Genomic DNA, 46,081 nt, shown 5'->3' with positions numbered 1-46,081 from the left:
CCCGCACCTTCCCGCATATGCTTGCGGCGAGCGGTATCAGTCCAGGGCATGTGCTTCCTCCATCGTCTCGACAACGACGCTGAATCACAACCTACTGATATCGCTCAACCACTTTTCGCTCGGGCTCTAAGCTTGGTCGCCGCTCCGCCTTGCCATCCGGCGACTACGCCAGCCCTGCTGCAGGCTGTCGCCAATTCGACCGAGGAGGCAAAGCTCATAGGTGCGCAGACCAGCGGCAGCGCAAGACCATCGAACATCATGCGGCGAGCAACTTCTTCACTTCGCGGCGCAGTAGCTTGCCCATTTCGTTGTACGGTAAGCTGGGAAAGAACCGAACGAGTTCGGGCACCCGGCTCGAACGCAGGCGCGCGCGGACGATGCTCTTGATCTCGTCCTCCGTAGGATGCGCAAAGCCGCCACGCACCACCACTGCGATCCCGACCGCCTCACCCCATTCGAGGCTGGGTACGGCGACCGCGGCAATATCGGCGATCGCCGGATGGGTGAGCAGCAAATCCTCGATCTCGCCCGGGGAGATATTTTCACCTCCGCGCACGATGACATCGTCTGCCCGCCCGGCCAGGAACAGGTAGCCGTCCTCGTCGAGATAACCTGCATCTCGGGTCGGGAACCAGCCTTCGGCATCGAGCGCGCTCTTTTCCTTGTACTGGCCCGAAACCTGATCGCCGCGCACATAGATTTCACCTGGCTGCCCGGCCGGCAGCACTTCGCCATCCTCGCCGCGGATTTCTAGTTCGATTGTCGGCAGCGGAATACCAACCGAGGCCAGTCGGGCGCGCACCTTGGGATCATCAGAACCATGCGCGGCGCGATGCTCGTTAGGCCCCAGCAGCGCGACCGTTGAACTCGTTTCGGTCAGGCCGTAGGCGTTGGTAAAGGCGGTTTCGGGAAACAGGTCCAGTGCCTGGTGGATCAACTCCAGCGGCATCTTGCCCCCGCCATAGGCAATGGCCTTGAGCGAGCCGATGTCGGCCCGAACACCTTTGTCCAGCGCCTGAATGATCCGGCCTAGCATGGTTGGCACGACAAAAGCATTGGTGACCTTCTCTGCTGCGACCAGCTTGAGCCAATCTTCCGGCGCAAACGCCGGGAGCAACACAACTCGCCGCTGCGCGTAAATCGACGAGGCGAGCGCAGCGATCCCGGCGATGTGGTATGGCGGTACTGAAACCAGCGTTGCCTCACTTTCCTCCGCCGAGCCGAAATCGACCGTGCCGAGAATGTAGGACACAAGGTTAGAATGCGCGAGAATGGCAGCTTTGGGTGCGGCAGTAGTGCCGCTGGTGAAGAGTTGGATCGCGACGCCTTCGCCCGGATCATAATCGGCCTGCTCGTCCGCCACAGCCTCCAGCGCGGCAAGCGTGAACTCGCTGCGCGGGTATACTGTGTGTCCACCCGACAGCTTCTCAACCCTCTGGACATCACCGACGACAAGCGCCGGCGCGACCCGGTCGAGCAAAGCGGCGAGATCCGTATCCGCAAGACGATAATTGAGCGGGCAATACGGCACCCCGGCCAGTGCCGCGCCGAACAGCGCGATCACCGCCGCCTCACTTGATTCATCGAGCAGCGCGACGTGGCTGGCGCCGCTGGCGCGGATGAGCGCACAGGCCCCGCGCGCTGCTGCATCAAGCTCGCCGTAAGACCAGCGCTTGCCGTCGCATACGAGGCCGATCCGGTTTGCATCAGCCAGCGCGGCCATTTCGAGAAATAGGGCTATGTTCATGGAAAATGCCTGGCTCGCTCAATCCGAGGCCGGAAGCGGTTTGGCTTCCTTGAGATGCAGCGCCTCGCCATCCAGTGCAAGCGTGCCCTTGCCCGGCTTGACACAGAGCAACTCGACCGTGCCGCCGGCATCGACATACCGCTTGCCCATGACTGTGCCACCGGCTTGCGCTGGGTCGATCTCTGCAGCGTCGCCCCCCTCATCGGCAAGCGGTGCGCCGCCGCAGGTCAAGGCGCCGCTGGCATAGCGGATAACCACCACTTCACTGTCGCAAACGCTGCTTCTCAAACGCGAACCTGGTTTCATGACCTTACTCCTGCAAGCTGCATCGCCCCGACACCCGCCGGTCGGACATAGCCCTGTACCGCCAGCCAGAACACGTCAGCGATCCGGGTGGCAAAAGCGATCGTTTCTGAGTCGGCGATCGCCCCCGTTTCGAGGTTATCGCCGCTACGGCGGAATGTTCTGTCGAGAAATTGCTCGCCACCGATGATCGGCAAGGGGAAATTGTGGATTTGGCGATACTCCCCAACGCGACGTTAACTGGCCAGACCAGGAACGGAAGTGCCATGAACGGCGGCTGCTTCCGATCGAGCCGTTGCTGGTAGAGTACGACACCGTGAGCGTAGTGCGCTTCTGTATCGGGCGTGGACGTCGTTTCCTCCCCGACAAGATATATAATTTCAACGTCTGCCAACAACTGCGCGCCGACATGCATCGGCAAGGCTTTGGTTTCCGACGGGATCATGAAATGATCATCGGGTTGGAGCCGCGCTACGCCGGAGGCAAGATTTGTCCCTTCCATCGCGCTACCAGCCGGCCAGCTCCGCTGCACGGGCCCGATGTTCTGCCGGGCTGCCGAGCCAGGCACGGTCGTGTACCGAGCGGCGAAACCAGTAGTTCAGCCCATATTCCCACGTATAGCCAATACCGCCATGTACGGCGATGGCGGCGCGGGTCGTGCGGGTATAAACCTCGCACAGATGGGCCTTGGCCATCGCCGCAACGCGCGTCGCATCGGGCAAAGCTGCATCCCATGCATATGCGGCATACCAGACTTGCGCGCGCGCAGGTTCGACATCGAGCATCATGTGCGCAAGCTGGTGCTTGAGGCCCTGAAACCGGCCGATCGGCTGCCCGAACTGCTCACGGGTCTTGGCATACTCAACCGAGAGATCGGTGCAATGCTGCGCGCCTCCGAGCGCATCAGCAGCAATCAGGATAAGCGCCGCATCGCGAACCCGTTGAACCATTGGATCACCAGCTGAAAACAGCGGATACGTGGTTGCCGCGCCAAACCTGACCCGCGAAACTGGGCGGCTGCGATCGGTGGCGGTAACTGGTTCGATCTCGACACCTTCGCCCGCCGCGGTGAGGCACAATCCGCCGGCCCCGTCGCCGGCGAGGAACAGGTGCGCAGCGCGGGCGCACTGGACCAGATCGCTGTCCAGCGCGATCGTCGCCACGATCTCGCCGCTCGCGATCCCGGGCAGCAACGCGCGGGTTGCTTCATGGCGGCAATGAGCCACGGCTATGGCAGCGACAATCTGCCCGATCAGCGGCCCCGGCGCGGCCGCTTCGCCCGCCACTTCGCAGACCAATGCCGCATCAAGCAACCCAAGCCCGGCACCGCCATCGGCCTCGGACAGTGCCAAACCGCCAATACCAAGCGCCATCAGCGCCTGCCAACTATCCGCGTCGAAATCGACATCACCATCGGCAAAGGCATGAAGCCGTTCCATATCCCAGGCTTCGTTAAGCGTCCCGCGCACCGCGTCCTGAATCGCGACCTGTTCGGCAGTAAGATGAAAATGCATGGCCTACTTCTCCGCGCTCATCGCGAGATCGCGCGGCAGGCCCAGCCCCCGCTCGCCAACGATGTTGCGCTGAATATTGCTGGTTCCACCAGCAATTGAATTGCCGAGGCTGCCCATGATCTGGTCCAGCCACTTGTTGGGTCCGCGCGGACCACGGGGGCCACGCCCGCCAGCCCCGACCGGCTCGGTCATGCCCTGTTCGCCGATCAAGTCCTGCGCGAGCAGTGCGATATCGTGGCCGATCTCGGTCAGCAGCAGCTTCATCAGCAATTGGACAGGCCCCGCATCCTCGCCCGCTGCCGCGCAGGAGAACAGGCGAAAACTGGTATAGCGATGCGAGAGCACGCGGCCTTCGATTTCCACTAGCCGGTCGCGCACCAGCGGATCGCCGATCCGGCCCATTTCCTGCGCCAGTTCGACCAGTTTGCGAAACTGGCTGCCAAGCCCATCGGCGCTGCCGATGCTGGCGCGTTCATGCTTGAGCGTCGTCCGGCTGACATACCAGCCCTGTCCGCGCTCACCGACCTGCCATGAAACCGGCGCCTCGGCATTGTCGAAAAAGAACTCGCAGAACGTGTGGCCACCCTGTTCACCGGTCATCTGACGGATGGGGCGACGCGTAATCCCAGGCTGGTTCAGGTCCATTAGCAGGTAGGTAATACCGTCGTGTTTGGGCGCATCGGGTTCGGTGCGCACCAGCATGAACATGTGGGTCGATTGCATGCCCTGGCTGGTCCAGATCTTCTGGCCGTTGACGATCCACTTGCCGCCGTCGGCAGAAAGCTCGGCTTTGGTGCGCACCGAGGCGAGATCGCTACCCGAACCTGGCTCGGAATAGCCCTGCCCCCAAACGTAGTCGCCCTCGATGGTCTTCCGGATGAACAGATCACGCTGCTCCTCGGTGCCCTTCTCCAGCAAGGTCGGCACAGTCATGTTTACGCCGTTGCCGCCCACTTCCATGGGCGCACGAGCGCGGCCGAATTCCTCGCGAATCACTTGCGCGCGGATCACGTCAACTGGCTGCTCGGAGCCGCCATAGCGCTTGGGCACTGATCGGTAGAGATAGCCGTTGTCGATCGCGGCACGGCGGAAGGAACGGATGTAATCCTTAAGCTCGGTCCCGCGCAATTCGCCGGGCTGCCAGGCCTGCCTGATGAAGCCGCGAACTTCCTTGCGGAACGCCTCCGCAGCTTCGCCGTAGTTCAGGTCCATTGACAAAACTCTCCCGGTTCGGTGCTTGCTTGACCGCCATTCCTATGCCTTACTTATATCACTAGGTCAAACATGTCGACAGATGAGGAAGTGCCTTTGAGTGAAGCGGACACCCGTCCCTGGCCCCCGTTCTATTTTGAGCAGGAAGGAACGTTGCACCATCCGTCAGGCCTAACACGCAGCCCTTGGGACGGCCGTGCCATAGCCGGTGGGCCGGTCAGTGCCCTGCTCGCCTGCGGGGCCGAGGATGCGGCGCTGAACGCCTATTTCGAGATCGCCCGCTTCCAGGTCGATATCTTCGGCAAAGTTCCGCACCAGCCACTGACCATGCGGACAGAGGTGCTGCGCGAAGGGCGACAGAGCAAGTTGCACCGCGTCAATCTGTTCGCCGACGACCGCCCGGTGGCACAGGCGCATGTGCTGCGCGTGCGGCGGCTTGAAACGCCGGTCTTTCAGGTGCCGCATGACTATCCTGCGCCGGCGGCAATCGCGGAAACAGACGGGCCGCGCTCTGCACGCATGGCCGGGGCCATCCGCATGCGGCGCGTGTTCGGTGGCCCTGGCGAGCCAGGACGCGGCGTTTCGTGGCTAGCGATGGACGGCGAAGTGATCCGTGGAACCGCGCCGTCCAACTTCGTCAAGGCATGCCTCTTTGCCGATTTCGGCAACGGCTTCGGATCAAGTACCAACGCAGCGGAATGGTCTTTCGCCAACCTCGATATTACGGTCCAATTCCTGCGCATGCCAGTGGGCGACTGGTTCCTCCTCGATGCCGAAACCCACATGGCGGGCAATGGCCACGGCACTGCGCGCAATGTGTTCGCCGACGAACAGGGCGTATATGCGCGCGGCTTTCAGACAGTCTTCGTAGCTCCGGGCTTTCAATTGGAAAACGTCCCGATTACTCCTCGCTGATTACTCGCTCGCCTTGCGCGCTTCGCGCCAGATCAGTGCAGTGGCTTGGGTTGAAAGGCCCATATTCAGGGCCTCCGCATCGAACTGGGCTTCGAACGCCCAATCTTCGGCGTTGTTGAGGTTCTGCTTCATGTAGCGGAAACCCATCCGCGGACCGTCTGCAAGCCGGTGAGCGACTTTCAGCGTTTCGCTGCGCAGAACCTCATCGTCGAAGAGACGGGTGTAAATTCCCTTGGCGAAGGCTTCCTCGCCGGAGAGTTTTTCGCCCAGCAGGAACAGTTCGCGCGCCACGCCCGTGCCCACGATCTTGGTCCAGAACCAGGTCGAGCCGAAATCGCCGGCACCCCCGATCTTGTCGAATGCAGTGAGAAAGGTCGCCGAACGCCCAGCGAAGCGCAGATCGCAGGCCCCCGCGATGCCGATCCCGGCCCCCGCGACCGGACCGTTGACCATAGCGATGGTCGGCTTCGGCATCTCGTGCAGCAGGCGTGAGGTTTCCATAAAGCCACGCAGTCTGACGAAGCTTTGTTCGGCGCGGCTGCCACTGTCCGGATTGGCCCCAACAACCGCCTTGTCTGCGCCGCCCTCCTTGAGATCGCCGCCTGCGCAAAAGCCGCGCCCGGCACCGGTCACTACGACACAGCCGACAGACGCGTCGCGTGCCGCATCCGCAGCAGCATCGGCGAGAGGCGCCATGATAGCGCCGTTGAGCGCGTTGAGCCGGTCGGGCCGGTTGAGGGTGATGATACGGACACCACCCTCATTCGCGATCAGAACTTCATCGGCCATGATCCGCTCAATCCCCACCCAATTCCCAGTGTCGCGCCATCATCCGCACCGCGGTTTCAGCCAGATCGGCCGGCACCTCGGGATAAAGCGGTAGTGGTTTGTCCTTGCTTGGTAAGGCGATGGTCGCGGTTGAACGCACCGTTTCCTCGCCGCGCTGGTTAACGAAACGAACCGCCACATCGACAAGATTCTGTCCGTTTTCAGTACGCTTGCCCAGCACTTCGCCAGTAACGCGCTGGATATCACCCATATAGTTGAACTTGCGGATCTCGTCGTGGACATGGACAATCACTCCGTCATCGCCAGCCCAGTCGTTGAGGTACTGCCACAAGTAGTTTTCGCGCATGACGCCGTAGTCATAGGCCATAGGATTGCCAATCGCCTGCGCCCACACCGGGTCCCAGTGGAGCCGCTGGGCAACATCGGGAATACCGTGCTCGTTCTTGACGTAGAACGCGGGGATGCGCTGGCGGTTCTTGTGGGCACGGCGGTTTGCCGTCGGTGCGTACGGCGAAAAGCCGTACCCTGCGGCATGGAAGCAGATCACGTCGGTTACCGTCAGCGGTCCCTTAGCCTGCTGGCCGAGAGTATCGCCCGTGGCCACTTCCTCAAACCAGCGCTTGGTGCTGCCTTGTACCTGTTCACCCGCGTAGACATCCTCGATCGCCTGCCATTCCTCGTCAGTATAAGTCGCCGGCTGGATGGAGAGATTCTTGCCCTTCTTCGCCGCGGTCTTGCGTTCGGTCAGCACGCGCAGGATATCGTAGGTAGCGATCACTTCGGCGCGCTGGTTAACTTTTACCCGGCGGCTGGTGATGATGACCGAACGGCCTGCGAATTCGGATTGCTTGACCTCACAAGTCAGGTCCCCGCCATAGGAATAGATCGTGTCCCCCGGTCGCACAGGGCGGTAGAAATTCCAGCCCGAGCCTGAAACGAACACGTGGATACCCTTGAACAGGCTTTTCTTAAGCGCGCGGACCTCGTCCGGGGTAGGATCGCCCTTCATCGGCCGGTTGATCTGACCCACGAACATGCCGGGTGCGATCACACCGCCCCAGCGGGTCTTGCGCGCATAGGCCGGATTGGTGAACAGCGGATTGTCATCGCCGCAGCCATAGGCCCAGTTGCGGATCGAATCTTCCGAGGCTGTCTGCACATACTCGGCCGCCTTCATCGGCTCCCAGAACCCGATCAGCTTGCGCTGCCGTTCGATATCACTATCCGATATCTCGTAGTCGACGGCCTTCTGCCATTCGTCGCTTTGCTTAATATCGGCCTTTGCATCCGCCACGGCATTCGCTCCTTGATCCCAGTTGTATAACTAGGTAATAGAAGCTCCAACGACAGGCAAGGGATTTCAGGATGGTTGAGGTGCGGCGGATCAGTGATGCGCTCAAGGTGCGATCGCAGCACCAGCGTGATGAAATCGCGCATGACGGCATTACCCGCGCCATCACCTACGCGGAATGGGATCGTGAGGCTGACGCGGTCGGCGGCGGGCTGGCGGCGGCGGGGCTTCAGCCCGGCGACCGTGTTTTTCTGCCGATCAGCAATGCCCATGCCGTGGAAATGGCGATCGCGGTATTCGCGGTATTCCGCGCGGGCGGGATTGCCTGCCCGATCAATACGCGCCTCAACGCCAAGGAAATCGCCGACTTTGCTGAGCTGACCACGCCGCGCTGGTGTATCACCGATGTGCCGGACGCTTTGGCAGCGCTGAAGTTGGACGGTTGCTGGACCGTGGACGCTATGCCGCGCGACTTGGCCGCGCTCCCCGACCAGAGCAGCCTCGATCCGGGCGCTGATGCCGAAATCCTTGGCACCAGCGGCACGACTGGCAAGATCAAGGGTGTCGTCGTGTCGCATCCGGATCTGATGAAGGGGGTGACAGGGCTGAATATGGACCGCTCGCGCTCAACGCTGAACGCGCTGCCGCTCACCGGCTCGGGCGGGAACCTCGGGATTGTCATGCTACCCGCACGCGGCGGTGCTACCGCAATCACCCAGCCCCGGTTTGATCCCAAGGGTTTCCTGGATTTGGTCAAAGCAAAGCAGCCCAATCTGGTCTATCTGGTCCCCTCGATGCTTCGGCTTATCCTCGATCATCCCGATGTGCGGGACTACGATTTTGCCGGTGTTAAATACCTGATGACCGGCACAGCGCCGCTGCCGCACGATTCGGTTAAGCGCGCGATGGAGCTTTGGCCCCATGTAAGGATGCGCAATAGCTACGGTATGTCCGAAGGCGGCATTGGCATCGGCACCACCACAAAGGAACAGGTGCTCAAACCCGGCTGCGTGGGCAAGCTGCCCGAACACATGCAGTTGCGCGACGAGCAGGGTACCGTGATCGCAGAGCCGGGCGTGGTCGGCGAAATCTACGGCTTCCAGAAGCACCCGCGCCGCTACTGGAACGATCCGGAAGCCACGGCCGCCAGCTTCGTAGGCGGCTGGACCAAGACCGGCGATCTTGGCTACATCGATATAGACGGCGACTTGATCCTGGCTGGTCGCTCAAAGGAACTGATCATCCGCGGCGGCTACAATATCACTCCGCTGGAAATCGAAACCGCTCTGCACCTCCATCCGGCCGTGCAGCAAGCTGCCGTCGTCGGGGTCGAACATGAAGTGCTGGGTGAGGATGTTGCGGCAGCCGTCACACTGCGCCCTGGCATAGTCGCAACGCCTGAGGACATTATCGCTTTCTGCCGCGAACATCTGGCAGACAACAAGGTTCCCCGCACCTTGCTGGTGCTGCAGGACATGCCGCTCAACCCCAATGGCAAGATACTCAAGAAGGAATTGGTCGGCCCTCTGACTGAAGCCGCAAAGGCACGGCGCAAGGCTGCCTGACCTGCCAGTGTGGCCAGCCCGCGGCCGCCACCTCCCTACTTCAGCTGCTCAAACGGCACATCCTTGTCCATCCGCACCTCGCCCGGCATGTTCAGAACCCGCTCGGCGATCTGGTTGCGGAGCACTTCATCCGCGCCGCCCGCGATGCGCATGACGGTTGAATAGATGTAGTCATACTGCAGATCGGCCGTGGCGCTGTCGGCCGGATCGGCGGCAATGGCATCAAGCCCGCGCAGTTCCATGCCAAGCCCCAGCACCTTCTGCTGGCGTCCGGCATAAGCCAGCTTGATCATTCCAGCGAGCGCCCCTGGGTTCTCTCCCTTGGAAACCATTGTTCTGAGCCGCGCCTGAAAGAAGCGCTCGCCCTGTTCTTCGGCCAGAGCATCAGCCAGGGCCAGCCGTACTGCGCGGTCATCAAGCATGGTTGCTCCGTCATCCGAAGGCGTGCGCCCGGCCATATCGATCAGCGGCTCAACACCGCTTCGGTGCGCGCCAGACCCAAGCCGCTCGCCCATCAGCACGGTCATGCAGCACGCCCAGCCTTCGCCGATCGCACCAATCCGGTTGGCATCGGGGATACGCACATCGGTGAGAAACGTTTCGTTGAACTCACTCATCCCCGAAATCTGCCGGATCGGCCTGGTTTCGATACCCGGCGTCTTCATGTCGACTGCAAAGAAGGTCAGCCCTTTGTGCTTGGGTACGGTCGGATCGGTGCGAACCACAAGGATTCCCCAGTCAGTCAGGTGCGCCCAACTGGACCAAACTTTTTGTCCATTGACGATCCAGTCGCCCGAACCATCATCAGCGCGCACCGCCTTGGTTCGCATGTTGGCAAGGTCTGACCCGGCGGAGGGCTCCGAAAACAGCTGACACCACGTGAGATCGCCCTTCAGCGTGGGCTCGATGAACTGCGCGCGCTGTGCATCGTTGCCGTGCTTCGCAATCACTGGGAGCGCCATGCCGGTGCCGATAGTGGTGAATGGGCCCTTGGGCAATTGGTAGCGGGACTCCTCCTCAGAGAAAATCACCGCCTCGATGCCCGTAAGCCCGCGGCCGCCAAGCGCCTTTGGAAAGGTCAGGCCCGACCAACCGCCATCACACAGCTCGCGCATCCATGCGCGGCCACGGGCTGCCTCCTCGGTATCGGGGATCTTGATCCCAGCGGCTAGCTCGTGCGCTGGTGCATGGGCCGCCAGCCAAGCCCGCGCTTCGGCGCGGAAGGCAGCTTCGGCCGGGGTGTCGTTAAAATCCATCTCAGGCAGCCTTTTCAGTCGAGTGTGCCTGGCCCTGCGCGCCAGGCTGGGCATTGAGCAGACGGTCCGCCCAGTAGCCGCGATTGCCTACGATCACCGCCAGCATGCGCTCGCGGCGGTAGTAGAAGTGGCAGTTGGCCTCGAAAGTATAACCGATCCCGCCGTGAACCTGCAGGTTCTCGCGTGCAGCCATCTCGAAGGCCTTGATCGCGGTGAGCCGCGCGGCGGCAGCGGCACCTGGGAGGTCGTCGGCCGCACACTCTGCAGCCCAACCTGCGAAATAGGCATTAGACTTGGCCAGTTCGATCGCCACCGCAACATCGGCGAGCTTGTGCTTGATCGCCTGATACCCGGCGAGCGGACGGCCAAACATCTGCCGACCCATCGCATAGTCGCGCCCCATCGCAAGACAGGCTTCCGAACCGCCCACCGCCTCGAACGCGGCCTGCACCGCCGCACGGTCGAGCAGCCTGGCCAGCACGCCACTGCCCGGCAACGGCTCGGCGACCGCATCAGCAAAGTCGATCCGGTAATGCGCGCGCAGTTGGTCGAAGCTATCAAGCCGCGTGCGTGTAACGCCCGGCTGATCAAGCCGTACCAGCGCCAGCCCATCGCCCACCTGCACAACGGCAAGCGTCGCAATCCCAGCGTCGGCAACCGGATGTTTGGTTCCAGCGAGCTTGCCTTCGGCGAGTACCACACCTTGCCCCAGCAGCGGCCCGGGCCCTTCGGCGCTGGCAAAGCAGGCGATTGCCTCGCCGCTCGCCAGCCGCGGCAGCCATTCGACTTTCTGCGCCGTAGTGCCGGCAAGCCTGATCGCGTCGGCGGCCAGCACAATCGATGAGAAGAAAGGCACCGCCGCGTTGACCCGGCCAAGCTCCTGCCCGATCACACCGAGATCCAACTCAGACATGCCGAGGCCGCCGAATTCCTGCGGAATATTCGCGCCCAAAAAGCCCATCTGGCCCAGTTCGCGCCACAGCGGCTCATCCCATTCAGCACCGCTGTCGATCAGGGTGCGCAGGCGGTCGAACGGCGTGCGCTCGGCCAATAGGCCGCGGGCCTGATCAGCCAGCATCTTCTGCTCGTCGGAAAGATCGAAGTCCATTCAGGCGATTTCCTCATACCAAGTGGTGGCCAGCGCGCCCATGGCGTCTGTCATCACATACGTCTCGCGCATCGCGCGGTTGTGGCACAGCTGCAGCGCGGCGGAAAAATCGACACTGCCGGTCGCGATCGCCTTACCCAGAGCGGTGCGTGCAGATGCGAGATCGCCAGGCGCACCGGGCAATAGCGCGCGGATCTCGGCCAGCTCAGCTGCATCGAAAGTCGCCCCATGGCTCGCCCGGCGGCGCCAGAACTTCACGAGCCGCGCCAGATCCTTGGCCTTGGCTGCCGCGCGCTGATTGGCGGCGGCGGGAACGATGTCGTCTTTCAAGTCATCCAGCGCGGCCGCGAAATAACAGTCGGTCCAGTCGGGCTCAATTTGCGGCAACTCCGGATCAGTCAGCGCGATGCCGGCAAGCTCGGCCACAGCGCGCACGATGACCCGCTTGTGCATCGTACCATAAAGCAACCCGGTCCCGCTCGCGCCGGTGCGCGATCCCGGTAGGGAAGCCTGTGCGGCACTCGGCACCGTAAAACTCAGCTGGAAAAAGAGCCGGTGATACTTGATCCGCGCCAAATCCAATTTTGAACCACTGACTGCGGCATAAGTGGCCAGCACCTCGTGCATCGGTACGAAGGGCTGGATCAAGCTGCGCACCCAGATCTGCGCGAGATCTTCCGCCGGGTCGCCGAGGTGGGTCAGTTCCCAATCGATCAGCGCGGTAACCCGGCCGCCTTCGAACAGGAAATTGCCCGGGCCTGCATCTCCATGCAGCACCACCGGAGGTCCGCAATCGGCTGGGACATGGCGAACCAGCCATTCGAGCGCGATCTGCAGGATGGGATCGGCACCCGCCGCGAGGTTTGTCACCTGCCAGTGCGCCAAGTTCGCGGCAATGCGCTGCGAAGGCAGTTGTCGCGCGTCGCCCAGTGCAGCAAAAGCAGGATCAGTGGCATCGAGCCGGTGCAGGGCGGCAAGCTGGCCAACAAAATCGGCGGCAAGCGCTGACTTGTCTTCGGCCAACGCAAACCGGTCATTGCCCGGAACGAAAGCGCTAAGCAACGCAAGGTGCGAAGGGTAGCTCCCGATCAGCGGTGCTGCCTTTATCCCGCTTGCCGCAAGCGGTCCTGACAGCGCATGCAGGATTGCCGTCTCGCGCTCGAAAAAGGGCCGGCGTGAGGGATCACCGGCGCGGGCGTCCCAGGCGAGATAGCAGCGCTGCTCGCAGCCATCGGCTGCCTTGAGCGTCACTTCAGCGCCCTGACGCGATGCCCCGCCTCCTCCACGCGCGACTTCGGCAGCAATGACACAGCCCGTGCCTTGCTCTACCTCTAGCCGCAAGTCAGAGGGGATTGCGCTTGCCATCAGTCCTCTCAGTTATATAACTAGGTCACATAACAATCAATCACACGCCTTAGGCGGGAGAGTCAAGCGTGAGCTACGATACCATCCTCTTCGAAGTGGCCGATCATGTAGCCACGATCACAATCAACCGGCCCGAAGCGATGAACAGCTTCAACCGCCAGATGATGGATGAATTTGCTCAGGTCTGGCACGAGATTTCGTGGAATGACGATATTCATGTCAGTGTGCTGCGGGCCGCGCCGGGCCGGGCATTCTGCACCGGAGTCGATGTAAAGGGCGCTGTCGCGGGTGGCGACCAGCGACCTGCGGTCGATCTCGACAATATCTGGCACTGCGAGGATCCAGGCGACCTGCTTGGCCCCAAATCGCGCAAGTGCTGGAAACCAATGATTGCCGCAGTGCACGGCATGGCGGCAGGAGGCGCGTTCTACTGGCTGAACGAGGCCGACATAATCATCGCTTCCGAAGACGCGACCTTCTTCGATCCGCATGTGACATACGGGATGACCAGCGCGCTTGAGCCGATCGGTATGACCTACAAAATGCCGCTCGCCGATGTGCTTCGAATGGTCCTGCTCGGCAACGACGAGCGTATGAGTGCCGAATATGCTAAGTCGATTGGCCTTGTCAGCGAGATCTTGCCGCTTGATCGACTGTGGGCGCGTGCACACGAGTTGGCGCTGCAGATCGCGGCCAAGCCTCCAGCCGCAATTCAGGGCAGCATCAAGGCAATCTGGACCAGCCTTGACCTGCCGCGTTCGGTTGCATTGGCGGGCGCGCTCAGATTTCCGCAGATCGGCAATCCGGTCGGCGTGCCGCAGGTCGACCGCGGGGCGCTGATGGCAGACAAGTCTAAGAAATACACGCTGCGGTGACACACCCCCGGCTCCACGCATTGACCGATCCGACCAAGCCGGCTGTTCTGATGAGCGACGGCTCGGCCGGGTTGACTTATGGAGAACTTGAAGACCGCGCCAATCGCGGCGCGCAGCTGCTGCGCGCGCTCGGCATCAAGCGAGGGGACACTATCGCATTCTGGCTGCCCAATTGCCCGGAAGTGTTCGAGATTTATTGGGCCGGGCAGCGCGCGGGCCTCTATATCACTCCGATCGCCACCGGGCTGAAGGCGGACGAAGCGGACTACATCGTCGAGAACTCGGGCTCGCGGCTAGTGGTGGTCTCGCAGGAGATCGTGGGGCTGTCTGACCTCCCGGCACGAGACGGGGTCACCGTGCTGACGCTGACGCAATGGAACCAAGCGCTTGCCACGCAGCCGGCAGGGCTGATAGCCGACGAAGCCCCAGGTTTTCACATGGTCTATTCAAGCGGGACCACCGGCCGCCCTAAGGGTATCCGGTTGCCGCTGCCGGGGGGCAAGGTCACGGCCAGCCATATGCTCGCCGAGCTTTCCGCAGCTGCCTACGGCACCGGTCCGCATACGATCTATCTCTCGCCCGCGCCACTCTATCACACCGCGCCGCTGGCCTACACGACCAGTTGCCACCGGCTTGGCGGGACAGTCGTGGTGATGCCGAAGTTCGAGCCCGAGGCCGCGCTGGAGGCGATCGAGCGGTTCAAGGTCACCGCAACCCAGATGGTGCCAACCATGTTCGTGCGCCTGCTCAAGCTTCCGGAAGACGTACGCGCGCGCTACGATCTGACCACACTAAAGGTCGTCGTCCACGCGGCCGCACCCTGCCCGGTCGAGATCAAGCGTGCGATGATCGCATGGCTGGGGCCCATCATCCACGAGTACTACGGCGGATCGGAAGGCAACGGATCAACCCGGATCACACCGGAGGAATGGCTAAAAAAGCCGGGTTCAGTCGGTAAGGCGAGTTGGGGTGTGGTTCATATCTGCGACGACGAGGGCCACGAACGGCCGACCGGCGAGCAAGGCGTAGTCTATTTCGAGGGCGGCTGGGACTTCCACTACCTCGGCGACGAGGCCAAGACCCGAGATAGCCGCAATCCGCAGCACCCGACCTGGTCGACGCTCGGCGATGTCGGCTATCTCGACGAAGACGGCTACCTCTTCCTGACCGACCGCAAGAGCTACATGATCATCTCCGGCGGAGTAAACATATACCCGCAGGAGGTCGAGAACCTGCTGATCACACATCCCCGGGTCGCCGATGCTGCCGTGATCGGCGTACCCAACTCTGATTTCGGCGAGGAAGTGAAGGCAGTGATCCAACCGCTAGATCCAGCCGACTCAACCGCCACTTTCGCGGCCGAGTTGATCGCGTTCTGCAAGGCCCGTCTCGCTCATGTGAAGTGCCCGCGCTCGGTAGACTTCGATCCTGCCCTTCCGCGGCTCGACAACGGCAAGCTCTACAAGCGGCTGATCAAGGACCGCTATTGGAATACCCCAATCCAGTAGTGCGCCCGTCGCGAGCGACAACGACGGGCTGGGAAAGGGCAAACCGGCAGCATCGATTTATCGAACCGCTTCTCTAATTCGCAGCAACGCAAGCCCCGCGTCCTCTGCCAGTTTGACGCAGCATTCTCGTAAAGCTGCACCAAACTGGTTGTCGCTTTGATCGCTGCCAGAGCAAATGCAATCGGACGGCAGGGAATCAACTTTCGCCTGAATGCGCGGCGGGGCGCTGCCGATGACGCTGGGGCGCCTTGTCACAGCACCAAGTACCCCACAGGGTTGCCGTGGCTTGGGGATGGGTATCGATGATGAATGCAACCGGCCAATGCTTCTGCAATGGCGGACAAGGCCTCGCGATTGGCGATCAAGCGGTCGATGCTGTTGATCCGCGCGGTCCGGCCATCAGGCAGGACCAGTTCCGCCCTTTCATACAGATCATCGTCATCCGCTTCGCGGATGCGCTGTCCCAACCGGCGGATTTCGGCACGGCATTGCTGAATGGCTCGAGCTTGAAGATCCAGTGCTTCGGCCTTGGCCTGCATCTCGGCGAAGCGGTTGTTCCTTGGCATCCTCCCCTGGGTGTCTAGTCCAGCGATACCCGGCCGCGCCCGGCCTTGACCGCACCGCGCAGCTTCTTGCCTTGCAGGCGCTGGGTCTTGCCGACCCTGTTCAGGCGGGACTTGGCGCGCTTTTCGGGCAGGTTGGCCGCATCGCGCAGCAACTCGCCCAGCCGCTCGCGCGCGTCCGTGCGGTTGGCTTCCTGCGTGCGAAAGCGCCGCGCGGTGAACACGATCTCACCCTTGGCGGTCATTTTGCTGCCCGCCAGTTCCTTCAGGCGGTGGAACACTTCGGGCGACAGGCGCAAAGCGAACACGTCCAGCCGCAACTGCACGGCGGTGGCCACCTTGTTGACATTCTGCCCGCCCGGCCCAGCAGAGGTGATGAAGCTTTCCTCGACCAGCGTCAGCGCGCGCGCGACGATGGCGTCGGCTCCACTCACCAGACGAAGCCGAGGCTGGCGATGTCGGGCGGCAAGGGTGCCTCAGCCTCGACCGGCGGCTTGCCATCGCGCTGTACCACCAGCTTGGATGCGTGCAGCAGCGTGCGCCATGCCCCGCGACCGCCGACTTTGCCCTCGCCATAGACCGCATCGCCCAGCAATCCATGGCCAAGCCCGGCCAGCGCGTGAATGCGGATCTGGTGGGTGCGGCCGGTTTCGGGCTTGAATTCAACCAGCGTCAAGCCATCGCGCCGGTCGAGCACGCGCCAGTGCGTGACCGAAGGCTTGCCCTTCTTGGCCGGGATCATCCGCCAGCCTTCGGCTTCGCTGCTGATCTTCGACAGCGCAAGGTCGATTGTGCCGCTATCGCCTTCCACGTCGCCCGCCACGACGCCGAGATAGGTCTTGGTCACCAGCCGCGCCTCGAACGCCGCGGCAAAGCGCTTCAGCGCCTTGGGGTTGCGCGCCAGCAGCAGACAGCCCGAAGTGTCGCGGTCGAGGCGGTGGACCGGGAACGGCACCCGCTGGAAGCCAAGGCACAATTCCGGCAGGCGCACTTCGAGCGACGGCCCACCGGCGCGCGGGGTATCGAGCGGCAAGCCACCCGGCTTGTCGATGACCAGCGCCTCGCCGTCTTCAAACAGGATCGGGATAGGTCCGTGGATTGCGTCGGTCATGCCAGCGCCCTTTCAATTCGGTGGAGCGCGTCGGCCAGTCTGGCCTCGTCAGCAGCAAAGCTTATGCGAAAACCGTCATGCCCGCCAAATGCCGATGCGGCAACCACCGCAACGCCATGTTCAAGCAGATGGAGGGCCAGCGCCTCGTCATCGCCAAAGCGCGGCATGTGCGGCGCGGCGTCGATCATGCAATAGAACGCGCCGTCCGGCACCGGGGTGGACAGACCGGGAATGGCGTTGATCGCCGCAACGACCGCGTCCCTCCGCGCGCGAAAACGCTCGCGCCAGTCGATCAGGAAGTCCTGCGGCCCGGTGAAAGCCGCCACGGCTCCTGCCTGGCTGAGCGAGGCCGGGTTGCCCGAATTGTGCGATTGCAGCTTGCCCATCGCGCGCACCAACCAGTCGGGGCCCGCCGCCACGCCGATGCGCAGACCCGTCATCGCATGGCTTTTCGACACGCCCGAGATGGTCAGCACGCGCTCGGCCAGATCGGGGCACAGCGCCGCCAGCGTCGCATGCGCGCCGCCGGTATAGCGCAGCGGGGCATAGATATCGTCGCTCAGCACCAAGACTTGCGGATGGCGCCGCAGCACATCGGCCAGCGCCAGCAGTTCGACCGCGGGATAGGTCGCGCCGGTCGGGTTGCCCGGACTGTTGAGCAGCAGCCAACGCGTGGTGGGCGTGATCGCCGCTTCCAGTTGCGCCGGGGTGATGCGAAAACCGCCCGCTGCGGTGGTCGGCAGGTCTACCACCACACCTCCGGCAAAGCGGACGATTTCGGGATAGCTGACCCACCATGGCGAGGGGATCAGTACCTCGTCGCCCGGATCGAGTGTCGCCAGCAGCGCGTGGAAGATCGCTTGCTTGCCGCCCGCGCTGACGATGACCTGCCCGGCCGGAACGGAGATGCCCAGATCGCGCGCGAAATGCAGCGCCGCCGCCTCACGCAGTGCGGCAGTGCCCGCTACGGCGGTGTAGCGCGTGTCATCGGCGTCGAGCGCGTCGCGCACCGCCTGCTTGACATGCGCCGGCATCGGGAAGTCGGGCTCGCCCACCGACAGCGAGATGATGTCGCGCCCTTCGGCCCGCAGCGCGATGGCGCGGTCGGTCATCGCGTTGGTGCGCGAAGGCGCGATGCGATCGAGCGCCTGGCTGGTCATGTGGCTGGCCTTGTGGATCATGCCCGATCGCCCAGCAGGCGCGCCGGGATCAGCCCGCGCAAGGCATTGCCCAGCAGGAAGCCGTCGGCCAGATCCTCGATCCGCACCTCGCCTTCGACGACCTTGCCCGCATCGATCAGGCTGCGGCGCAGCACGCCGGGCAGCAAACCCTGATCGGCATGCGGGGTCAGCAGCTTGCCATCGGCGCGCCGGACGAAGATGTTGGTGAAGCTGCCCTCGGTCAACAGTCCGTCATCGCGCACGAACAGCGCCTCGGAAGCACCGGCAGCGCGCGCGGTGGCCAGCGCCTCGTCATAAAAGCCGCGGTCGGAGGTCTTGTGGCGCAAGCGCCATTCGCCCTCGCTGACCGGCAAGGGCAGGATCGCGCAGACCAGCCCCGTGGCGGGCGTTTCGGGCATGGCCGAGGCCTGTAACGAATGCGCACCGCTGCGCGCCAGCAGCAGCCGCACCCGCGACGGCATATCCAGATCGAAGCACAGCGCGTGAATGGCGTTGCGCACGGCATGGCGATCAAAGGCGAAACCCAGCGTCTGCGCGCTCTGTTTCATCCGCTCAAGGTGCAACTCCAGCAGGGCGATGCCCCGCGCCGGGTCGAAGGCCATCGTCTCGATAAGGTCGGCATTGGCGGCAGACAGGCGCAAGAAATTCCCCTTGATCATGCATTCACGCCATTCGCCCAGCGCCGAGGAATCCGCAACCACCGCCGACCCCACGCCCATGGTTGCCCTGCCCCCGCCCGCGCCCGGATGGTCGGGAGACAGCCGTAGCGTGCGGATTGCCACATTGAACGCGGCATCGCCAGTAGCGTCGATCCGCCCGAGCGCGCCGCAATACAGCCCCCGCGCATCGCGTTCATGCTGGTCGATCAGTTCCATCGCGCGGATCTTGGGCGCGCCGGTGATCGATCCGCACGGAAAGATCGCGCGCAACAGGCTGGCTGCGCTCTCACCCTCGCGCAGACACGCTCGGACCGTGGTCACCATCTGGTGGACGGTGGGATATGTCTCGACGGCAAAGGGCGCTTCGACCCGCACGCTGCCCGGTTGCGCCACGCGCGACAGATCGTTGCGCATCAGATCGACGATCATCAGGTTTTCGGCGCGATCCTTGACGCTGGCGACCAATCCGGCCTTGAGCGCTGCGTCCTGCTCGGGGGTTGCGCCGCGCGGGGCGGTGCCCTTCATCGGCCGCACGGTTGCCTGTCCGCCGGACAAGTCGAAGAACAGTTCGGGTGATACCGACAGATGCCAGTGCGAGCCGTCCCACAGCACGCCGCCATGCCCGGCACCGCCGTCGCGGCGCAGCGCGGCATAGATCGCCAGCGGATCGCCGCTCCATGTCCCTTCCAGCGGGAAGGTCAGGTTGGCCTGATAAATGTCGCCCGCGTGGATCGCGCCGACCATCGCGGCAAAGGCGCGGGCATAGCCCCCGGCCGAAAGCTGCGGCCCCAGCGGACCAAGGCGTCCATGCCCGGCGCCTTGTTCAGCAAGCCATTGCTCGACCCCGGCGCTGTCCAGTTCTTCCCACCCGGCAAAGCGGGCAAACCACACCAGCGGTCCGACTGCCCCGGTCCGCGCGGCGGCAAGCGGTTCCAGCCGGGGTTCGAGCGCAAGGCCTGCCTCATAGGCGAATGCGCCCGCCCATGCGCCGGGCGTCGCGGCAATGCGGTCGAGCGCGCCCGACACGTCCTGCGGCCGACGCGCGACCACGATCTCCAGCGGATCGCGATAGAGCCGTGCCGGGGTTCCGCTGTCGGAGCGGGCATTGTCGAGCAGGATGAAGGGGGCAGAAAGCATGATCGAACCCTGCCCTTAGCGCCTGTGCGCGACGGATGCAAAAACCAGCTTCCGCCCATCCCGATCGCGGCCTAAGCCTTGCCCTGACGGGTAGCGATCATCAGGGAGCGGGCGAGCACACCATGGGCGAAATCTTCATCGGTCTGGCCGCCAACGGCGATCGGCAGGTCTTGCGGCTCGATCGCGCCAACCGCCACGGGCTGATCGCGGGCGCCACCGGCACCGGCAAGACCGTGACCTTGCAAGGCATCGCCGAGCAGTTCTCAGCCGCGGGAGTGCCGGTGTTTCTGGCCGACGTGAAGGGCGATCTGGCCGGGATCGCGCTGCCCGGCAGTTCCGCCGCAAAACACGCCGACAAGATCGAAGATCGCGCGCGCGAACTGGGCATCGACCCATTCACTTACGCCGATAATCCGGCGGTGTTCTGGGACTTGTACGGCGAGGCGGGGCATCCTGTACGCACTACCGTTTCGGAAATGGGGCCGCTGCTGCTCGCCCGGCTGATGGGGCTCAACGAAACGCAGGAAGGCGTGCTCAACATTGCCTTCCGTTATGCCGACGACAACGGGCTGCTGGTGCTCGACATGGCTGACCTGCAGGCGGTGCTGATGACTTGCGCCGAGCAGGCCAGCACGCTGGCCACGAAATACGGCAACATCTCGAAGGCCAGTGTCGGCACGATCCAGCGCCAGTTGCTGTCGTTCGAGAGCCAGGGCGCGGACCGTTTCTTTGGCGAACCCGCGTTCGAGGTGAACGATTTCATCCGCGTGGACGAACAGGGTCGCGGCCAGGTCAACGTGCTGGCGGCGGCCAAGCTGATGCAAAGCCCCAAGCTTTACGCCACGTTCCTGTTGTGGCTGCTGTCCGAACTGTTCGAAGCGCTGCCCGAAGTGGGCGATCCGGACAAGCCGGTGCTGGTATTCTTCTTCGATGAAGCCCACCTGCTGTTCGATGACGCCCCCGACGCGCTGATGGAAAAGGTCGAACAGGTCGTCCGGCTGATCCGTTCGAAGGGCGTGGGCGTCTATTTCATCAGCCAGAACCCGATCGACATCCCCGAAAAGATCGCCGGGCAATTGGGCAACCGCGTGCAGCATGCGCTGCGCGCCTTCACCCCGCGCGATCAGAAGGCCATCAAGGCGGCAGCCGAGACTTTCCGCATCAACCCCGATCTCGATGTCGGCAAGGCGATCACCGAGTTGAAGGTGGGCGAAGCGCTCGTCTCCACGCTCGATGCCGACGGCGCGCCGGGCGTGGTGCAGCGTGCGCTGGTCGCCCCGCCGCGCTCGCGGATCGGACCGGTAAGCGATCAGGAGCGCAAGATCATCCGTTCGACCAGCCCGTTCGACGGCAAATACGACAGCGCCGTGAACCGCGAGTCCGCCGCCGAAGTGCTCGCGCAGAAAGCCAGCGACGCTGCCGCCGCCGCGCAACAGGCGCAGGAACAGGGCGCCGCTGCCCAGCGCGCCGCGCCGCGCCAGTCGCCGTCACTGTGGGGCAAGGCGGGCAAGGCTGCCGTCGGCGCGATCGCTGCTTCGGCGGGGTCGGTGCTGGCGGCTGAGCTGACGGGGCGCAAGTCGCGCGCCTCGCCCATCGCGTCGGGCGCGCAAGCCGTTGTCGGCACGATCGCCACGCAGTTGGGCGGCGCGGCGTTCGGCCGGTTCGCTCGCGGATTGCTCGGCGGTCTGTTGCGCTGACCCGGCGCCGATCCAGCACCGGTTGAGGTTCAGGGCTGGCCTTTGTCGACGTTGACGAGCGGCACCCGCAAGGTCGCGATCAACCCGCGGATCCTTGCGCCTTCCACCCGGTTGGCCAGATGCAGCGACCCACCATGCTGGTCGGCGATCGCCCGCGCCAGCGTCAGGCCAAGCCCCGTACCGCCAGTGGTACTGTTGCGCGATGCTTCCATCCGGGTAAACGGCTCCATCATCCGCTCGATGTCGCGTTCGGGGATGCCGGGACCGTCGTCTGCCACCGTGAGCACGGCCTCTCTCCCTTGGCGCACCAGCGTCACCCGCGCCTGTTCGCCATAGCGCAGGGCGTTGGAGATCAGGTTGCGCAGCGCCCGTCGCAGCCACGTCGCGCGGATAGAGGCGACCATCCGTGCACCCTCTTCCAGCGTAACCGGCTCGCCCATGTCCTCGTACTCACCGACGACATCGGCAACCAGCGCCGACAGTTCGGTGGGCTCGAGCGGATCGGAGGGACGCCCGACCCGCGCGAGCGAGAGAATGTCATCGAGCGAGCGGTTGATATCCTCGATCGTCGCGGCCATCCGCCCGCGTTCGACATCGTCCTCCACCGCCTCGATCCGCACGCGCAGCGCGGCCAGCGGCGTCTTCAGATCGTGACCGATGGCGCCGAGCATCACGTCCTTTTCATCGAGCAGCGCGGCGATGCGGTTTTCCATCAGGTTGTGCGCCATCACCAGCCGCTGGATGTCTTCGGGGCCCTCCGGCTCCAACTGGCCGTCCAGCCGCCGATCGCGGGCGAAGTCCTCGACCCGGCGTGTCAGCGCGCGCAACGGCCGCGCCAGTCGCCGCAGGATCAGCGCCACCGCGCCGACCAGCAACAGGTAGAGCAGCACCGTTTGCGGCAACAGGCCGAGCAGTTGCTGCCGCTCGGTTGGCGGCACGATCAACCGGGCGGTGAGCCAGCTGCCGTCAGCCCGCCGCATCGCAGCGACGATGAGCTGCGGGTCACCGTCCCAGCCGATGGGGGCAAGGCGCTTGCGCAGATCGCGCAGCCACGGCTCGACCAGCGGATCGGCGTGCGGATCGCGCTGCACCACCAGCAGCGGGCCGGGCGTGACCCCCTGGGTTTCCAGCAGTTCGCGCAAGGCCTTGAGCACGTCGGGCCGCGACTTGTCGCCGGGCCGTTGCGGGGACGTGGCCTCGGTCTGCAAACGCAGCGGTCGCGGCAGGCGGAACAGATCGTCGGGGGGTGGTGGCGGGCCATGTGGGGCACCGGGTGACGCTGAAGGCGCATCGGGCCCGCGCCCCTCTCGGCCATCGGGACCATGTCGATGCGGCCCCCCGAACTCGGGCCCGCCGGGTTGCCGCATCTGGTCGCCCATCAGCCGGAAAGCGGCGTTGTTGACCAGCACGAAGAAATGCCGCTCGCTTTGTTCGCGCCAGATCAGCACGGCCGAAAGGCTTTGTGCCACCAGCAGTGCCAGCGCGATTGCCAGCAGCATCTGTCCTTGCAGGCTGCGCGGCCAAAGCGTGAGGCGCCGCCGACGCGACACTGAATCAGGCACGGGCCGGAGCCTTGCGCACTTCGGCGGCGAGCATGTAGCCGCCGCCCCACACCGTCTGGATGAGTTGCGGATTGCGGCTGTCGACCTCGATCTTGCGGCGCAGGCGGCTGATCTGGTTGTCGACCGCACGGTCGAACAGATGCGCCTCGCGCCCCTGCACCATATCGAGGAGACGGTCGCGATCGAGCACCTGACGCGGATGATCGAGAAACGCCAGCAACAGGCGGTATTCGGCCGAGGAGATGGGCACGACCGCGCCGTCACGATCGATCAGCCGCCGCTTGAGCGGGTCAAGCTGCCAATCCTCGAATTCATAGACCAGATCGTCTTCCGGCGCGGGCGGCTGGCGTGTGGCGCGGCGCAGCACGCTGCGGATGCGCGCCACCAGTTCGCGCGGGTCGAACGGTTTGACGACGTAATCGTCGGCACCGATTTCCAGACCGACGATGCGATCGGTCGATTCACCGCGCGCGGTGATGAAGATGACCGGCAATTGCCGCGTCTCGGTCAGGTGGCGGCACAGCGACAACCCGTCCTCGCCCGGCATCATGATGTCGAGCAGGACCAGATCGGGCGCTTCGGCCGCGATCCTTGACCGGGCTTCGGCTGCGGTACCCGCTTGCGTCACCCCAAACCCCTGCCGAACGAGATATTCGGCAAGGGGCTCGCGCAGCGCGGCCTCATCATCGACGACGAGGATGCGCACGGGGGTGACAACAGGATCGGTCATGGCACCGCCTTAACCGATTTGCCCGACCAGATCACTGGCCGGCAGATGGCGGCGGGGGCGGAGGCGGCGGAGGTGGAGGCGGCGGGGGAAAGCCACCGGGCGCCCCATGCGGCCCGCCGATTGCCTCCCCGTCGCGCGCGCGCATCCGGGCAAAACCGGCGCGCAGTTCCGCTTCCGACAAAGTGCCATCGTGGTTGGTATCGGCGCGATCGAACCGCGCCTTGGTAGCGGCATCGTATTCGGCGCGGGTCACGACCTTGTCATGATCGGCGTCGGCGGGGCCGAGCAGGCCTTCGGGCCCCGGTCCGCGATGATGCCAGCGCCCAGCCCCGGCATGTTCGGGACCATCCGGCGCACCGGCACCGGGCGGCGGCGGGGGAGGCGGCGGGCCACCGTGATCGCCCTGCGGGCCCATGCCACGATGTTCGGCCATGGCGCGATGATGCGCGATGAATTCGTCCTTGCTGATCGAGCCGTCGTGGTTGGCATCGATGCGGTCGAACATCTGCGCGATGCCCGCTTCGCGGTCCGCCTGATCAAGTTTGCCGTCCTTGTTGACGTCGAGGCGGGCCCACATCTCGTCGGCCTTGGCCTTGGCCTGCGCCCACGTGACCGGACCACGCGGTCCGGGCCCGAAGCCGCCCCTGAAACCACCGTGACCACGGCCGCCGTGATCGTATGGAGCAGGCGCGGCAGGAGCGCCCGCAGGAGCGCCCTGCGCGATGGCGGGGCTGGCAAGGTAGGCAGCGGTCGCCGCCGTTGCCAGAATGGCCGCAGCGGCGGCCGCAGTGAATGTGCGCATCGTTCAGATCCTCGAACGGGGTGAGAAAGTCGCGGGGCGACTTCCGTCCGGCAGTGGGGGGGGAGAGCCGGAGCGGAATGGGGGGGGGCTGGTGTGCCGCCCCGCGACTTCCTTGAAATGCGTTCTAAGCCGCGCTTGTCGCGGAACTATGCCGCCATCGGGCCATTATTGTCGCAGTTTGTCGCAACTTGCGCCCGGCAATCACACCGCAGTCATGACGAAGGCGTTGAGCTTGTTGCCATCGGGATCGCGGAAATAGGCGGCATAGAACCCGCCTTCACCGCGTGGCCCCGGCGCGCCTTCGCACGTGCCGCCGTGGTCCAGCGCAATCTGATGGAGCCGGTCGACTTGCGCCGGATCGCGCGCTTCCAACGCCACCATCACGCCATTGCCGACCGTGGCGGGCTGGCCATCGAACGGGCGCATCAGCCCGATCCCGGCCGCACCGCCGGGCGTGCCCCACGCGATCGCCCCTTCGTAGTCCATCATCCGCCCGGTGCCGAGTTCGGCCGCCAGCGCATCGTAGAACAAGGCGCCGCGGGCAAGGTCATTGGTGCCAAGCGTGACATAGCCGATCATCGTATCATCCTTTTTCCGAGTCGCGATAACCGGAACATATCACGAACAAAGTGCCCTGCAAGCCCGCCCTCAAAGCGGCGCGCAAGCCTCGGTCAGCCAGGCGAGATCGGCACCGTCAAGCTGCGGGCCGACGATGGCCTGCACTTGCGCGTGATAGCCGTTCCACCATTCGCGCTCGGCCGGGGTCAGCAGGGCGGTATCGACCAGCGTGCGATCGATCGGCACGAAAGTGAGCGTCTCGAAACCCAAAAAGGCGCCTTCGGCTCCGGCAATCCGGCGATCTTCGACCAGCACCAGATTTTCGATGCGGATGCCGTATTCGCCCGCCTTGTAGTAGCCCGGCTCGTTCGACAGGATCATGCCCGCAAGCAGCTCCTGCTCGGTACCGGCCTGCCCGCCACGCGACTTGGCGATGCGCTGCGGCCCTTCATGCACCGACAGGAAGCTGCCGACACCGTGGCCGGTGCCATGCGCATAGTCGAGCCCCGCCGCCCACAGGAACTGGCGGGCAAAGCTGTCAAGCTGCGCGCCGCTGGTGCCCTGCGGGAACACCGCCTGCGCCAGCGCGATATGGCCCTTCAGCACGCGGGTGAAGCGGTCCTTGACCTCGGCCGGCGGGGTGCCGGGGCCGACCCACACGGTGCGGGTGATGTCGGTGGTGCCATCAAGGTACTGCCCGCCCGAATCGACCAGATAGACGCTGCCTGGTTCGATCAAGCGGTTCGACTGTTCGTCCACCTTGTAGTGCGGGCTGGCCCCGTTGGGCCCGGCCGCCGAGATCGTGTCGAACGACAGGTCGCGCAAGGCGCCGGTCTTTTCGCGTTCGGCCAACAAGGCGGCGGCAGCCGACAGTTCGGTCTGCCCGCCATGCGGCGCGGTCACCTCAAGCCAGTGCAGGAAGCGGCTGACTGCCGCGCCATCGCGCGCCTGCGCGGCGCGGTGGCCGGCCTGTTCGACCGGGTTCTTTTGCGCCTTGGGCAGCACGGTGGGATCGGTCAGGGCCACGGTGGTGGCTCCGGCCTGCTCGAGCGTGGCAAATATCGCGGCCACCGCGCGGTCGGGATCGACGGCAACCTGCTTGCCTGCCAGTGCTTGCAACGCGGGGACAAAGGCATCGCGCGGCGCGACCCGCACGGCATTGCCAAGATGCGCGACCAGATCGGGCGTGACCTTTTCGGACGCGATGAACAAGTCGGCGGTGCCATCGGCATGGGCGATGACATAGGACAGCGCGACCGGGGTGCTGTCGACGTCGCTGCCGCGGATGTTGAGCAACCAGGCCACCGAATCGAGCGCCGAGATGACCGCCGCATCCAGACCGCGCACGGCAAGCCATTCGGCAACCGCCCCGCGCTTTTCCGCTACCGATTGCCCGGCAAAGGCATCGGCGTGCGGCACGGCGATGGCCGCCGACGGCGCAGGCCGATCGGCCCATACCGCATCGACCGGATTGGCCTTGACCGGAACCGGCGTGGCCCCGCGCGCGGCCAGCGCCCGTTCGGTCGCCTGCACCCAGCCCCGCCCGTGCAGCCAGCCGTCATAGCCAATGCGGCTGCCATGCGGCGCATTCTCACCAAGCCACGCGGCGACGCTGGTCTGCGGCACGGCTTCGTAGTCATAGAGGCGCCCATCGACCTGTTCGCGCACTTGCAGGGTGTAGCGACCATCGACAAAGATCGCGGCCTTGTCCGCCAGCACCACTGCCGTTCCCGCCGAGCCGCCAAATCCGGTCAGCCAACCGAGTCGCTGGGCATAGGCGCCGACATATTCGCTCATGTGTTCGTCCGAGATCGGGATGACGAAGCCGTCCAATCCGTCCTTGGCCAGTTGCTTGCGCAGCGCATCGAGCCGCGCCTCATGGGTGTTCATCAGCATTGCATGAAACCTTGATCGAATGTGCGCCCGCCTTGCGGGTCCATGGCAGACACCATAGATGCACGTCATGCCTCAGACCACCCCCACCGCACCAGCGTCCGCCACTCCTCCTCTGGCCCCTCCCGTCGCGGCCCGACAGCCGCACAGCATGACCCATCATGGCGTGACCGTGACCGATGCATATGCCTGGCTGCGCGACCCCGGCTATCCCGAGGTGAAGGACGCAGCCGTGCTGGCGCATCTGGCGGCCGAGAACGCGTGGTTCGAAGCGCGCATGGCGCCGCAGCAGGCAACGATGGACGCCCTGTTCACCGAGATGCGTGGGCGGATCAAGGAAGCCGACAAGTCGGTGCCGCAAAAGGACGGCGATTTCCTGTACTGGATCGAGTTCGAGGACGGCGCCGAATACAAACGCTGGTGGCGCCGCCCGATCGGCAGCGCCGACGATGGCAGCGCCGACGAACTGATCCTTGACGAAGTGGCGCTGGCCGAAGGCAAGGACTACTTCCGGCTGGGCGCGCTGTCGGTCTCTACCGATGGCACGCGGCTGGCCTGGTCGGTGGACGAGGACGGGGGCGAGCGCTTCACCGCGCGGGTCAAGGTGATCGCCACCGGCGAGGTGCTGCCCGACGTGATCGAGGATACGCTCTCGGGCCTGATCTGGGTCGCGGGCGATACCGGCTTGGTCTACAGCCGCGCCAACGCGCAATGGCGCACCGACAACGTGCGCCTGCACTGGCTCGGCAGCCCTGCGTCAGACGACGTGGAACTTTACCACGAGGACGACGAGGGCTTTCGCGCCGGTGCAGCGCTGTCGGCCAACGAGCAATGGCTGATCCTGAGCACCGGCGACCATGAAACGAGCGAAGTGCGCCTTGTTCCAGCCGCCGCACCGCTGACCGCCCCGGTAGTGGTGAAGGCGCGCGAGGAAGGTGTGGAATACGATGTCGACGTGCGCGACGACACGCTGTTCGTTCACACCAACGACACCCACGAGAACTTCCGACTGGCCACAGCGCCGCTGGCCGATCCGGCCAGTTGGACCACGCTGCTTGAAGGGAGCGACGACTTCTACCTGACCGGCTTCGAACTGTTCCGCGACTTCTATGTGGTCGAAGGACGGGTGCGCGGGTTGGACCGGATCGAGGTGCGTTACTACGACGATCCCGCGCGGATCGAGCCGATCACCTTCCCCGAAGCCAGCTATGAAGCCGGCCTTGGCGACAACCCCGAATGGGCGGTTTCGGCGCTGCGGCTCAGCTATGAATCGATGGTCAGCCCGGCGACGGTGTTCGATTATCACGTCGCCGAACAGCGGCTTGAAACGCTGAAAGTGCAGGAAATCCCCAGCGGCTACGATGCGTCGGCCTATGTCACGCAGCGGCTGGAGATCACCGCGCGCGATGGCACGCTGGTGCCGGTATCGGTCCTGGCGCGCAAGGATCGGGTCGGCGTCGGGCCGCTCTACCTCTATGGCTATGGCGCCTATGGCATCGCCATCGGGCCGGGCTTTTCGACCACGCGGTTGAGCCTGGTCGATCGCGGGTTCGCTTATGCCATCGCGCATATCCGCGGCGGCGATGACCTTGGCCGCAAGTGGTACAAGGACGGCAAGCTCGACAAGCGCACCAACACCTTCAAAGACTTCGTAGATGTCGGCCGCGCGCTGGTGGTGCAAGGGTGGACGCAAGCCGGGCGCATCGCCATCGCCGGGGGCTCTGCCGGGGGCGAGCTGATGGGCGCGGTGATCAACTCGGACCCCGATCTGTGGGGCGCGGTAGTGGCGCACGTGCCGTTCGTCGACGTGCTCAACACCATGCTCGATGAAACGCTGCCGTTGACGCCGGGCGAGTGGCCCGAATGGGGCAACCCGATCGAGGACGCGGATGCATTCGCCCTGATCCGCAGCTATTCGCCATACGATCAGGTAAAGGCGCAAGCCTATCCGCCGCTGATGGTCACGGCCGGGCTCAACGATCCGCGCGTGACGTATTGGGAACCGGCCAAATGGGTGGCCAAGCTACGCGAACTGAAGACCGATACGAACGAACTGCTGCTCAAGACCAACATGGGCGCCGGGCACGGCGGCAAGTCGGGCCGCTTCGAAAGCCTGAAGGAGACCGCCGAGGAGTTCGCCTTCATCCTGTGGCAGCTTGGCGTGCCGGCCTGAACCTGTAGCCAGCGGCATGCCGACCAACCGCCACGCCCTGACCTTCACCGCCGGGCCTCAGCACATCGATGAGCTGGGACACGTCAACAATGCGGTGTGGGTGCAGTGGATTCAGGACATCGCCGTGGCGCATTGGGATGCCGTTGCTCCTCAGGCGCACCGCGATGCCTACATCTGGGTCGTGACCCGGCACGAGATCGATTATCGCGGCAATGTGCGGCAAGGCGAGACGGCGACCGCCGAAACCTTCATCCCCACCCTGCCGGTCGGCGCACGATTCGACCGCAAGGTGGAGTTTCGCAACGCGGCGGGCAAAGTCATCGTCAGCGCCTTGACCACCTGGGCGCTGCTCGATCGGATCACTGGCCGCCTTGTGCGGGTTCCGGCTGACGTTGCCGCCCCGTTTCTGCCCTGAATTGCGCGGCAGGAGTAGCGCGGCCACAACCTACCCCAGCGCCCGGCTTTGCTGGGGCGGCGAAAAGGCCGTGACCCGCTCGCGCATGGTACGGTTGCGCCCCAGCCGCTTGGCTTCGTACAACAGGCGGTCGCAATGGGCGTAGAGCGGTTCGAATTCGATGCGCAGCGTGCCTGCGGTATCATGTTCGACCAACCCCATGCTGGCGGTGACGACCCGGTCGAGCCCCGGCACTGCCGTAGCCACGCGGGTGCTGATAGCACGACGGCTGCGCTCGGCACGCTCGGCTGAATCGACCCCTCGCAGCAAGAGCAGGAACTCCTCGCCACCCAGACGGATCGCGCGCGTGTCGGCATCCTCGCGCATCGCCTGCGCCGCCGCCTTCAGCACGACATCGCCGACATTGTGGCCATGTTCGTCGTTGATTGCCTTGAAATGGTCGAGATCGATCACCGCCATGGTGCGAAATCCGACGCGAAACAGATCATCGAAGCGCCGCTCGATCGAGTGGCGGTTGCGCAGGCCGGTCAGCGCATCGCGTCCGGCAACGCTTTCCAGTTCGATCGCGCGGGCGGTGGCATCGTCACGTTCGCGCCGCAAGCCGACCATGCCGTGGATGATGCCGAAAGTAGTGATCAGCACATGCGCGGCAAGGCCAAGATGGAACAGGATCAGCGCATCGAGCGGGCGGAACGAGGGGACGAGATAGGACGCGACCTTCCATATCCCGACCAGCAGCGCAGGGGCCCAGCCCGCAGCCAGGAACCAGGCCGCGATGCTGCCATTGCGGCAACCGGCAATCGCCACCAGCCCGATCAGCGCGATCACCGGGATCATGTCGAGGTGCATCACCAGCGCCGCCCACGGCCGCAGCGCCTCAAGCGGGACCGTGGTGCTCAGCCCCACGCCCAGAACCAGCGGAGCGGTGGCGCGCAACAACTGCCGCAAGCGCTCGCTCAATCGGCCATCCTCGATGAAGTCGGCGGCGAACATCAGCCCCGCCGCGCCAGACAAAGCAAAACAGGCGTTCGACAACGGGCTTTCGAAGGCCGGTGTCACGAACGAGATCAGCCGCAGGAAGCCGCTGCCGATGACCACCTGCGTCAGAATGCCGGCGGTGAGCAGCATGTGACTGATCACATAGCGCTCGCGCAGCACGCCATAGAACGCGCCGTTGAGCAACAGCGGCACGATCAGCAACCCGCAGATCATCGCCATCATCGCCACCCGCCTGATCGTCCAGCCGGTGCCTTGCGGATCGGTGTCGAGCCATGCTTCGCTCGCGGTGACTTTGCTCCACGGTCGTTCGATCCGCACCAGCACATGGGTGGTGCGCGCGGTAACCGGCGGTAGCGGGATCGTCACGAAGGGGCCCGCCACCGGATTGCCGGCTTCGGCAAGACGGCGGCGCAGCGAATGCTGCGTGCCATCGGCATCGAAAGTCCAGACCGTGATCGCCTCGAACCGCGAGGCCTGTGTCACCAGACTGCGTGGCAGGTCCGCAGAATGGCCCGGAGCAAGCTGGAACAACAGGTCGACGCCGGTGCCACCGATCGACCAACCGCCCGCATCGCACTCCCACCGCTTGCCCGGAGCGACGACCGCCGCCCAACCGCCTTGCGGGCCAGCATCGGCATGACAGGCACGCGCAGGAACGATCGGTCGGGCTGACGCGGGCACAGGCACAAGGAGGAGCAGCACGAGAAACCATGCCAGCAACGTCGGCAACCTGCCGCGCAAAAACCGCTCCGTCCTTATCATTGGGGGTTTGCTACCGCGCCTATGGTTGTCCGCTCGTTAATTCAGGACATGAGATTTTGGTCCGATTCTGAGGGAAATTGCAAAGCTTGCCGCGCAAGGCGCTTTATCGCCTGCTTGCCGGAAGGTGCACGATGCGAACTGGCGCGCGGCTGACTGTCGCGCAGTTCCAGTACGCTATAGGGCTCATCAAGCCCGTATTCGGCGCGTAACTGGCGCTTGTAAGCGACAATGGCCTCTTCATCGTTGAGATGCGCCACGCTGTAGCGCCGTACCACGAAGTCGGCAGCCTTGTCGTAAAGCGTCAGCAACCGCCCCGATACCAGCAGCGCCAGCCGCGAGACATCGAAACCATCGGCCAGCGACCAATCTTCCCGGTCCCAACTGACGATGGCGCGCTGGCAATAGCGGCAGGTGCTGCTGACCGAGCCATCGGGTTCGCGGTACCTCTCACGCTCGGGGCGGTGAAAGCGGGTGAACCAGCACTGCGGCAAAGCTTGCATGCGCGCGTCCTCAACAGTTGACCCAGGCCATGCGCCCGGTGTCGGGTGACCGACAGCCCGTCCAAGTTCGGATGGAGGAGGCACGGCCCGCCGGTCATGACCCAAGGACGGCGGCCAGCGGTAATGGTTAAGGTTTGCTGGCCTTCCAAGACGAAAAGCGCCGCGGATCGGCCATGCCCAACCCGACCGGAGCGCTGTTCTACCTCAAAAGCGCGACATCACAGCGGATTGCCGTCCTTGTCACGATAGATCTCGCGGCGGCCGACGTGGTTCGACGGGCCGACAAAGCCGTCCGCCTCCATCCGCTCGATCCACTTTGACGCGGTGTTGTAGCCCACACCCATCTGCCGCTGGATCCAGCTGGCCGAGGCCTTCTGGCTTTCGAACACCAGCTGGCACACCTGCCGGTACTTGCGTTCCTCGGGATTGTCGGATGCGGTCGCGTCCATGTCGTCGAAGCCGAAGCCGCCATCCTCGGGCTCTTCGGTGACCGAATCGACATAGTCCGGGCGCCCCTGCCCGCGCCAGTGGTCGGCCACCCGCTCGACTTCCTCGTCGCTCACGAAGGGGCCGTGGACGCGCTTGATCGGATCGGTGTTGGGCTTGTAGAGCATGTCGCCCTTGCCCAGCAGTTGCTCGGCGCCCTGCTCGCCCAGAATGGTGCGACTGTCGATCCGACTGGTCACCGCAAAGCTGATACGCGTGGGCAGGTTGGCCTTGATCACGCCGGTGATGACGTCGACCGACGGCCGCTGCGTCGCCATGATCAGATGGATGCCCGCCGCGCGGCTCTTTTGCGAAAGGCGCTGGATCAGCACTTCGATTTCCTTGCCCACCGTGACCATCAGGTCGGCCAGTTCGTCGACGATCACCACGATCTGCGGCAGCGGCTGGTAGTCAAGCTGCTGTTCCTCGTAAACTTCCTCGCCGCTGTCGGGATCGAAGCCGACCTGGATGCGCCGCCCCAGCGGCTTGCCCTTCGAAGCGGCGGCGCGGACCTTTTCATTGAAGCCCGACAGATTGCGCACGCCAATCGAGGACATCTGACGATAGCGCCGCTCCATCTCCTCGACCGCCCATTTCAGCGCACGCACCGCCTTGGCCGGCTCGGTCACCACTTGCGAAAGCAAGTGCGGAATGTCGTCGTAAGACTTCAGCTCCAGCACTTTGGGGTCGACCAGGATGAGGCGGCACTGCTGCGGCGTCAGGCGATAGAGCAGCGACAGCAGGATGCAGTTGAGCCCGACCGACTTGCCTGAGCCGGTGGTCCCCGCCACCAGCAAGTGCGGCATGGTCGCCAGATCGGCAATGATCGGCTCGCCCGAAATGTCCTTGCCCAGAATGATCGGCAGCAGGCCCTTGGCGTTCTGGAATTTGTCGCAGGCGACCAGTTCGCGGAACGAGACCATGTCGCGCACCACGTTGGGCAGTTCGATACCCATGACCGTGCGCCCCGGGATCGACGAGACGCGCGCCGACACCGCGCTCATGTTGCGGGCGATGTCGTCGGCCAGACCGATCACCCGGCTGGCCTTGATCCCCGGCGCGGGCTCAAGCTCGTACATCGTCACCACCGGTCCGGTACGCACAGCGGTGATTTCGCCCTTGACGTTGAAATCGTCGAGCACGTTTTCAAGCAGGCGCGCATTGCGTTCGAGCGCCAGCTTGTCGATCTTGGGCCCCGTATTCACCGGCGGCTCTTCCAGCAGTTCCAGCGGTGGCAGGGTGAAGCTGTCGAACAGATCACCCTGACGCGGGCGCGAGGCAAGCGTCGTCGCGGTCGGCGAACGTTGCGGCTCGGCGATCTCGGTCGGGCGCCGGGGGGCGCCGTCTGCCTGATCCCCCGATAAAGTCCCCACAGGGGCAAGGGCTGCGTCAAGCTCGGCCACGCCCAGCGGCACCGGCGGGGTAGCGCGACCGTCTGCCGCTGCGCCGCGCCCCTTGCGCGCTTTGGTCGAAGATGCGGCGGTACCATCATCGGCCACCGGCGCGCGCCGCAGCAGTGCCGGCAAGGTCAGCAGGCGCATCCAGTCAAACGCGAACACCCGCCCGGTCAGGATCACGCCGATCACCAGCAGAACGGTGGCGATCGCCAGCGTGAGCCAGCCTTGCGCGCCGGTAAACAGCGGTGCGGCAAATCCGGCAAGCCAGCGTACGCCCGCTGCGCCCAGCAAACCTGCAAGGCCACCCGGCCCGGCGGGCAGGGTACTGCCCAGCCGGGGCAGCGCCAGCGCCAGCGTAGTGGCCAGCAACGCGATGGCGACCAGCAGCAGCAGCGCCAGCTTCCACCACGCGGGCAGCACCGGCAGGTCGTCGTCATCCTCGTGAGCTTCGATCAGATCACCCGCCGCATCCCACAGGCGGCGGGCATAGACAATCAGCAGCGGCAACAGCAGCGCGCCGGGTAGTCCGAACGCCACGAACAGCCGCTCCGATGCCCATGCCCCCGGCAGGCCCATCCAGTTTTCCACCGGGCTGCCCGACGCCGTCGACCCCGAAGGATCGGTCTGGGTATAGCTGACCAGCGCCAGCGCCAGGAACAGCACCAGCACAAACAGCGCGATCCCGCCGATCAGCTCGGCACTGCGACGAAAGCTGCGACGCAGGATCGCACGCCAGTCGCCGCCAGAGGCGCCACCGCCCCCGGCGCGGCGCGATACAGCCGAAGTGCCAGCCGCTGTGCCGGCCGATCTGCCAGCAGATCTGAGTGCCCGTGATGCCATCGTGTTCGTCCCTCTTGCGGCCCATCATGCGCCCGAAGCGGAGTCACCGTCAAGAATCCTCGGGATTCCAGCGACTCGGAAGGTTACGAAAGTCCGTCGATCGCCGCCCAACCGTGTACTGGCGATGCTGTTGCGGTCAGGCGGCGGAAGCGCGCCGCGGTCATGCCGCCCAAGGCGATCACCGGCAGCGCGGACTGACGCGCCAGCAGCAGGAAGCGCACCGCGCCCAGACCACGCGCGCCGGGATGGCTGCGGGTGGGGAACACCGGCGACAGCAACACCGCATCGGCCCGGCAGCGCGTCGCCGCGCCCAGCTCGCGCAAGTCGTGCGCGGTGGCAAGGCGCAAGGGTTGACGGCAGGCGGCAGGCCCACGCAGCACCGACGCGGGGCCATAGCCCGCTCCGGCATCGACCAGCGCTATGCCTCGCGCTCGGCACGCCCGCGCCAGTTGCTTGCGCCGGGCCGCCCGCGCGAGGGGCGGCAGATGGTAATGCCGGAACACCAGCGCACTGCCGCGTGGCAGGCGCTTGATGGCGCGGTCCAGCACCGCGTCGATGCGAGCATCGCTCAGCAGGACCAGCGATGGAACCGTGCTAGTTCGGACAGGGTGGCGCTTTGCCATCACCGCGCTATAGCACCGGCCCATGCCCGCACCAGAGCACCACATCGATTTCACCGACCCTGCCGTCACTCCGTTGAGCCGGGTGCAGGACCGCATCGCCCAAGCCGCGCGGATCGCCCGGCGCAAGGCCGCCGATGTCACGCTGGTTGCGGTCTCCAAGACCAAGACCGCCGATGCGATCGCCCCGCTGATCGCGCAAGGCCAGCGCGCGTTCGGCGAAAACCGCGTGCAGGAAGCGCAAGGCAAGTGGCCCGCGCTGATCGAGGCGCAACCCGATGTCCGCCTGCACCTGATCGGCCAGTTGCAGTCGAACAAGGCCGAGGACGCGGTGCGGCTGTTCGACTGCATCCATTCGCTCGACCGCCCCTCGCTGCTCGTCGCGCTGGCACGTGCGATGGACAAGCTGGATCGGCGCATCCCGCTGTTCGTGCAGGTCAACATCGGAGAAGAAGCGCAAAAGGGCGGCTGCACGCTGTCCGACCTGCCCGGCTTGCTAGCCGAGGCGCGGACCTCCGAACTGCCGCTCGCCGGACTGATGTGCGTGCCGCCCGCCGGGGTCGAAGCCGCGCCCTATTTCGCGCTGCTGGCCAAGCTGGCCGCCGACCATGGCCTGACCGGCCTCAGCATGGGGATGAGCGAGGACTTCGAAACCGCCATCCAGTTGGGCGCCAGCCATGTACGGGTGGGATCTGCGCTGTTCGGCGCGCGCTGAAAGCAGGCTATGGTTAGCATAGCGGAAACCCGGCTCTCCGCATTCCACAGCGGGTGGGGTTCACACCTTCTGGCCTAGGGCTGGGGCATCATGCGCCCTGCAAAGGCGGAGCGCGCAGTGAACACCACCAGGATTTCTGTCATCGGCGCCGAACAGAGTGAGAATGATCGCAAGATCGGTCGACTCTATATCGGCACCCTGCTGATCCAGGGGGTAGGGATCGCCACCGTCATCGGTCATGACGGCGTCGACGAAGGCTTTGGCGATCCGTTACTGGCCGTGCTGATCGTGTTGCTGTGCACCAGCCTGATAATCCAGCTGGTGATCCGCCAGGCCGCCATCGACAACTATGCGGCATCGGCCGAACGCCTCACCCTCGATGCCATTGCCAACCGCCGCACCGAAGAGCTGTTTGGCATGACCGACATGCTTCAGGCCGCCGAAACATACGACGATGCCGGAGCGGTATTGATGGCGACAGCGCGCCGGTTGCTGCCCGACCATGGCGTTGCGCTCTATGTATTCAACAACTCGCGCGACCGGCTCGACCTGTCGCGGCACTGGGATGTGCCCGATGGCTATGACCCGCCCGAGGCGCTGTCGCCGGGCAATTGCTGGGCGTTGAAGCGCGGCAAGACCCATGTCAACGCCCCCTGGGCCAACAGCTTGTGCTGCGCACACCACGCGGGCACGGTCTCGACAGTTGAAATCCCGATGATGGCCTGTGGCCAGTTGCACGGGCTCTTGGTGCTGGCGCGAGGTGACGTGGCCGGCATCGCCAATGCCATGGTCGACGTGCAGGACATCAGCCGACTTGGCCGTTCGCTGGCGGATTCGATGTCGCTGGCGCTGTCGAACATCGCGCTGCGTGAAAAGCTGCGCACGCAGTCGCTGCGCGATCCGCTGACCGGCTTGTACAACCGTCGCTACATGGAGGACGCGCTGCAGCGCTTCCTCTCGCTCGGCTCGCGCAATGGATCGGTTACCTCGGTGATCATGCTCGATCTGGATAACTTCAAGTCGCTTAACGACGAGTTCGGCCACGCCAAGGGCGATGCGGTGCTGCGCGATACCGCCGCGCAGATCGTCAGCACCTTGCGCCCCAGTGACGTGATATGCCGCTATGGCGGCGAAGAACTGATGGCAATCCTGCCCGACTGCCCGCTTGAAGACGCATTGCTGAAGGCCGAACAGATACGGGAACGGATTGCGGCGCTGACCGACGTCCACGGCTGCTCGGTCAGCGCCTCGTTCGGTGTGGCGGCCGTGCCCGAAACCGCCACCACCGCCACCGACATCGTGCCGCAAGCCGATGCAGCGCTCTATCAGGCGAAGAAGGCGGGCAAGAACCGCGTCCACCACGCCGAACGCCGCGCCGACAAAGAGCCGCCCGGCCCGCGACTTGCGGTTACCGCCAAGCTGAGCGCCTGAGTAACGCTGCCGTCTTGAGGCCGCGCACGGCGGCGCGCGCGACCTCAGGGCATCAGGAGCGCCTCAGCGCCCGACGGTGGACAGCAACTGCGCAGGGTAGCGCTCGCCCTCGACATCGATTGCCTTTAGCGCTTCGCCGATCCGGGTCAGGTCGGCAGCAGTCAGCTCAAGGTCGGCCGCCGCGATGTTCTCTTCAAAGCGGCTTAGCTTGGTCGTGCCGGGGATGGGGACGATGTATGGGCGCTGCGCCAGCAACCAGGCCAGCGCGACCTGCGCGGGGGTCGCTTGCTTGTCGCTGGCGATCTGGACCAGCAGATCGATCAGCGACTGGTTCTTCTCCATCGCCTCGGGCGTGAAACGCGGCAGGATCTTGCGGAAGTCCCCCTCGCCCAGCTTGGTGTCCTTGTTCATCGCGCCGGTCAGGAAGCCCTTGCCGAGCGGACTGTAGGCGACCAGAGCGATGCCCAGTTCGTCGCAGGCTTCAAGGATGCCGTTGGTTTCCGGCCCCCGCGTCCAGAGCGAATATTCGTTCTGCAATGCGGCCACCGGCTGCACCGCGTGCGCCCGCCGCAAGGTAGCGGCCGAGGGCTCGGACATGCCGAAATGCTTGACCTTGCCCTCGGCGATCAGTTCCTTGACGGTGCCCGCAACATCCTCGATCGGCACGGCGGGATCGACGCGATGCTGGTAGAACAGGTCGATCTGCTCCACGCCCAACCGCTTGAGCGATCCATCGGCAACCTTCCGGATCTGTTCGGGCGTGCTGTTGGTGCCCGCCATCTTGCCATCGACGATGTTGAAGCCGAATTTGGTCGCGATCACCACGCGGTCGCGCACTGGGGCCAGTGCTTCGCCGACGATTTCCTCGTTGGTCCACGGCCCATAGACTTCGGCGGTGTCGAAGAACGTTTCACCGCGCTCGACGGTCTGGCGGATCAGCGTGATGGCGGCCTGCTTGTCGAGCGCTTCGCCATAGCTGAAGTTCAACCCCATGCAGCCAAAACCGATCGCCGAGACTTCGAGCCCGCTCGTGCCCAGAATGCGCTTTTTCATGTTTCGATCTCCTCCATCGGCAGGATGCTAGTCCGCCTGACAATGGGCAGAAGATAAGGGCGGGTCGCGCTGGCCATTAGAGGGCGCGGGCCGCATGCAGTCATGTCACCCATTCATCAATTCTGGCGCAGATCAATCGCCTCGGTAGCGCAGAGCTTCGACCAGCAGCGTAAATGCGGCCGATGGCTGGCGGCGACTGGGGTAATAGAGATGATAGCCCGCAAATGGTGGGCACCAGTCCTCCAGAACCTGCACCAGCGAGCCTTGCGCCACCAGATCGCGCACATTGGCTTCCAAGGTGCAGGCCAGCCCCATCCCCGCCTTGGCCGCCTCAACCATCAGATGCGAATCGTTGAAGGTCAGTTGCCCGTCAACCCTGACTTTCAGCTCGCGACCATCGCGTTCAAGCTCCCACGCATAAAGCCCGCCCGATGACTGCATGCGCAAGTTGATGCATTGGTGGTTGGCCAGATCCTGCGGCACGACCGGCTTGGGGTGCGCGTTGAAATAGGCCGGGGCGCCGACCACGGCCATGCGTTGTTCGGGGCTGATCCGTACCGCGATCATGTCCTTGGCCACTTGCTCGCCCAGCCGGATGCCCGCATCGAAGCGTTCGGCGACGATATCGGTCAGTCCGCTGCTGATGCTGACCTCGACCTGGATGTCGGGATAATCGGGCAGGAGGCGTTCCAGCGCGGGCCACAACACCGCCGTCGCCGCATGACGCGATGTCGTGATGCGGATCAGGCCCGCCGGTTTTTCGCGCAGTTCGCCGAGCGAGGAAAGTTCGGCCGCGATGTCCTCAAGCGCGGGGCGAAGCGTTCCAAGCAGGCGTTCGCCCGCCGCGGTCGGCGCCACGCTGCGGGTGGTGCGGGTCAACAGCCGCACGCCCAGCCGTGCCTCCAGCCGCCGGATGGTATGGCTCAGCGCCGATTGCGATGTGTTCAGCTTGGCCGCTGCACGGGTAAAGCTGCGTTCCTCGGCCACTGCCATGAACGCATTGAGGTCGAGAAGATCGTCGCGGTGCATTGATGAACTGTAGACATGGGTCGATCTGCTTTCCAGCGCGCATTGTCGCGGCGGATAGCCCGCCCCCTGCACCGATCAGGATCGAGTGCTGCGGAAATTCGTTACCGCCCCGCTGGCAACGACCCTTCGTCGCGATCCGCATTAACCATTTAACGGCTCGCTAACCAGGGAGGCCTAGCCTCGCTGGATACCGGGGTACTGGCATCTGCCGCCCCGGCGGGAGTCGGGTCATGTCGAACACGCCGTCTGCGCAGACGATCCTTTCCGAGCTTCGCGAGTTCGCGAGTTTCTCTCCGTGCGAGCAGCGCTATATCCGGCGCAGTCTCGATATCGGGCTGGCACGGGCCGACGCGTTCCGCCTATGGGGCCGGACACCGCGTGAAAAAGCCTCGATCCGCGCGCAATACGTCGTCTATCAGGATCTCAAACTGTTGCGTCGCGACATGCCCAAGGGCGAGAACCTCGACACGATCGAGGCATTCATGGGCCCGATGCTGCGCGTGACCACGTTCGACCTGTCGCAGGAAGCGCTGACCAGCTTCTGTGCGTTCCGGTTCCTGTACGAACGCCTGCTGGGTGCCGAAGTGCGGCGCTGGCTGCCCGCCGCGTTCTGCGGTGCCGCCGCCTTGCCGCAGATCCGCCCGGAAAAGCGCAAGAAACTGCTCCAGTCGATCAGCGAAGCCGCCGCCACCGCACCCGGCTGGTCCACCCGTGAACCCGCGTTCTTCCCCGAATACGTGGAACTTGAAGCGGCCTGAGCCGGCCTATTGCCTCGATCTGACATCATGGCATCCTGCTTCGGGTAAGAATCCGGGGAGGAAACGATGATCAAGCTTGTCTATTGCATCCGCCGCCGCGCCGATCTGAGCGAGGACGAATTCCAGCGCTATTGGCTGGAAGACCATGCGCCCAAGGTTCGCAGCGTCGCCACCGCCATCGGCGCGGTTCGCTATGTGCAAAGCCACGCTCGCCTGCCGCAAGCCAACGCCGGGTTTCGGGCATCACGCGGGCTTGCCGAAGCATTCGACGGCATCACCGAGATCTGGTGGAATTCGCCCGAGGAACTCGCCGCCGGAACCGGCACCGCCGATGGCCTTGCCGCCGCCCGCATGCTGCTGGAGGACGAGCGCAATTTCATCGACTTCACCGCCTCCTCGATCTTCATGACCGAGGAATTCGAGATCTTCTGAGCGCAAATCCGGGGCGGATTATCCCTTGTACAGCGCGTCCACCCGCGCGGCGTAGCGCTCGCGGATCTTGTGACGGCGGATCTTCAGGCTGGGAGTCATTTCCTCGTTCTCGATGGAGAACGGCTCGTCGGCGAAGGTGAACTGGCGGACGCGTTCGATCACCGACAGATCGGCATTTACCCGGTCGATCGCGCTGCGCAGCGCGGCACGGAAAGCAGGCAGATCCTGAAGTGCCACCAGATCGAACTTCTCGCCTGCCGCGCGCGCCCAGTCGAACGCCCATTCGGCGTCAGGGACGATCAGTCCGACGACATAAGGCCGCTTGTCGCCACTGACCATCGCCTGCGCGATTTCGGGCTGCAGCGTCAGCATGCCTTCGACCTTCTGCGGCGAGATGTTGTCGCCCTTGTCGTTGACGATCATGTCCTTCTTGCGGTCGGTGATGACGATCCGTCCGCGTGCATCGATATGGCCGATGTCGCCGGTGTGCAGCCAGCCCGCTTGCGGACCGCTGGTGGGGATGACCCGCGCGGTCTCGGCCTCGTTGCGCCAGTAGCCGTGCATGACCAGTTCGCCCCGCACGAGGATCTCGCCATCCTCGGCGATGCGCACCTCGACATCCTGCATCGGCGGGCCGACGGTATCCATGGCGACGCCCGCAGCCGGACGGTTGCACGAGATCACCGGCCCCGATTCGGTCTGGCCATAGCCTTGCAGCATGGTCAGGCCCATCGCCTCGAAGAACACGCCGACTTCGGGGTTGAGCGGAGCGCCACCCGAAACCATCGCCTTCAAGCGCCCGCCAAAGCGCTTGCGGATCTTGGGCCGCAGCGTGCGTTCAAGGACAAGGTTCATCGGCATGTCGACCAGCCGGCGGCGCCCCCCGGCGTTGGCGTTGCGCACGCCGATCGCCAGCGCGCGGTCCATCAGGAAGCTGGCAAGACCACCTTGCTTCTCGATCTGCTTCATGATCCGCGTGCGCAGCACCTCGAACAGGCGCGGCACCACCACCATGATCGTCGGGCGGGTTTCCTCGATGTTGCTGGCCAGTTTCTCCAGCCCCTCGGCGTAATAGATCTGCCCGCCCATGCCGATCGGCAGGAACTGCCCGGCGCTGTGCTCATAGGCATGGCTGAGCGGCAGGAACGAAAGGAACACTTCGTCCCCCCAACCGAAGTCCTCAGCCAGAATGCGCGCCGCGCCCGCCACGTTGCACAGGATCGCGCCATGGTGCTGGCGCACGCCGCGCGGGGCGCCGCCGGTGCCGCTGGTGTAGATCAGGCAGGCCAGATCATCGCGACCGATCGTGGCGGCGCGGGTCTGCGCCTCTGCCCGGGCCGAAGCGGCATCACCGGTGACAAGATCCTGCCAGTCGTGAAAGGTCAGCGCGCCGGCCTGCATGCGCTTCAAGGGCTCAATCCCGATGACATGTTCGCAATCGGCGGCGCGCAAGGCCGCGCCCAGCAGCGGCTGCGCCAGCTTTGGCGTGGACACGATCACCGCACGCGCACCCGAGTTCTGCAGGATATGCAGATGGTCGCGCTCGGTATTGGTGGTGTAGGTGGGCACGGTGACCAGCCCTGCGGCCATGATCGCAAGATCGGCGATGCACCATTCGGGCCGGTTTTCCGACACCAGCGCCACCCGGTCACCTTCGTTCAAGCCCAGCGCGCGCAAATTCCGGGCCAGCAGTGCGACCGCATCGGCCGCTTCGTCCCATGACAGCGATTGCCATTGTCCGGCCCGCTTGGCCCACAGCATCGGCGCGGCTCCCCGAATGCGGGCGCGGTCGAAGAACATGGCGACCAGGTTCGGGAAAGTGGCAAAGTCGGAAAGCTGCACGCGTAAAAATCCTCGTCCCCGGGTCGCCGGTATTTCGGCATACCCCTTCAAAATGACTGGTTGGCGATCCTAAGGGTACGCTGCCGCTACGGCAAGCGACCCGTGCTGGCAGAAAGCCCGCGGTTGATCAGGGCGAAACCGCCGCCCCTTCGCTGCGCGGGTCGGCCGCCCCGCGCAAAGTACCGTCGACACTTTCGACCGCATTCGCCTTCAACCGCAGTGGGATGGCCACGACCTTGGCATGCCCCATCGCCTTGAGCGCGGGAACCATACCCTCAAGCGGGGTTCCCGCTTCGACCAGCAGCGTGTCGCCCACCGGCACGATCACCGGCAGGGTGATGGCCTCGCGCGCGGTCAGTCCCCAGTCGAGCGTCCCGGTCAGGACGCGGATCACTTGAGGCGGAATGGTGAAGCCCCCGGCGGCACCTGCGGCCATGCGGAAGCGGCCATCCGGCCCGAACACGACCACCGGGCTCATCGAACTGCGCGGCCGCTTGTCGGCGCCGACGCGGTTGGCCGTCGGCTTGCCCTGTTCGTCGGGCGCCAGATTGAAATCGGTCAGCTCGTTGTTGAGGACATAGCCCGAGACGACCAGCCCCGAACCGAACCCGCTCTCCACGGTCGAGGTGTAGCTCGCCACGCCCCCTTTTGCATCGACCGCAACGAAGTGCGTCGTACCGTTTTCCTTGATCGGCGGAGCTGCCGCAAAGGCGACTTGCGCTCCGGCTGGCGCACCGGACTCGGCCACCGGCAATGCGGTTCCTTGCGCGATCAGCGCCGAGCGCGCGGCGATATAATCGTCGGCGATCAACCCGGCGGTGGGCACGGCAACCTTGTCGGGGTCGGCCACAAACCGGTCTCTGTCGGCAAAGGCCAGCCGCTCAGCCTCGGCAATCAGGTGCCACGCTTCGGGAGAGGCTGGCCCCAAGGCCTTGAGATCAAAGCGTTCGAGCATGCCCAGCACTTGCAGCACGATGATCCCGCCAGCCGAGGGCGGACCCATCGAGCATACCCGCCAGCCGCGATAGGGGCGGCACAGGGCGGCGCGCGGCTGCGCCTTGTAGGCGGCAAGGTCGGCCTCGGTCAGCGGCGCGGGGTTGATTGTGCTGTGCTGCACGGCGCTGGTCAGGGCCCTGGCATTGGCCCCGCGATAGAAGGCGTCGGGTCCACGCGCGGCAATGTCGCCAAGCAGCTTGGCCAGCGCCGGGTTGCGCACGACGGTTCCCACCGGAAGCGGGTTGCCGTCGGGCGCGAACCACAGCTTGCGACCCGCGGGCGACAATCCGGCGATATCCTTGAACAAGGCCAGCGAGTTGTTGAGCCGTGCGCTCATCGCGAAGCCATCGCGGGCCAGCGCGATCGCCGGGCCGAACACCGTGCGCCAGGGCAGTTTGCCATGCCGCTGGTGGGCCAGTGCGGCCAGTTGCAGATTGCCGGGCACGCCGACACTGCGCCCGCCGGGCACAGCGCGCTCATGCGTAAGTAGCTGGCCATCGACCACGAACCAGTCCGGCCCAGCTGTGTGGGGTGCGGCTTCGCGGCCATCGATGGTGTCGACCTGCCCGTTTGCATCAGCGGTGACCAGAAAGCCGCCGCCGCCGATCCCCGAACTTTGTGGTTCGACCACGCCCAGCGCCAGCATCGTGGCAATGGCTGCGTCGGTGGCAGAACCACCCAGCCGCAACATGGCCGCTCCGGCCTGCGCCGCGCGCGGATCGGCTGCGGACACTGCCCCACCTACATGCCCCGTAACCGCGCCGACGGGCGATGCCTTGGCAGGAGGACGCGCAGGCCGGGCGAATGCCGGATCGGCAATTGTCAGCGCAAGGAGCGCGGGAAGCAGCAGCAACAGTTGCGGGCGTGATGTCATGCCCTTACGCTATTCGCTACCGATCGCCTCTGCAATGCTGCCGAAGCCTTCGGTCCGGGCGCGTTCCGCCAGACCCTTGACGATCCGTTCGACCAGCTTGGGCCCGTGATAGACCAGCGAGCTGTAGATCTGGACCAGGCTGGCCCCGGCCTTGATCCTGGCCCACGCATCTTCTGCCGAGGCGATGCCGCCCACGCCGATCAGCGGAATCGCACCGCCGGTGGCCTTGCGGAAATCGCGCAAGCGTTGCAGCGAAAGATCGCGCAAAGGCGCACCCGAAAGCCCGCCGCTTTCCTTAGCGTGGCGCGAGACCAGCGCGGGCCGCCGGATCGTGGTGTTCGAGACGATCAGCGCGTCGATCCGGCGGTCGATAGCGATCCGGCCGATCGCGTCGATGTCGGCCGGTTCAAGATCGGGGGCCAGCTTCAGGAAGATCGGCGCCTTGTGGCGTCCGCGCGCCGCGATTACCGCATCCAGCAGTCCGGCCAGCGCGCCTTCGTCCTGCAGTGCGCGCAGACCGGGCGTATTCGGCGAGGAGATGTTGACTGTCAGATACGTCGCCAGCGGCGCCATGAGCCGGGTCATTGCCGCATAATCGGCGATACGATCGACCGAATCCTTGTTGGCGCCGATGTTGACCCCGACGATACCGGGCGATCCCGCCCGCTTCCGCAGCCGCTGCGCAACCACATCGGCACCCTGATTGTTGAACCCCATGCGGTTGATCACCGCCTCATCCTCAACCAGTCGGAACAGGCGCGGGCGGGGATTGCCCTGCTGCGGACGCGGGGTGACAGTGCCGACTTCGACATAGCCGAAGCCCATCCCGAGCGCCGCATCGGGCACTTCGGCATTCTTGTCGAACCCCGGAGCAAGACCCACCGGATTGGGAAAGGCAATTCCCGCAACACGATGCGCCAGCATTGGTTCGGGCGCCGCGCGCGAGCTGCGCGGCGCAAGGCGCAAGGCTGCCAACGTCAGAGTGTGGGCGGTTTCGGCATCCAGCGCAAACAGCGCGGGTCGTAGGAATTGGTAAAGCATCTAGGTAAACGTCCCCATTGACGGGTCGCTCCAGCCATATCCGCTGTTTGGGCGCCTGCAAACCGCCTCACCAAGCAAAATTGGAACCACATCAAAGCTAACTGGCTCATTAACCTTGGAATCCGGCCAGTGTGACGGTTTAGCAACCAATTTTGTCGAATTCATACAATTATCGAATCGAGCGATGGCCTAGGTAGAACACGCGACCCGAAGGGCTCGGTGCAGGAATGTATCGGGTTCTCCACTTTAAGAGCCCGAGCGAAAAGTGGTTGAGCGATATCAGTAGGTTGTGATTCAGCGTCGTTGTCGAGACGATGGAGGAAGCACATGCCCTGGACTGATACCGCTCGCCGCAAGCATATGCGGGAAGGTGCGGG

40 protein-coding genes are annotated in these 46,081 nt (G+C 64.7%); 12 read left to right on the top strand and 28 right to left on the bottom strand.

What is annotated here, in order from left to right; all coding sequences use genetic code 11:
- Nucleotides 1-256: 256 nt before the first annotated feature.
- From LDN95_RS19225 to LDN95_RS19205, 5 genes are all read right to left on the bottom strand, one after another.
- Nucleotides 257-1,747, bottom strand: a complete 1,491-nt coding sequence (locus LDN95_RS19225; protein WP_226019187.1) for a class I adenylate-forming enzyme family protein — start codon at nt 1,745-1,747, stop codon at nt 257-259.
- An 18-nt stretch (nt 1,748-1,765) separates the two neighbouring features.
- Nucleotides 1,766-2,053: a hypothetical protein gene (locus LDN95_RS19220; RefSeq protein WP_226019186.1), complete on the bottom strand. Its 288-nt coding sequence runs from the start codon at nt 2,051-2,053 to the stop codon at nt 1,766-1,768.
- On the bottom strand, nt 2,050-2,247 hold the full coding sequence (locus tag LDN95_RS19215) for a hypothetical protein (protein WP_226019185.1): 198 nt from the start codon (nt 2,245-2,247) through the stop codon (nt 2,050-2,052). The genes LDN95_RS19220 and LDN95_RS19215 overlap by 4 nt, the downstream gene beginning before the upstream one ends.
- 309 nt (nt 2,248-2,556) lie before the next feature.
- On the bottom strand, nt 2,557-3,564 hold the full coding sequence (locus LDN95_RS19210) for an acyl-CoA dehydrogenase family protein (protein WP_226019184.1): 1,008 nt from the start codon (nt 3,562-3,564) through the stop codon (nt 2,557-2,559).
- Between the two features lie 3 nt (nt 3,565-3,567).
- Entirely contained in the window at nt 3,568-4,776 is a 1,209-nt protein-coding gene (locus tag LDN95_RS19205; protein WP_226019183.1) for an acyl-CoA dehydrogenase family protein, read from the bottom strand.
- A 96-nt stretch (nt 4,777-4,872) separates the two neighbouring features.
- Between LDN95_RS19205 and LDN95_RS19200 the strand changes: the two genes are divergently transcribed.
- On the top strand, nt 4,873-5,691 hold the full coding sequence (locus LDN95_RS19200; RefSeq protein ID WP_226019182.1) for a thioesterase family protein: 819 nt from the start codon (nt 4,873-4,875) through the stop codon (nt 5,689-5,691).
- Here LDN95_RS19200 and LDN95_RS19195 read toward each other — a convergent pair whose 3' ends face one another.
- A complete protein-coding gene (locus LDN95_RS19195; RefSeq protein WP_226019181.1) occupies nt 5,692-6,480 on the bottom strand; it encodes an enoyl-CoA hydratase-related protein in 789 nt (262 codons plus the stop codon).
- Between the two features lie 7 nt (nt 6,481-6,487).
- The gene (locus LDN95_RS19190; RefSeq protein ID WP_226019180.1) at nt 6,488-7,774 is read right to left on the bottom strand and encodes a MaoC family dehydratase N-terminal domain-containing protein; all 1,287 of its coding nucleotides are present in this window, start codon (nt 7,772-7,774) and stop codon (nt 6,488-6,490) included.
- Nucleotides 7,775-7,845: 71 nt separating this feature from the next.
- Here LDN95_RS19190 and LDN95_RS19185 point away from each other — a divergent pair, with 71 nt between their 5' ends.
- Nucleotides 7,846-9,336, top strand: coding sequence for a class I adenylate-forming enzyme family protein (locus LDN95_RS19185; protein WP_226019179.1), 1,491 nt, complete (start codon nt 7,846-7,848; stop codon nt 9,334-9,336).
- Nucleotides 9,337-9,371: 35 nt separating this feature from the next.
- On the opposite strand, the gene LDN95_RS19180 is transcribed toward LDN95_RS19185, so the two are convergent.
- The 3 genes from LDN95_RS19180 to LDN95_RS19170 are packed head-to-tail and all read right to left on the bottom strand — an operon-like array spanning nt 9,372 to nt 13,065.
- Nucleotides 9,372-10,646 (bottom strand): acyl-CoA dehydrogenase family protein, encoded by a 1,275-nt coding sequence (locus LDN95_RS19180; protein ID WP_226019178.1) that lies wholly within the window; start codon nt 10,644-10,646, stop codon nt 9,372-9,374.
- Nucleotides 10,594-11,700: an acyl-CoA dehydrogenase family protein gene (locus LDN95_RS19175; RefSeq protein WP_226019177.1), complete on the bottom strand. Its 1,107-nt coding sequence runs from the start codon at nt 11,698-11,700 to the stop codon at nt 10,594-10,596. The genes LDN95_RS19180 and LDN95_RS19175 overlap by 53 nt, the downstream gene beginning before the upstream one ends.
- A complete protein-coding gene (locus LDN95_RS19170) occupies nt 11,701-13,065 on the bottom strand; it encodes a phosphotransferase family protein (protein WP_226019176.1) in 1,365 nt (454 codons plus the stop codon).
- Nucleotides 13,066-13,133: 68 nt separating this feature from the next.
- On the opposite strand from LDN95_RS19170, the gene LDN95_RS19165 reads away from it, so the two are divergent.
- The 3 genes from LDN95_RS19165 (at nt 13,134) to LDN95_RS23345 (ending at nt 16,032) form a co-directional block, all read left to right on the top strand.
- Nucleotides 13,134-13,940 (top strand): enoyl-CoA hydratase/isomerase family protein, encoded by an 807-nt coding sequence (locus tag LDN95_RS19165; protein ID WP_226019175.1) that lies wholly within the window; start codon nt 13,134-13,136, stop codon nt 13,938-13,940.
- A gap of 20 nt (nt 13,941-13,960) precedes the next feature.
- The gene (locus tag LDN95_RS19160) at nt 13,961-15,448 is read left to right on the top strand and encodes an acyl-CoA synthetase (protein WP_255631023.1); all 1,488 of its coding nucleotides are present in this window, start codon (nt 13,961-13,963) and stop codon (nt 15,446-15,448) included.
- Between the two features lie 302 nt (nt 15,449-15,750).
- On the top strand, nt 15,751-16,032 hold the full coding sequence (locus tag LDN95_RS23345; protein ID WP_370631717.1) for a hypothetical protein: 282 nt from the start codon (nt 15,751-15,753) through the stop codon (nt 16,030-16,032).
- Here LDN95_RS23345 and arfB read toward each other — a convergent pair.
- Genes arfB through pabB form a run of 4 tightly spaced genes read right to left on the bottom strand, consistent with a single transcriptional unit; the run spans nt 16,029 to nt 20,099 of the window.
- Nucleotides 16,029-16,445: an alternative ribosome rescue aminoacyl-tRNA hydrolase ArfB gene (gene arfB / locus LDN95_RS19150; RefSeq protein WP_226019173.1), complete on the bottom strand. Its 417-nt coding sequence runs from the start codon at nt 16,443-16,445 to the stop codon at nt 16,029-16,031. The genes LDN95_RS23345 and arfB overlap by 4 nt on opposite strands.
- Nucleotides 16,442-17,122 carry an RluA family pseudouridine synthase gene (locus LDN95_RS19145; RefSeq protein WP_226019172.1) on the bottom strand — a complete coding sequence of 227 codons (681 nt, stop codon included), beginning with the start codon at nt 17,120-17,122 and terminating at the stop codon, nt 16,442-16,444. Before LDN95_RS19145 ends, arfB begins: the two co-directional genes overlap by 4 nt.
- Nucleotides 17,119-18,303: a pyridoxal phosphate-dependent aminotransferase gene (locus LDN95_RS19140; RefSeq protein ID WP_226019171.1), complete on the bottom strand. Its 1,185-nt coding sequence runs from the start codon at nt 18,301-18,303 to the stop codon at nt 17,119-17,121. The genes LDN95_RS19145 and LDN95_RS19140 overlap by 4 nt, the downstream gene beginning before the upstream one ends.
- Nucleotides 18,300-20,099: an aminodeoxychorismate synthase component I gene (gene pabB / locus LDN95_RS19135; RefSeq protein WP_226019170.1), complete on the bottom strand. Its 1,800-nt coding sequence runs from the start codon at nt 20,097-20,099 to the stop codon at nt 18,300-18,302. The genes LDN95_RS19140 and pabB overlap by 4 nt, the downstream gene beginning before the upstream one ends.
- 122 nt (nt 20,100-20,221) lie before the next feature.
- Between pabB and LDN95_RS19130 the strand changes: the two genes are divergently transcribed.
- Nucleotides 20,222-21,796, top strand: a complete 1,575-nt coding sequence (locus LDN95_RS19130; RefSeq protein WP_226019189.1) for a helicase HerA-like domain-containing protein — start codon at nt 20,222-20,224, stop codon at nt 21,794-21,796.
- Between the two features lie 29 nt (nt 21,797-21,825).
- Here LDN95_RS19130 and LDN95_RS19125 read toward each other — a convergent pair whose 3' ends face one another.
- The 5 genes from LDN95_RS19125 to LDN95_RS19105 all read right to left on the bottom strand — a co-directional run bounded on the left by LDN95_RS19125 (nt 21,826) and on the right by LDN95_RS19105 (nt 27,344).
- Nucleotides 21,826-23,358: a sensor histidine kinase gene (locus tag LDN95_RS19125; RefSeq protein WP_370631716.1), complete on the bottom strand. Its 1,533-nt coding sequence runs from the start codon at nt 23,356-23,358 to the stop codon at nt 21,826-21,828.
- Nucleotides 23,351-24,088, bottom strand: a complete 738-nt coding sequence (locus LDN95_RS19120; RefSeq protein ID WP_226019169.1) for a response regulator — start codon at nt 24,086-24,088, stop codon at nt 23,351-23,353. The genes LDN95_RS19125 and LDN95_RS19120 overlap by 8 nt, the downstream gene beginning before the upstream one ends.
- 31 nt (nt 24,089-24,119) lie before the next feature.
- Nucleotides 24,120-24,890, bottom strand: a complete 771-nt coding sequence (locus LDN95_RS19115; RefSeq protein WP_226019168.1) for an EF-hand domain-containing protein — start codon at nt 24,888-24,890, stop codon at nt 24,120-24,122.
- 201 nt (nt 24,891-25,091) lie between these two features.
- Nucleotides 25,092-25,469: a VOC family protein gene (locus LDN95_RS19110; protein ID WP_226019167.1), complete on the bottom strand. Its 378-nt coding sequence runs from the start codon at nt 25,467-25,469 to the stop codon at nt 25,092-25,094.
- Between the two features lie 69 nt (nt 25,470-25,538).
- Nucleotides 25,539-27,344, bottom strand: a complete 1,806-nt coding sequence (locus LDN95_RS19105; RefSeq protein ID WP_226019166.1) for an aminopeptidase P family protein — start codon at nt 27,342-27,344, stop codon at nt 25,539-25,541.
- A gap of 67 nt (nt 27,345-27,411) precedes the next feature.
- On the opposite strand from LDN95_RS19105, the gene LDN95_RS19100 reads away from it, so the two are divergent.
- Both LDN95_RS19100 and LDN95_RS19095 read left to right on the top strand, forming a co-directional pair.
- Entirely contained in the window at nt 27,412-29,514 is a 2,103-nt protein-coding gene (locus LDN95_RS19100) for a S9 family peptidase (protein WP_226019165.1), read from the top strand.
- 16 nt (nt 29,515-29,530) lie between these two features.
- Nucleotides 29,531-29,929, top strand: a complete 399-nt coding sequence (locus tag LDN95_RS19095) for a thioesterase family protein (protein ID WP_226019164.1) — start codon at nt 29,531-29,533, stop codon at nt 29,927-29,929.
- Between the two features lie 30 nt (nt 29,930-29,959).
- Here the strand turns inward: LDN95_RS19095 and LDN95_RS19090 are convergent, their stop codons facing one another.
- The 4 genes from LDN95_RS19090 to LDN95_RS19075 all read right to left on the bottom strand — a co-directional run bounded on the left by LDN95_RS19090 (nt 29,960) and on the right by LDN95_RS19075 (nt 35,536).
- Entirely contained in the window at nt 29,960-31,630 is a 1,671-nt protein-coding gene (locus LDN95_RS19090; RefSeq protein ID WP_226019163.1) for a diguanylate cyclase, read from the bottom strand.
- Between the two features lie 101 nt (nt 31,631-31,731).
- The gene (locus tag LDN95_RS19085) at nt 31,732-32,190 is read right to left on the bottom strand and encodes a hypothetical protein (protein WP_226019162.1); all 459 of its coding nucleotides are present in this window, start codon (nt 32,188-32,190) and stop codon (nt 31,732-31,734) included.
- A gap of 218 nt (nt 32,191-32,408) precedes the next feature.
- Entirely contained in the window at nt 32,409-34,913 is a 2,505-nt protein-coding gene (locus tag LDN95_RS19080) for a DNA translocase FtsK (protein WP_226019161.1), read from the bottom strand.
- Nucleotides 34,914-34,996: 83 nt separating this feature from the next.
- On the bottom strand, nt 34,997-35,536 hold the full coding sequence (locus LDN95_RS19075; protein ID WP_226019160.1) for a thiamine phosphate synthase: 540 nt from the start codon (nt 35,534-35,536) through the stop codon (nt 34,997-34,999).
- A 22-nt stretch (nt 35,537-35,558) separates the two neighbouring features.
- On the opposite strand from LDN95_RS19075, the gene LDN95_RS19070 reads away from it, so the two are divergent.
- A complete protein-coding gene (locus LDN95_RS19070) occupies nt 35,559-36,248 on the top strand; it encodes a YggS family pyridoxal phosphate-dependent enzyme (protein ID WP_226019159.1) in 690 nt (229 codons plus the stop codon).
- Nucleotides 36,249-36,365: 117 nt separating this feature from the next.
- Complete coding sequence (locus LDN95_RS23340) at nt 36,366-37,679, top strand: GGDEF domain-containing protein (protein WP_226019158.1); 1,314 nt, start codon at nt 36,366-36,368, stop codon at nt 37,677-37,679.
- 63 nt (nt 37,680-37,742) lie between these two features.
- Here LDN95_RS23340 and LDN95_RS19060 read toward each other — a convergent pair whose 3' ends face one another.
- Both LDN95_RS19060 and LDN95_RS19055 read right to left on the bottom strand, forming a co-directional pair.
- A complete protein-coding gene (locus LDN95_RS19060; RefSeq protein ID WP_226019157.1) occupies nt 37,743-38,732 on the bottom strand; it encodes an aldo/keto reductase in 990 nt (329 codons plus the stop codon).
- Between the two features lie 132 nt (nt 38,733-38,864).
- On the bottom strand, nt 38,865-39,761 hold the full coding sequence (locus LDN95_RS19055) for a LysR family transcriptional regulator (protein ID WP_226019156.1): 897 nt from the start codon (nt 39,759-39,761) through the stop codon (nt 38,865-38,867).
- Nucleotides 39,762-39,991: 230 nt separating this feature from the next.
- On the opposite strand from LDN95_RS19055, the gene LDN95_RS19050 reads away from it, so the two are divergent.
- Both LDN95_RS19050 and LDN95_RS19045 read left to right on the top strand, forming a co-directional pair.
- On the top strand, nt 39,992-40,519 hold the full coding sequence (locus LDN95_RS19050; RefSeq protein ID WP_226019155.1) for a hypothetical protein: 528 nt from the start codon (nt 39,992-39,994) through the stop codon (nt 40,517-40,519).
- Nucleotides 40,520-40,585: 66 nt separating this feature from the next.
- Complete coding sequence (locus LDN95_RS19045; RefSeq protein WP_226019154.1) at nt 40,586-40,951, top strand: EthD domain-containing protein; 366 nt, start codon at nt 40,586-40,588, stop codon at nt 40,949-40,951.
- A gap of 18 nt (nt 40,952-40,969) precedes the next feature.
- Here LDN95_RS19045 and LDN95_RS19040 read toward each other — a convergent pair whose 3' ends face one another.
- The 3 genes from LDN95_RS19040 to LDN95_RS19030 all read right to left on the bottom strand — a co-directional run bounded on the left by LDN95_RS19040 (nt 40,970) and on the right by LDN95_RS19030 (nt 45,704).
- On the bottom strand, nt 40,970-42,793 hold the full coding sequence (locus LDN95_RS19040) for an AMP-dependent synthetase/ligase (protein WP_226019153.1): 1,824 nt from the start codon (nt 42,791-42,793) through the stop codon (nt 40,970-40,972).
- A 127-nt stretch (nt 42,794-42,920) separates the two neighbouring features.
- Entirely contained in the window at nt 42,921-44,663 is a 1,743-nt protein-coding gene (locus LDN95_RS19035) for a gamma-glutamyltransferase family protein (RefSeq protein WP_226019152.1), read from the bottom strand.
- A gap of 9 nt (nt 44,664-44,672) precedes the next feature.
- On the bottom strand, nt 44,673-45,704 hold the full coding sequence (locus tag LDN95_RS19030) for a quinone-dependent dihydroorotate dehydrogenase (RefSeq protein ID WP_226019151.1): 1,032 nt from the start codon (nt 45,702-45,704) through the stop codon (nt 44,673-44,675).
- Between the last annotated feature and the right edge of the window lie 377 nt (nt 45,705-46,081).

The sequence above is a fragment of the Novosphingobium sp. FKTRR1 genome (assembly GCF_020404405.1).
Lineage (GTDB): Bacteria > Pseudomonadota > Alphaproteobacteria > Sphingomonadales > Sphingomonadaceae > Novosphingobium.
The sequence above is the reverse complement of the archived record's forward strand: the minus strand, read 5'-3'. Positions and strand labels throughout refer to the sequence as shown.

Bases quoted from the DNA above. Each gene is read 5' to 3' on its own strand.
- LDN95_RS19130 (WP_226019189.1), top strand. From the start codon at position 20,222: ATGGGCGAAATCTTCATCGGTCTGGCCGCCAACGGCGATCGGCAGGTC.
- LDN95_RS19100 (WP_226019165.1), top strand. From the start codon at position 27,412: ATGCCTCAGACCACCCCCACCGCACCAGCGTCCGCCACTCCTCCTCTG.
- LDN95_RS19220 (WP_226019186.1), bottom strand. From the start codon at position 2,053: ATGAAACCAGGTTCGCGTTTGAGAAGCAGCGTTTGCGACAGTGAAGTG.
- LDN95_RS19095 (WP_226019164.1), top strand. From the start codon at position 29,531: ATGCCGACCAACCGCCACGCCCTGACCTTCACCGCCGGGCCTCAGCAC.
- LDN95_RS19185 (WP_226019179.1), top strand. From the start codon at position 7,846: ATGGTTGAGGTGCGGCGGATCAGTGATGCGCTCAAGGTGCGATCGCAG.
- pabB (WP_226019170.1), bottom strand. From the start codon at position 20,099: ATGCTTTCTGCCCCCTTCATCCTGCTCGACAATGCCCGCTCCGACAGC.
- LDN95_RS19120 (WP_226019169.1), bottom strand. From the start codon at position 24,088: ATGACCGATCCTGTTGTCACCCCCGTGCGCATCCTCGTCGTCGATGAT.
- LDN95_RS19225 (WP_226019187.1), bottom strand. From the start codon at position 1,747: ATGAACATAGCCCTATTTCTCGAAATGGCCGCGCTGGCTGATGCAAAC.
- LDN95_RS23345 (WP_370631717.1), top strand. From the start codon at position 15,751: ATGATGAATGCAACCGGCCAATGCTTCTGCAATGGCGGACAAGGCCTC.
- LDN95_RS19180 (WP_226019178.1), bottom strand. From the start codon at position 10,646: ATGCCCAGCCTGGCGCGCAGGGCCAGGCACACTCGACTGAAAAGGCTG.
- LDN95_RS19030 (WP_226019151.1), bottom strand. From the start codon at position 45,704: ATGCTTTACCAATTCCTACGACCCGCGCTGTTTGCGCTGGATGCCGAA.
- LDN95_RS19140 (WP_226019171.1), bottom strand. From the start codon at position 18,303: ATGATCCACAAGGCCAGCCACATGACCAGCCAGGCGCTCGATCGCATC.
- LDN95_RS19175 (WP_226019177.1), bottom strand. From the start codon at position 11,700: ATGGACTTCGATCTTTCCGACGAGCAGAAGATGCTGGCTGATCAGGCC.
- LDN95_RS19055 (WP_226019156.1), bottom strand. From the start codon at position 39,761: ATGCACCGCGACGATCTTCTCGACCTCAATGCGTTCATGGCAGTGGCC.
- LDN95_RS19045 (WP_226019154.1), top strand. From the start codon at position 40,586: ATGATCAAGCTTGTCTATTGCATCCGCCGCCGCGCCGATCTGAGCGAG.
- LDN95_RS19110 (WP_226019167.1), bottom strand. From the start codon at position 25,469: ATGATCGGCTATGTCACGCTTGGCACCAATGACCTTGCCCGCGGCGCC.
- LDN95_RS19035 (WP_226019152.1), bottom strand. From the start codon at position 44,663: ATGACATCACGCCCGCAACTGTTGCTGCTGCTTCCCGCGCTCCTTGCG.
- LDN95_RS19115 (WP_226019168.1), bottom strand. From the start codon at position 24,890: ATGCGCACATTCACTGCGGCCGCCGCTGCGGCCATTCTGGCAACGGCG.
- LDN95_RS19080 (WP_226019161.1), bottom strand. From the start codon at position 34,913: ATGGCATCACGGGCACTCAGATCTGCTGGCAGATCGGCCGGCACAGCG.
- LDN95_RS19210 (WP_226019184.1), bottom strand. From the start codon at position 3,564: ATGCATTTTCATCTTACTGCCGAACAGGTCGCGATTCAGGACGCGGTG.
- LDN95_RS19075 (WP_226019160.1), bottom strand. From the start codon at position 35,536: ATGGCAAAGCGCCACCCTGTCCGAACTAGCACGGTTCCATCGCTGGTC.
- LDN95_RS19050 (WP_226019155.1), top strand. From the start codon at position 39,992: ATGTCGAACACGCCGTCTGCGCAGACGATCCTTTCCGAGCTTCGCGAG.
- LDN95_RS19060 (WP_226019157.1), bottom strand. From the start codon at position 38,732: ATGAAAAAGCGCATTCTGGGCACGAGCGGGCTCGAAGTCTCGGCGATC.
- LDN95_RS19085 (WP_226019162.1), bottom strand. From the start codon at position 32,190: ATGCAAGCTTTGCCGCAGTGCTGGTTCACCCGCTTTCACCGCCCCGAG.
- LDN95_RS19195 (WP_226019181.1), bottom strand. From the start codon at position 6,480: ATGGCCGATGAAGTTCTGATCGCGAATGAGGGTGGTGTCCGTATCATC.
- LDN95_RS19170 (WP_226019176.1), bottom strand. From the start codon at position 13,065: ATGGCAAGCGCAATCCCCTCTGACTTGCGGCTAGAGGTAGAGCAAGGC.
- LDN95_RS19145 (WP_226019172.1), bottom strand. From the start codon at position 17,122: ATGACCGACGCAATCCACGGACCTATCCCGATCCTGTTTGAAGACGGC.
- LDN95_RS19070 (WP_226019159.1), top strand. From the start codon at position 35,559: ATGCCCGCACCAGAGCACCACATCGATTTCACCGACCCTGCCGTCACT.
- LDN95_RS19205 (WP_226019183.1), bottom strand. From the start codon at position 4,776: ATGGACCTGAACTACGGCGAAGCTGCGGAGGCGTTCCGCAAGGAAGTT.
- LDN95_RS19105 (WP_226019166.1), bottom strand. From the start codon at position 27,344: ATGCTGATGAACACCCATGAGGCGCGGCTCGATGCGCTGCGCAAGCAA.